Genomic DNA, 57671 nt, shown 5'->3' with positions numbered 1-57671 from the left:
GCGCTCTTCAATAAAGACATCGTGCCGCTCCACGCAAAAAAAGGTATTTTAGTGAAAAATCTCTGCGCAATCAGGGCAAACATCATGTTTTGTGCGAATAACCTCAAGAGGAAAAAATGAGACTCTGGTTAGTACGTCATGGAGAAACTGAAGCCAATGTCGCTGGTTTATACAGCGGCCACGCCCCCACACCGCTAACGGAACGGGGTATCGCTCAGGCGCAAACACTGGGTACGCTGTTACGCAATGTGCCTGTCGACAACGTTCTGTGCAGCGAGTTGGAACGTGCCCGCCATACAACGCAGTTGATCTTAGGCGATCGCGAGGTTCCTGTGCGCAACATGCCTGAGCTCAATGAGATGTTTTTTGGTGACTGGGAAATGCGCCATCATCGCGATCTGGCGCGAGAAGACGCCGAAAACTACGCCGTGTGGTGTAACGACTGGCAGAATGCGACGCCAACCAATGGTGAAGGTTTTCAGGCGTTTTCCCTGCGCGTGGAACGCTTTATTGCTCAGCTCGCTGATTACAAAACGTGCCAAAACCTACTGGTGGTGAGCCATCAGGGTGTTCTGAGCGTGTTGATCGCCCGTCTGCTGTCCATGCCGGCTACAGCAATGTGGCATTTTCGCGTCGAACAAGGTTGCTGGAGCGCAATTGATTTTTGCGACGATTTTGCGGTTCTTAAAGTGCTCAACAGCCGGGCTGTATGGCACGACGGGGAGTGAAAGCCCTGTTTTTTCTGCCGAAGGGCTTCTCTCCCATTGACACCCCATGACAGGCTGTTATTCTCCGCAACCTGACTTTTCCCGCCCTTCAGAGCTTTGCAGAAATTGTTTTACAAAAATGGCGATGCATTCTGCGGCGTGGGGTGGGATGATAGCGCACTTCAAAAGCGCTTTCGGAGACATTTGTCCCGATATCGCCTCTGGTTCAGGTATACTAACAGACGTTTTTAACTCTTTTCACCCAGGGGGAACACTTGCAGGGTAAAGCACTTCAGGATTTTGTAATCGACAAAATTGATGACCTGAAAGGTCAAGACATCATCGCCTTAGACGTTCAGGGCAAATCCAGCATCACTGATTGCATGATTATCTGCACCGGCACGTCCAGCCGTCATGTAATGTCTATCGCAGACCACGTTGTTCAGGAGTCCCGCACAGCTGGCCTGCTGCCGCTCGGCGTAGAAGGCGAGAACGTTGCAGACTGGATCGTCGTTGACCTCGGTGATGTGATTGTCCACGTGATGCAGGAAGAAAGCCGTCGCCTGTATGAACTGGAAAAACTCTGGAGTTAATGCGTGAAGCTGCAACTTGTCGCTGTGGGTACGAAGATGCCTGACTGGGTGCAAACCGGGTTTACGGAGTATCTCCGTCGGTTTCCGAAAGATATGCCCTTTGAGCTGATCGAAATCCCGGCAGGGAAACGCGGCAAGAACGCGGATATTAAACGCATTCTCGACAAAGAGGGTGAGCAGATGCTGGCTGCCGCAGGCAAAAACCGCATCGTCACCCTTGATATCCCTGGTAAACCCTGGGACACGCCGCAGCTGGCGACTGAACTGGAACGCTGGAAACTGGACGGTCGTGACGTCAGTCTATTGATTGGCGGGCCGGAAGGTCTCTCCCCTGCCTGTAAAGCGGCAGCGGAACAAAGCTGGTCACTCTCTGCGTTAACCCTTCCTCACCCTCTTGTTCGGGTTCTGGTCGCGGAGAGTCTGTACAGGGCGTGGAGCATCACCACCAACCATCCTTATCACCGTGAGTGATCATTGATTCTTGAGTAGATTAAGCAGCGGATGAAACTACAGAATTCTTTTCGCGACTATTCGGCTGAGTCCGCGCTGTTTGTGCGCCGGGCGCTGGTCGCTTTTTTGGGGATTTTGCTGCTCACCGGCGTGCTGATCGCCAACCTTTATAATCTGCAAATCGTTCGCTTTACTGATTATCAGACCCGCTCGAACGAAAACCGCATCAAACTGGTGCCTATCGCCCCCAGTCGCGGCATCATTTATGACCGTAACGGAATTCCGCTCGCCCTTAACCGCACCATTTATCAGATAGAAATGATGCCGGAAAAGGTCGACAACGTTCAGGATACCCTCGACGCGCTGCGTAACGTCGTAGACCTGACGGACGACGACATTGCCGCCTTTAAAAAAGAGCGCGCCCGTTCACACCGCTTCACCTCCATTCCGGTAAAAACTAACCTCAGTGAAGTGCAGGTGGCACGGTTCGCCGTTAATCAATATCGCTTTCCCGGCGTCGAAGTTAAAGGCTATAAACGCCGCTATTACCCCTACGGCTCTGCGCTGACCCACGTCATTGGCTACGTATCGAAGATCAACGATAAAGACGTGGACCGCCTGGACAAAGACGGCAAGCTGGCCAACTACGCGGCGACGCACGACATCGGTAAATTGGGTATTGAACGCTACTATGAAGACGTACTTCACGGCCAGACGGGTTATGAAGAAGTTGAAGTGAACAACCGTGGCCGCGTCATTCGCCAACTGAAAGAAGTGGCGCCGCAGGCCGGGCACGATATCTATCTCACCCTTGACCTGAAACTCCAGCAGTACATCGAAACGCTGCTGGCGGGCAGTCGTGCCGCGGTGGTAGTCACCGACCCGCGTACCGGTGGCGTTCTCGCACTGGTGTCCATGCCGAGCTACGACCCGAACCTGTTTGTCGATGGTATCTCGAGTAAAGATTACTCCGGGTTGCTCAATGACCCGAATACCCCATTGGTTAACCGCGCAACTCAGGGTGTCTACCCTCCTGCTTCGACGGTTAAACCTTACGTCGCGGTTTCTGCATTAAGTGCAGGCGTCATCACCCGCAATACTGGTCTGTTCGATCCGGGTTGGTGGCAATTACCGGGCTCTGAAAAACGTTACCGCGACTGGAAAAAATGGGGGCACGGCCATCTGAACATCACCCGTTCTCTGGAAGAGTCGGCGGATACGTTTTTCTATCAAATCGCCTATGATATGGGGATAGACCGCCTTTCAGAGTGGATGAGCAAGTTTGGCTACGGTCAATATACGGGTATCGATCTTGCCGAAGAGCGCGCCGGAAACATGCCAACCCGCGAGTGGAAGCAAAAACGGTTCAAAAAGCCATGGTACCAGGGTGATACCATTCCGGTCGGCATCGGTCAGGGTTACTGGACAGCAACCCCTATCCAGATGAGTAAAGCGCTGATGATCCTTATCAACGACGGTTTGGTAAAAGTTCCGCATCTGCTGATGAGTACGGCAGAAAACGGCAAGCAAGTGCCGTGGATTCAGCCGCACGAACCACCCGTTGGTGACATTCATTCCGGTTATTGGGAAATCGCAAAAGACGGCATGTACGGTGTAGCCAACCGTCCTAACGGTACTGCACACAAATATTTCGCTGGCGCACCTTACAAAATTGCGGCGAAATCCGGTACTGCACAGGTCTTTGGCCTGAAAGCCAATGAAACCTATAACGCACATAAGATCGCCGAGCGCTTACGTGACCACAAGCTGATGACGGCCTTCGCACCCTATGATAAGCCCCAGGTTGCTGTCGCCATAATTCTTGAGAACGGTGGCGCGGGCCCGGCTGTGGGTACCATTATGCGCCAGATCCTTGACCACATTATGTTGGGCGACAATAACACCAATCTGCCTGCAGAAAACCCCGCGGTTGCAGCAGCGGAGGACCAATAATCGTGACGGATAATCCGAACAAAAAAACATTCTGGGACAAAATCCACATCGATCCCACGATGTTGCTTATTTTGCTGGCGCTGCTGGTTTACAGCTCGCTGGTCATCTGGAGCGCCAGCGGCCAGGATATTGGCATGATGGAGCGCAAGGTCGGTCAGATCGCGATGGGCCTGGTCATCATGGTGGTGATGGCGCAAATCCCGCCCCGAGTTTATGAAGGCTGGGCTCCCTATCTCTACATCTTTTGCATCATTTTGTTGGTGGCAGTAGATGCCTTCGGCGCTATCTCCAAAGGCGCGCAGCGCTGGCTGGATTTGGGGATTGTGCGTTTTCAGCCTTCCGAAATCGCCAAGATTGCCGTGCCGCTGATGGTCGCGCGCTTCATCAACCGTGATGTTTGCCCGCCATCGCTAAAAAATACCGCCATTGCGTTGGTGCTGATATTTATGCCCACCCTGCTGGTGGCCGCCCAGCCAGACCTCGGAACTTCAATACTGGTCGCTCTTTCCGGTCTGTTTGTTCTGTTCCTTTCTGGTTTGAGCTGGCGTTTAATCGGTGTTGCGGTAGTCCTGGTTGCGGCGTTTATCCCGATACTGTGGTTCTTCCTGATGCATGATTATCAACGTCAGCGCGTCATGATGTTACTCGATCCGGAAACCGATCCGCTGGGTGCGGGTTATCACATCATTCAGTCTAAAATTGCTATTGGCTCCGGCGGTCTACGTGGTAAAGGCTGGCTACACGGTACGCAGTCGCAGCTTGAGTTTTTACCCGAACGTCATACAGATTTTATCTTCGCGGTATTAGCGGAAGAACTGGGTCTGGTAGGGATCTTAATTCTGCTGGCGCTGTACATTTTGCTGATTATGCGCGGGTTATGGATCGCTGCCCACGCGCAAACCACCTTTGGTCGCGTCATGGCGGGTGGTTTAATGTTGATATTATTCGTTTATGTCTTCGTAAATATTGGTATGGTGAGCGGTATTCTGCCCGTGGTTGGCGTTCCTCTCCCACTGGTTAGTTACGGAGGCTCGGCACTTATCGTGCTGATGGCTGGGTTCGGGATTGTTATGTCGATCCATACCCATAGAAAAATGTTGTCGAAAAGCGTGTAAGGGGTACGCAATGCGTAAGCAGTGGCTTGGTATCTGCATCGCAGCAGGAATGCTCGCGGCGTGTTCGAGTGATGATGGTCAGCAACAGGGTGCTGTCGCACCGCAGCCTGCGGTGTGTAATGGTCCGATTGTTGAAATCAGCGGGGCCGATCCGCGCTTTGAACCCCTGAACCCAACGGCGAATCAGGACTATCAGCGTGATGGTAAGAGCTACAAAATCGTCCAGGACCCTTCCCGCTTTAGCCAGGCAGGGCTTGCCGCTATCTATGATGCGGAACCCGGAAGCAACTTAACCGCGTCTGGTGAAGCGTTCGACCCGATGCAGTTAACCGCAGCGCATCCGACGCTGCCAGTCCCAAGCTATGCCAGAATAACTAACATGGCAAATGGCAGGATGATTGTCGTGCGCATTAACGATCGCGGCCCTTATGGCAACGATCGCGTGATTTCACTTTCACGTGCAGCAGCCGACCGTCTGAATACCTCCAACAATACCAAAGTGCGTATCGACCCGATCATCGTCGCCCAGGATGGTTCATTGTCCGGGCCGGGAATGGCTTGTACCACGGTAGCGAAACAAACCTATGCCCTGCCCGCGCGTCCTGATTTAAGCGGCGGTGGCAATATGGGCAGCATGCCTGCGCCATCGGATGCGGGTCAGCCGCAAGGCGATATTCGTCCGATCAGCAATTCCACGTTGAAAAGCGATGATACAACCGGTGCGCCAGTGAACAGCAGTGGATTCCTCGGTGCGCCGACCACACTCGCTGCAGGCGTGCTGGAAGGTAGCGAGCCGACTCCGGCTCCGCAACCGACCACCACCGCACCGGTAACGCCAACCGCGCCAGCAGCAACACCAGCCGCCGTCGCTGCACCTGCGCCAGCGCCAGCGGCAGCGCCAGCGGCAGTAGCCAACGGACGCTACGTGGTTCAGGTTGGCGCAGTCAGCGAGCAGTCGCGTGCGCAGCAGTATCAAAAACGTTTAAGCCAGCAATTTGGCGTCCCAGGTCGGGTGGTACAAAACGGCGCAGTCTGGCGTATCCAGATGGGGCCGTTCGCCAGCAAAGCTGAAGCCTCCACATTGCAGCAGCGTCTTCAAGCCGAGGCGCAATTACAGTCCTTCATCACCGGCGTGTAATAACGTAAATCAGGTATCTGAACTGTCAGTTTCTGTAAATGACATTAACAAAGTCACGCGGAAAGTCAGATGCCTGCCCGTTTTGCATTTGCTATAGTAGGGCACTTTTTTTAATTTCATCACGGACGTCGTAGTTCAGACCATGAAGACCACTTTTTCCGCTCGTTTCGTGCAGCGTATGGCGCTCACCGCGGCTCTCTGCGCAGCTTCTCTCTCTGCTGCCCATGCCGATGACCTGAATATTAAAACCATGATCCCGGGTGTTCCGCAGATCGATGCGGAGTCATATATCCTGATTGATTACAATTCAGGCAAAGTTCTGGCAGAACAGAACGCTGACACTCGCCGCGACCCCGCCAGTCTGACCAAAATGATGACCAGCTACGTCATCGGCCAGGCGATGAAAGCCGGGAAATTCAAAGAAACCGATCTGGTCACCGTCGGCAATGACGCATGGGCTACAGGTAATCCGGTCTTTAAAGGTTCATCGTTGATGTTCCTGAAGCCAGGAATGCAGGTTCCTGTTTCTCAGCTTATCCGTGGTATCAACCTGCAATCCGGGAATGACGCGTGCGTGGCAATGGCGGACTTCGCAGCCGGTAGCCAGGATGCTTTCGTCGGTCTGATGAACAGCTATGTGAACGCGCTGGGCCTGAAAAACACCCACTTCCAGACCGTTCATGGTCTCGATGCTGACGGTCAATACAGCTCGGCTCGCGACATGGCGATGATTGGTCAGGCGCTGATTCGCGACGTGCCTAACGAATACTCTATCTATAAAGAAAAAGAGTTCACCTTTAACGGCATCCGTCAGTTAAACCGTAACGGCCTGCTGTGGGATAACAGCCTGAATGTCGACGGTATCAAAACCGGTCATACCGACAAGGCTGGCTATAACCTCGTTGCATCCGCAACCGAAGGCCAGATGCGTCTGATCTCCGCCGTCATGGGTGGCCGCACCTATAAAGGTCGCGAAACCGAAAGTAAAAAACTGCTGACCTGGGGCTTCCGTTTCTTTGAAACCGTGAACCCACTGAAAGTCGGTAAAGAGTTTGCTTCTGAGCCCGCCTGGTTTGGTAACACCGATCGTGCATCGTTAGGCGTAGATAAAGATGTCTACCTGACTATTCCGCGCGGCCGCATGAAAGATCTGAAAGCAAGCTATGTGCTGAACACCACGGAACTGCACGCACCGCTGCAGAAAAACCAGGTTGTCGGCACCATCAACTTCCAGCTGGATGGCAAAACCATTGAGCAGCGCCCGCTGGTAGTCCTGCAGGAAATCCCTGAAGGCAACTTCTTTGGGAAAATCATTGATTACATTAAATTAATGTTCCATCACTGGTTTGGCTAAAAATCGAACACTTGAAAGTGTGATTTACGTCCCCATATACTAGGTATCCAGATAACTCCCACGCGCTGTGGGAGTTATTATTTATTGATGTAACGCCGGAGCTGACATGAAAACCAAACTTAACGAACTGCTTGAATTCCCTACTCCATTTACTTACAAAGTAATGGGGCAGGCGTTGCCTGAGCTGGTTGATCAGGTGGTTGAAGTGGTACAGCGCCATGCGCCAGGTGATTACTCTCCGACGGTAAAACCGAGCAGCAAAGGCAACTACCACTCGGTCTCAATCACTATTACTGCTACACACATTGAGCAGGTTGAAACGCTGTACGAAGAATTAGGCAATATCGATATCGTACGCATGGTACTGTAAAAACCTGTTGGTTACCCGCTGCATCCCCGCTCGGGTAACCCCTCCCCCCTGTGATATACTTTTCCCCCTCTTTTATATTCTCTACTCTATGTGAGTATCTACGGAGATGCCGTTTTGTATCAGGATAAAATTCTTGTCCGCCAGCTCGGTCTTCAACCTTACGAGCCAGTTTCTCTGGCCATGCACGAATTCACCGATACCCGCGATGAAAACAGTTATGACGAAATCTGGCTGGTAGAGCATTATCCTGTTTTTACCCAGGGTCAGGCAGGTAAAGCAGAGCACGTACTGATGCCGGGAGATATTCCGGTGATCCAGAGCGATCGTGGCGGTCAGGTGACTTATCACGGGCCGGGCCAGCAGGTCATGTATGTGCTGTTGAACCTGAAGCGTCGTAAACTTGGCGTTCGCGAACTGGTTACGCTGCTGGAGCAAACCGTTGTGAATACCCTTGCGGAAATCGGTATTGACGCCCACCCGCGAGCCGATGCGCCAGGCGTATACGTTGGAGAGAAGAAAATCTGCTCTTTGGGGTTACGTATTCGTAAAGGATGTTCATTTCACGGCTTAGCGCTCAACGTGGATATGGACTTGTCGCCTTTCCTGCGTATCAATCCTTGTGGTTATGCCGGAATGGAAATGGCGAAGGTATCGCAGTGGGATAGCACTGCCACGACCGAGAGCATTCGCCCAAGGCTGCTGGCCAACATTCTGGCGCTGTTGGGTAACCCACCGCACGAGTACATCGCGGACTGAAATTAAGCGCATACTTTGCCACGGCATATGTTGTGGCAAATGGCACAAAACAACAACTATTTTACATTTTGCCAGCCTGTCAGGCTGCTTTCTGGCCCGTTTCAATGATATACTGCGTATCACTAATTCAAAAATAGTTGATAAATGCAACATTCCCTTGAATTGAAACGCTTTCCTTCGTAATTCGCAACTGGAACACGCAAGCTATGAGTAAACCCATTGTGATGGAACGCGGTGTTAAATACCGCGATGCCGATAAGATGGCTCTTATCCCGGTAAAAAATGTGGCAACAGAGCGTGAAGCCCTGCTGCGTAAACCGGAATGGATGAAAATAAAACTGCCAGCGGACTCCACTCGCATCCAGGGCATCAAAGCGGCAATGCGCAAAAATGGCCTGCACTCTGTCTGCGAAGAAGCTTCCTGCCCTAACCTGGCTGAATGTTTCAATCACGGAACTGCAACCTTTATGATCCTCGGCGCAATCTGTACCCGCCGTTGCCCATTCTGTGACGTTGCCCATGGCCGTCCGGTTGCTCCTGATGCTAACGAGCCGTTAAAACTTGCTCAGACGATTGCTGACATGGCGCTGCGCTATGTCGTCATTACCTCCGTTGACCGCGACGATCTGCGTGACGGCGGCGCTCAGCACTTTGCTGACTGCATCACCGCTATTCGTGAGAAAAGCCCGTCGATTAAAATCGAAACGCTGGTGCCTGACTTCCGTGGTCGTATGGATCGTGCGCTGGATATCCTCACGGCCACCCCGCCGGATGTGTTTAACCACAACCTCGAAAACGTACCACGTATTTATCGCAATGTTCGTCCAGGTGCTGACTACAACTGGTCACTGAAGCTTCTGGAACGTTTCAAGGAAGCGCACCCGGAGATTCCGACCAAATCAGGTCTGATGGTCGGTCTGGGCGAAACCAATGCGGAAATCATTGAGGTCATGCGTGACCTGCGCAGCCATGGTGTCACCATGCTGACACTGGGACAGTATTTACAGCCAAGCCGCCATCACCTGCCGGTTCAACGCTATGTGAGCCCGGATGAGTTCGATGAGATGAAAGCCGAAGCTATGGCAATGGGCTTTACCCATGCAGCCTGCGGTCCATTCGTTCGCTCTTCATACCATGCTGACATGCAGGCCAAAGGGCTGGAAGTGAAGTAATCGTGTAATACTCACTTACATATCAGCAATAAAAAAACCGGCTAATTGCCGGTTTTTTTTCATGCAGAGTATGCAGTATGAGCATCATGCTCCTGACATTACTCTTTATGAGAAAGCTTCTCAGCCTGAACGCTACCATCAGCATCTTTCTTAGCATCGGCATTATCGTCGTTCATTGCTTTCTTGAAGCCTTTGATTGCCGTTCCCAGGTCTCCACCCAGTGTACGTAACTTCTTGGTACCAAACAGCAGAACAACCAGTGCGGCAACCACCAGCAGTTTGGTAATACTAATCTCACCCATAGATACCTTCTTGACTTAAACCAGGCTGCATAAAGCGCCATATTAACCTGAGAATATTAACGGCCTTTCGACGCGCGCACACAATAGCAATCTGTAACAAGGTGAATCAAGCCTTGTTTAAAAAAACGTCATAATAATTGCGGTGGCGCAAAGCGTCGGTTACTTAACACCGGGAGTTGTGCCCTAACCTGCCTCACCCGCTCGGCGGAAACCTCGGCCATAATTAGCGTGGGCGTTTCTGCCGCAGCAGCAATGGTCACACCAAAGGGGTCGATGACCCTGCTTTGGCCGATATTCTTGTTACCGCACTCTCCCGCCGCAATCAAGTAACACGTCGCATCTAACGCTCTTGCCGCCAAAAGCGTAGCCCAGTGATGTTCTTTAAGCGATCCCCGAACCCAGGCTGCGGGTAAGACAAGAATTTCCGCTCCCTGCAATGCGTGCGCCAGCGCCAACTCAGGAAAGCGCAGATCATAACAGGTCATTAACCCTACTTTTAACCCGTCTACGTCCAGCAGCGGCGCTATGGCGTCCCCTGCATCCACATTTCGTGACTCCTGAATCGAAAAGGCATCATAGAGATGTAATTTAGCGTAATGGGCCACGACCTGACCTGCCCGTAGCGCCACCAGCATGTTAAACGCCCGGCCTGGCACAGAAGGAACATGAATCGTCAGGATTGTCGTCATCTCATTTTGCGCGCTTTCTCGCAGCAAGCGCGTCAAAAATCCGCCCTCCAGCAGTTGAGCTGATTTCACTGACAGGTCTGGGTCCAGATCGTCACGGGCCAGAAGCGCCTCCGGTAATACCAACAGCGACGCCCCCTCTCCTGCAGCCTGTGACATCAAAAAGACGCAGGTTTCTGCATTTTTTTCCCATGAAGGTCCCACGGCAAATTGCCCTGCTGCAACGAACATATTCCCTCCAGAAAACGTTGTTAGGCTCGCCAACCACGATTATTCAGCGTTACACTCATCCTATATACAATCAAATAGCAGGATTATGCAGTGTTACAACTCCTTTTAGCGGTTTTTATCGGTGGTGGTACAGGTAGTGTAGCAAGATGGATGTTGAGCATGAGGTTTAACCCGCTACATCAGGCCATCCCATTCGGTACACTGGCTGCAAACTTACTTGGCGCATTTATCATTGGTATGGGTCTGGCGTGGTTTAATCGCATGACTAACATTGATCCAATGTGGAAGGTACTGATTACCACTGGCTTTTGCGGGGGACTAACAACGTTTTCCACTTTCTCAGCTGAGGTGGTGTTTTTGCTACAGGAAGGACGCTTTGGTTGGGCTATGGTGAATGTACTGGTTAATCTGTTGGGATCATTTGCGATGACCGCCCTGGCATTCTGGCTGGTTTCGGCCTCTCCCGCGCACTGAAGCGAAAAAAAACCCGCAATTAAGCGGGTTTTGAATGCTTGCTGTCGTATGCTTACAGAGCGATTACGTTTGCAGCAGAAGGGCCTTTGGCACCGTTAGTGATTTCGAACTCTACACGCTGACCTTCAGCCAGAGTTTTAAAACCATTGGTCTGGATTGCAGAGAAGTGTACGAACACGTCTTTGCTGCCATCTTCCGGAGTAATGAAACCGAATCCTTTGGACTCATTAAACCACTTAACGTTACCTTTAATCTTAGACATCAAAATTACCTTTACATGAAAAATAGACACAAATGCTGTGTCGGGTATCAGTACAACAATTGTGGTGGACTTTGTCCAGTCGAACTTTATCAAAAAGTGATAAATGTCGCGTTATTTTTCAGTTAAAGTTAATATCACACTGTTTTTAAAAGACTTTTTAATAATCCACCTGACAATACAGGTAGTCCATCAAAACTGGAAACGCATCCATGCAAAGTAGACGTTACCGTTGTTGTACGTTCCCGGAATGTAGGTCATCTGGAACGTTGCCGGACCATACCCTATCGATGCCAGCGGTAACAGCACGGGAACCGGAATGTAGTTCCAGTTATCGCGTGCGGTAAAACCAGCGGTAAAACCGAGACCTGTATGAAAATTTTCATCTGCCAGCGGTCGCCAGGTTTTTTCCCAGCCATAACCACCAATGGGTTCCCATTTATTGTAGGAATCCTTAAAGGCCATTATATAAAGCCCGTGCCAGTTACCTTTATCATCCCAACGGGATTGACCAAAGCCCGCCCCCCATGGGCGTTCATTGTAGCGATCCGTTTTTTCTTTATCGTAGGCAAAGCGTGCATGCCAGGTAATAGCCGGCACGTACAGATCATAATGTTCTGGCTGCTGCCAGGTTTCACTGACATTGTCTTTAAAAGTAGCGAACCAGCCTTTATCTTCAGCAACTCCATGGGGAATGGATGCTAACTGAATAAAAAGAAATGAAAAAATGAGAAAATATCGTTTAGCGACAATCACAACTTAATTACCATCCTGGGATTTATTATTAATTGTAGCAAACTCAACCTTAATGTTAGCTTAACAAAAATGCGCAGCTAAAAAATCAGAATAATCCTCAGCCTATAATTTTTAAGATAATTATCCATGAGTTTACTGAGCCATCTAATAGGAACTATTTTCTCTTTATTGCCAATAAATTGTTCTTTCCTGCGAAAAAAGTTAAATATCATCACAATAAATTAACAATTAATATTCATCATCGCCACAAAACACACACATCAGCGCTGCGCTTCACAGTTTCTTATTGTGAGATTCTTTTTTAAACCGCGATGCTGAAAAAACGGCTTAACCATCGCTTGAATCCGTATTTTTATTGATTTTAATCAGCAAGAGTTATCGGTTTATTAGGCACATTCTGTCACCACTTTTTACTTTTTTTAGTTTTTTTACTTTCTGGGCAGCAATGCGACAGGGGAAACGATGTTGACATTTATTGAACTCCTTATTGGGGTTGTGGTTATTGTGGGTGTAGCGCGCTACATCATTAAAGGTTATTCCGCGACAGGCGTACTGTTTGTTGGTGGTCTGGTTTTGCTGATTATTAGTGCGCTGATGGGGCATAAAGTTTTGCCGTCCAGCGCGGCATCAACGGGCTATACGGCAACAGACATTGTTGAATATATTAAAATTTTGCTGATGAGCCGTGGTGGCGATCTCGGCATGATGATCATGATGCTGTGTGGTTTTGCCGCTTATATGACCCACATTGGCGCGAACGATATGGTCGTTAAGCTGGCCTCCAAGCCTCTGCAATACATCAACTCACCTTATCTGCTAATGATTGCCGCCTATTTTGTCGCCTGCCTGATGTCACTGGCGGTTTCGTCAGCAACCGGTCTGGGCGTATTGCTGATGGCAACACTTTTCCCGGTCATGGTTAACGTTGGGATCAGCCGTGGCGCCGCAGCGGCCATTTGTGCCTCCCCTGCTGCAATTATTCTTTCACCAACATCCGGTGATGTGGTGCTGGCGGCAAAAGCTGCAGAAATGCCGCTGATCGATTTCGCCTTTAAAACCACGCTGCCAATTTCCATTGCCGCCATCATTGCTATGGCGATTGCCCACTTTTTCTGGCAGCGTTTTCTGGATAAAAAAGAGAACATTTCTCATGAAATGTTAGATGTGGCTGAAATCACCACGACTGCCCCGTCATTTTACGCCATTCTGCCGTTTACCCCGATTGTTGGCGTCCTGATTTTTGATGGTAAATGGGGTCCACAGCTGCATATCATTACGATTCTGGTTCTGTGCATGCTCATCGCGGCTATTCTGGAGTTCGTACGTGGGTTCAACACCCAAAAGATTTTCTCTGGTCTGGAAGTCGCTTACCGTGGCATGGCGGATGCCTTTGCTAACGTGGTGATGTTGTTAGTCGCTGCGGGTGTATTTGCCCAGGGTCTGAGCACAATCGGCTTTATTCAGAGTCTGATTTCTATCGCCACCTCGTTTGGTTCAGCGAGCATTATTCTGATGATGGTGCTGGTGATCCTGACTATGCTGGCGGCAATGACTACGGGTTCTGGTAACGCTCCGTTCTATGCCTTCGTTGAGATGATCCCTAAGCTGGCGCATTCCTCCGGCATTAACCCAGCTTACCTTGTTATCCCGATGCTGCAGGCGTCAAACCTTGGACGCACAATCTCCCCGGTCTCCGGCGTGGTGGTTGCTGTGGCTGGTATGGCGAAGATTTCTCCGTTCGAAGTGGTGAAACGTACCTCGGTTCCGGTTCTGGTTGGGTTGTTGGTTGTGATTATCGCAACTGAAGTGATGGTACCAGGTTCTTCTTCAGCCGTCGTTGGCGGCTGATACTCAGAGAAATGTAGGCCGGATGAGGCATTCACGCCGCATCCGGCATTTCGACTGCAACGTTGCCGGATGTCGATGCTAAAGCATCTTATCCGGCCTACGTCAGAAATCAGCATTTAGCCGCCGTGATAGATACGCTGCGGCCTACCCACCTTACCGTGAATAATCTCCGCAATAATCAAATGTCGGCTGGCACAGTACTCCAGGTAGCGTCTGGAAGTCGTTCGGCTGATAGTGAGCGCCTGGGCGATCGTTTCTGCTGTATGGTGTACCGTCGGATCGGCAAATAATTTCAGCACTGCATTCAGCGTTAAGGCATCAATCCCGGTCGGTAAATCCCCTTTCGGCTCGCCCCGCGCGTAGGCATTAAACATCTCATCTATCTGCTTTTGACTGGCGCTATCATTACCGGCCAACATGCGTCGCCGCTGTTGATAACGCGTCAGGGTCTGCCCCAGCCGCTCGTAGGCAATGGGTTTGACCAGGTAATCAAACGCGCCGCTGCGCACAGCTTCGGAGACTGTTTCCATGTCGCTGGCCGCCGTGGTAAACACCACACCGCCCGGATAACGCGCCTGGGTTAGCTCATGCAATAAGGTAATTCCCTTGCCGTCCGGCAAGTAGTTATCGAGCAGAATCAAACCGGGCTTAAAACGCTCAATCATCATCCTCGCCTGCGCAAGATTACCCGCCAGCCAAATCTGGCTGAAGCCGGGTATATGGCGGATATATTCAGCATGCATTTCCGCCAGTAGCGTTTCATCCTCAACGATCAATAGCGTTAATGGTTCCGTCATTGTTTTTTTTCACTTTCGGAAGAAATAAAGAAAATAAGGTGCCGCAGGGGGAGTTATCTTCGAGCGTAATCACCCCGTCACAGCGCCTCACATAACTTGCAATAAGATACAAACCGATGCCATGTTCACCTGGTTCATCGGTACGGGTGCTCACACCCTGTTCAAATATTTTTTCACGCAATGCTTCCGGCACACCGCATCCCTGATCGGCAACTTCGATGATCACGTCATCCCCTTCATCGCTCAAATAGAGTTCGACGACCTTGTTGCCTTGCTGGGTGCGCAAGCTCGCTTCAAATGCATTATCAAGCAGATTGCCAACAATTGCTGCAAACTCTGTGCTATCCAGCCCCTCGGGGAGTTGATGCAGTTGGCTGCCCTGAACAATAGTCATGGTGAGACCCAGTTCCCGCGCGCGCTGCACCTTGCCAAACAACAGACCGGCTACCTGACGATCGGCAAACGCGCCGCGCAGACTGTCAATCAGTTGCTGTTGCGCCTGGGATTCCCCCTGCACCATGGCCAGAACCTTGTCATACTCTTTCATTTGCAGCAGACCATTGATAGTCGACATCCAGTTCAGATGCTCATGACGCAGCGTCCTCAGGCTCTCTACATACTGTTTGATTTGCGTTAACTGCGCATTAAGAGTAGCAATTTCATCTTTACTACGAAAACTGATGATTGCCCCAAGCAGTTCGTCACCGGAGCGAATCGCCTCACGGTTGGCGATAACGCTCAGTCCATTAAAGTTGACCATCGCGTCCTGTCGTTTTTCCGCAATCTGTTGGGTGAAAAAGTCCGCTGGCTGAACCACCTCACTCACCGGTTTTCCAAGCCACTTTCTCCCAGGTGAAGACAGCCCCAGCATTTTCCTCGCACTGCGATTTATTGCGGTGATATATCCATCAGGATCCACGGCAATCAACCCTTCATACACCGAGCTGAACAACGCTTCCTGCTGACGTACCACACGCGCAATTTGTTTCGGTTCCATACCCAACATCTGCCGACGAATATGGGCAGCGAAAAACCAGGAGAGCAGCATCAGAACCAACAGCAGCAGGATAAATACCCCAGCCATTGGCAGTAAGAAATCCGATCGCCAGCTATCGATTTTGCTGATCAGATAACCAATTGAGACCACGCCAATGATTTTGCCATCGTCATCAAAGATGGGCGTTTTAGCGCGCATTGCCATCCCAATGGAGCCTTTACCGGTAATAAAGTAGCTCTCGCCTTTTTCCAGCGCACCGGGTTTGGTGAACTGCATCGGATAGCCAATCTTTTCCGGGTTCGGATGATATAGACGAATGGAGTTGGTATCCCCGATAACCACGTAGTCGAAGTCAGTTCCGCTCTGCAGTTTGTCGGCAATCGTCGCCAATCGCTTGTAATCACGATGCTTAACCGCCGTGATGATACTGTCGTTAGAGGCGATGATTTTGGCCTGATTCATTGCCATATCGCGGACATGCGTTGCCAGATAATCTTCAAAGCTGGCGGTGAAGTATTGTGCCAGGGCGGCAATGATAAAAACAGAAACGACCAGAATGAGCAGAAAGATACGTAAAGGAAACGCCAGACTGCGGAAAAAAGGAAACCGTGTTTTATTTTTCTGTTCTGCCATCACATTTTTCCTCACCGACGTTAACTAAAACTAATTTCTCATTGTAGTTGTAATTAAAATGTTCTATTTACACGTTATGGTATAAAACAAGATCGTTGCAGATTCCCTACCTTAAATCAATTAAACAAATTAAAACCACACCTTATTTTAGGGTTAAATTAATTAAAAAACTTAAAACCATAAAACACATTAAAACCTTCTAACTTATTGTGAAATAAATCAAAAATTACCTCCAAAATACCCCTTACGATGTATGCAGCAGGGAAAAAAAGAAATACTCCGTAATAAAAAACCATTCCCTTCAATTGCAAACAAAACGTTATCAGGTTGCTAAACAGAGCAACAAAAACAGAAACCCAGTAACAAATATAGCATCGGGGCTCTATTCACTATGTTCGGTAATAATATATTCACGCAAGTTAAACGCTCAGAAAATAAAAAGATGGCGGCTATCGCGCAATTTCTGAAAGAGAATGATTTGAGCGTAGATACGACCGTCGAAGTATTTATCACCGTCACCCGTGACGACCGTCTGATTGCCTGCGGTGGTATCGCTGGGAATATTATTAAGTGTGTCGCAATCTGTGAATCTGTCCGCGGCGAGGGTTTAGCGCTGACGCTGGCGACCGAGTTAATCAACCTTGCCTACGAACGTCATTGTACGCACCTCTTCATCTATACCAAAACCGAGTACGAATCGCTGTTTAAACAGTGCGGTTTTTCTACGCTCACCAGCGTTCCCGGCATTATGGTATTGATGGAAAACAGCACCACACGTCTGAAACGCTACGCCGAATCACTGGCAAAACAGCGTCATGATGGGAAAAAAATTGGCTGTATCGTCATGAACGCCAACCCCTTCACCAACGGACACCGTTTTCTGATCCAACAGGCTGCCGCGCAATGTGACTGGCTACATCTGTTTTTGGTGAAAGAAGATACCTCACGTTTTCCGTATGAAGACCGCCTGGATCTGGTGCTTAAAGGAACAAAAGACATTCCACGTTTAACCGTGCATCGCGGTTCGGAGTACATCATTTCCCGCGCCACGTTCCCGTGTTACTTCATCAAAGAACAGAGCGTTATTAACCACTGCTACACCGAAATAGACCTGAAAATCTTCCGCCAGTATCTGGCTCCGGCTCTCGGCGTCACGCACCGCTTCGTCGGTACTGAGCCGTATTGCACCGTCACCTCCCAGTATAACAACGACATGCGTTACTGGCTGGAGACCCCAACGCTTCCCGCCCCGCCGATTGAACTGGTGGAAATTGAGCGGCTGTGCTTCCAGGAGATGCCGATTTCCGCCTCCTGGGTGCGCAAGCTGCTGGTTAAAAAAGATCTCACGGCTATCGCATCCCTGGTCCCTGACGCCACGCTGCAGTATCTGCAAAGCATGGTTGAGCGAGCCTCATCGGGTGCGGCAGTCCGCCAAAATACCCCCGCATTAGCAACAGGTGAAAAATGAAAATAAACCAGGCAGCCGTCGCAGGCACACTCGAGTCCGGTGATGTGATGATTCGCATCGCCCCACTCGATTCGCAGGATATTGACCTGCAGGTTAACAGTAGCGTCGAAAAGCAGTTCGGTGATGCCATCCGGGCCACCATTCTGGACGTTCTGTCCCGCTACAACGTACGCGGCGTGCAATTGAATGTTGATGATAAAGGCGCACTGGACTGCATTTTACGTGCGCGACTGGAAGCACTACTGGCCCGCGCTGGCGGTATTCCGGCACTGCCATGGGAGGATTGCCAGTGATTTCCGAATCTTTGCAACAACGTAAAACTCGTACTCGCCGCAGCATGTTGTTCGTACCGGGCGCCAATGCCGCCATGGTCAGCAACTCGTTCATCTACCCGGCAGATGCACTGATGTTCGACCTGGAAGACTCCGTCGCGTTGCGTGAAAAAGATACCGCTCGCCGCATGGTGTACCACGCGCTGCAGCATCCGCTGTATCACGACGTTGAAACCATCGTGCGTGTAAACGCCCTCGACTCCGAATGGGGTATCAACGACCTTGAAGCCGTGGTACGTGGCGGTGCTGACATCGTACGTTTACCGAAGACCGATACCGCGCAGGATGTCATCGACATCGAAAGCGAAATTCTGCGTATCGAAAACGCCTGTGGCCGTGAGCCAGGCAGCACCGGTCTGTTAGCCGCCATCGAATCGCCGTTAGGCATTACCCGCGCGGTAGAAATTGCCCATGCTTCCGAACGTCTGATCGGTATTGCCCTGGGTGCGGAAGACTATGTACGTAACCTGCGCACTGAGCGCTCACCGGAAGGTACTGAACTGCTGTTTGCCCGCTGCTCTATTTTGCAGGCTGCACGTTCTGCCGGTATTCAGGCGTTCGACACCGTGTATTCCGATGCCAACAACGAAGCGGGTTTCCTGCACGAAGCCGCACATATCAAGCAACTGGGTTTTGACGGCAAATCGCTCATCAACCCGCGCCAGATCGAACTCCTGCACAACCTGTACGCCCCAACGCGCAAAGAACTGGCTCACGCCCGTCTGGTTGTGGAAGCCGCTGAAGCCGCTGCTCGCGAAGGTCGTGGCGTAGTTTCCCTGAACGGCAAAATGGTCGACAGCCCGGTTATCGAGCGCGCCCTTCTGGTTATCTCCCGTGCAGAACTTTCCGGCATTCGCGAAGAATAAGGCAAAAAAATGACGCAGAAAATCGAACAGTCTCAACGCCAGGATCGCGTGGCGACCTGGAGCCGTCATGCAGAAAGTGAGCTTTCCGCTTATCAGAGCACCGCAAAAGTAGAATTGCAGGCGCAAAAACCGCGCGACAAAAAGCTGTGCGCTAACCTGGAAGACGCTATTCGTCGTTCAGGTTTACAGGATGGTATGACTATCTCTTTCCACCACGCTTTTCGTGGTGGCGATCTGACGATTAACCTGGTGATGGACGCCATCGCCAATATGGGCTTTAAAAATCTGACGCTGGCCTCCAGCTCTCTGAGCGACTGCCATGCTCCGCTGGTTGAGCACATCCGTCAGGGCGTGGTTAGCCGCATTTATACCTCCGGTCTGCGTGGCCCGCTGGCGGAAGAAATCTCACGTGGCCTACTAGCCGAACCGGTACAAATTCACTCCCACGGTGGCCGTGTGCACCTGGTGCAAAGTGGCGAGCTCAGCATTGATGTGGCGTTCCTCGGCGTGCCGTCCTGCGACCAGTTTGGCAACGCCAACGGTTATAACGGTAAAGCGTGCTGCGGCTCACTAGGCTATGCCCGCGTAGACGCCGAAAACGCAAAACAGGTTGTCCTGCTGACTGAACAGCTGCTGACCTATCCGCATAACCCGGCCAGCATTACGCAGGATCAGGTAGATCTGATCGTGCAGATCGATCAGGTCGGCGATGCGGACAAAATTGGTGCCGATGCGACCCGCATGACCACCAACCCGCGTGAACTGTTAATCGCCCGTAGCGCGGCTGAGGTCATTGCTAATTCCGGCTACTTCAACGAAGGCTTCTCACTGCAGACAGGAACCGGCGGCGCCTCTCTGGCCGTTACGCGTTTCCTGGAAGACAAAATGCGCAGCCGCGATATCCGTGCCGACTTCGCGCTGGGCGGCATTACCGCTACCATCGTTGACCTGCACGAAAAAGGCCTGATTCGCAAACTGCTGGACGTTCAGAGTTTTGACCGTAACGCCGCAGAATCGCTGGCCCGCAATCCAAACCACATTGAGATCAGTGCCAACCAGTATGCCAACTGGGGCTCAAAAGGCGCATCCGTCGATCGTCTGGACGTCGTGGTGCTCAGCGCGCTGGAAGTTGATACCAGCTTCAACGTCAACGTACTGACCGGTTCTGACGGCGTACTGCGCGGCGCATCCGGTGGTCACTGCGATACCGCGGTTGCCGCTGCGCTGTCTATCATCGTCGCGCCGCTGGTTCGCGGACGCATCCCGACCCTGGTTGATAACGTGCTGACCTGCGTAACCCCAGGCTCCAGTGTTGACATTCTGGTCACTGACCACGGTATCGCCGTCAACCCTGCACGTCCGGAACTGGCAGAACGTCTGAAAGAAGCCGGTATGAAAGTGGTGTCCATTGAATGGCTGCGCGAACGTGCACAGCAGCTCACCGGTCAGCCACGCGCTATCGAATTCACTGACCGCGTGATTGCCGTTGTGCGTTACCGCGATGGTTCAGTGATTGACGTTGTGCATCAGGTGAAGGAATAAACCATGCACCTGCTCCCTGAATACGCCACCCAACACGCGGTTTCCATTCCCGAGCTGCTAGCCAGCCGCGATGAGAGACAGGCAAGGCAACAGGAGTGGCTGACACGCCACTCTGCGCCGCTGGTCTCGTTTACCGTCGTCGCACCGGGACCGATTAAAGACAGCGAATTAACCCGTCGTATCTTTAATCACGGCGTAACCGCCTTGCTCGCGTTGGCGAAACAATCCACCTGGATTGTCAGGGAGCAAACAGCGCTGGTTTCTGCCAGCGGTCCAGAAGGTCTTTTGTCTATTGAGGCTCCGGCCCACGACCTCAAGCTCGCCACAATTGAACTTGAGCATTCACACCCGCTGGGACGGCTATGGGATATCGATGTCCTGACCCCTGAAGGGGAAATTCTGTCCCGGCGTCATTTCGCACTCCCTGCCCGCCGCTGTCTGCTGTGCGAGCAAAGTGCTGCCGACTGTGCGCGGGGTAAAACCCACGCGCTTTCCGACTTACTCACTCAGATGGAGGCACTGCTGCATGATGCCGATTCCCGCAACATCAACCAATAACGCAGTCCTTCCTCTGGATCTGCCTGATGCTTACGCAACGCTTGCGTGGCGCGCCATGTTGACTGAAGTCAACCTGTCGCCCAAACCCGGTCTGGTAGATCGTATTAACAACGGCGCGCATAAAGATATGGCGTTGGAAGATTTTCATCGCAGCGCTGAAGCGATTCAGTCATGGCTGCCACGTTTTATTGAATATGGGGCGTTTAGCGCACAGCTGTCGCCTGAAGATGTATTGAAAGGACTGCGCCCGCTGGGCATGGCCTGCGAAGCCGATATGTTCCGCGCCACCGCCGGGGTGAACACCCATAAAGGGAGCATCTTTTCACTGGGACTGCTGTGCGCCGCCATTGGCCGCCTGCACCAGCTCCAACTCACTGTTACCGCTGAAACCATTTGCTCTACGGCAGCAACATTTTGCCGTGGCCTGACCGAGCGCGAACTGCGCCAGAACAATCAACAACTCACGGCTGGCCAACGTCTTTATCAGCAATTGGGATTAACCGGCGCACGGGGCGAAGCCGAAGCGGGATATCCGCTTGTCATCCAGCATGCCCTGCCGCACTACCGCGCACTGCTGACTCAGGGCCGCGACCCTGAACTGGCGTTACTCGACACATTATTGCTGCTGATGTCTATCAACGGCGACACCAACGTGGCTTCACGTGGCGGCGCAGAAGGTCTGCGTTGGCTACAGCAGCAGGCCACCGCCCTGATGCAGCAAGGGGGGATTCGTACCCCTGCCGATCTCGAATATCTACACCAGTTCGACCAACAGTGCATTGAACGCAACCTCAGTCCCGGAGGCTGCGCCGATCTGCTGATCGTCACCTGGTTCTTAGCTCAGATTTCACAAGTTCATCATTATCACAATTAAAGATCCTTTCCGGAGAATCACACACATGTCTTTAGCAAAAGATAAAATATGGAAGTTATTGGCCCCCCTGGTCGTCATGGGTGTCATGTTTCTAATCCCCGTCCCTGATGGAATGCCTCCACAGGCCTGGCACTACTTTGCCGTGTTTGTGGCGATGATCGTCGGTATGATCCTGGAGCCAATTCCGGCAACAGCGATCAGCTTTATCGCCGTAACGATCTGCGTTATCGGCAGCAACTATCTGCTGTTTGATGCTTCAGAACTGGCCGACCCGGCGTTTAAAGCGGGTAAGCAAGCGCTGAAATGGGGTCTGGCGGGCTTCTCCAGCACCACCGTGTGGTTGGTGTTTGGTGCGTTTATCTTCGCACTGGGTTATGAAGTCACCGGTCTGGGTCGTCGTATCGCGCTGTTCCTGGTGAAATTCATGGGTAAACGTACCCTGACGCTGGGCTATGCGATTGTTATCATCGACATTCTGCTGGCACCGTTTACTCCATCTAACACTGCGCGTACCGGTGGCACAGTATTCCCAGTTATCAAAAACCTGCCGCCGCTGTTTAAATCATTCCCGAACGATCCTTCCGCGCGCCGTATCGGTGGATATTTGATGTGGATGATGGTCATCAGTACCAGCCTGAGTTCCTCGATGTTCGTGACCGGCGCTGCGCCTAACGTGCTGGGTCTGGAATTCGTCAACAAAATTGCCGGTATTCAAATCAGCTGGTTGCAGTGGTTCCTCAGCTTCCTGCCGGTCGGTATTATTTTGCTGATCGTTGCTCCGTGGCTGTCCTATGTTCTGTACAAACCAGAAGTTACTCACAGTGCTGAAGTTGCCGCTTGGGCCGGTGATGAACTGAAAGGTATGGGTAAACTGACCCGTAAAGAGATAACGCTGATCGGTCTGGTACTGCTCAGTCTGGGTCTGTGGGTCTTCGGTGGTAAACTAATTGATGCAACCGCAGTGGGCCTGCTGGCTGTTTCCCTGATGCTGGCGCTGCACGTTGTACCGTGGAAAGACATTACCCGTTATAACAGCGCATGGAACACTCTGGTTAACCTCGCCACGCTGGTCGTTATGGCGAATGGTTTAACCCGTTCAGGCTTCATCGACTGGTTCGCCAACACCATGAGCACGCATCTGGAAGGCTTCTCGCCTAACGCGACCGTGATCGTTCTGGTGCTGGTGTTCTACTTTGCTCACTACCTGTTTGCCAGCCTTTCCGCTCACACCGCCACCATGCTGCCGGTTATTCTGGCCGTCGGTAAAGGTATCCCGGGCGTGCCGATGGAACACCTGTGTATCCTGCTGGTACTGTCCATCGGTATCATGGGCTGTCTGACTCCATATGCAACAGGCCCAGGCGTTATCATCTACGGCTGTGGTTATGTGAAGTCCAAAGACTACTGGCGTCTGGGTGCTATCTTCGGCGTTATCTACATCGCTATGCTTCTGCTGGTCGGTTGGCCGATTCTGGCAATGTGGAGCTAATCATTCCCGTTCACGCTTGATGAAAATGATGCCAGTCAGCTAAACCTGACTGGCATTTTTTATGATTAAATAGATGATATTCAGAATTTATATAAGTGTCCGAAATCATCATGACATCAACATGGCGTTATTCTTCGTTGCTGGCAGCACTCCTGCTACCAGTTTCTGCAGCTCAGGCCGATGAACTTCAGGCAAAACAGTACGCTGATTTTGACAGCTACGTGCTGGCTCTCTCCTGGCAAACCGGATTTTGTCAGAGCCAACACGAGCGTAATCGTCAGGAGCCTGACGAATGTCGTTTGCAAAAAGAGAGCGCAGACAAAGCTGATTTCCTGACCGTTCACGGTTTATGGCCCAGCCTGCCTAAATCCATTGCTGCCCGTGGAGTAGACAATCGCCGTTGGATGCGTTTTGGCTGCGCGACTCGCCCTATTCCCAACCTGCCTGAAGCCCGCGCCAGCCGTAAATGCGCGGCCCCCGAAACCGGGCTGTCGCTGGAAAGCGCGGCAAAACTCAGCGCCGTAATGCCCGGCGCTGGAGGAAGATCCTGTCTGGAACGTTACGAGTATGCCAAACATGGCGCGTGTTTCGGTTTTGATCCCGACGCGTACTTCGGCACGATGGTGCGGCTGAATAATGAGGTTAAGGACAGCGAGGTGGGCAAATTCCTGGCGGAAAACTACGGCAAAACCGTCAGCCGTAACGCATTTGACGCCGCCGTTGCCAAAAGCTGGGGCAAAGAGAACGTCAAAGCTGTGAAGCTAAGCTGCCACGGCAATCCAGCGTATCTCACTGAGATCCAGTTATCCCTGAAAGCCGACAACATCAACCAGACGTTATCTGCCCAGTCATTCTTACCGCAACCGCATCCGGGTAGCTGCGGTAAACAGTTTATTATCGACAAAGTGGGATACTGAAACTTGCGACCGACGCTGCGAGCTGGCGTCGGTCCGTAAACTTAGCGTTTTGCACGGGCGTCCGGGCGAACTAAATCAAAACGATGTGTTTCACTGATCGAATAATACGCCGTTGGCCCACCTGCACGCAGTACCGGTTTCGCTTTCGCCGTCTGATAGATGCCGTCTTCCAGGAGCGTTTCATCTATGTGAATGCCTACCACTTCTCCCAACACCAGCCAGGTATCAACCGGTGAGCCATCAGCGGTAGTCAATTGCAGGCTTTGCGATAAGCGACACTCAAAATTGACCGGGCTTTGCGCCACGCGCGGCACGTTGACTATCCGGCTATCTGCCTTGCTAAGCCCGGCGGCAAAAAACTCGTCCTCACCGTGCGGCAAGCTGGCTGACGTTTCGTTCATCGCAGTGGCCAGCTCAAGAGTCGTCAGGTTCCAGACAAATTCACCGGTTTCGATAATATTCTGCACGCTGTCTTTCCAGCCGCTGCTGGCGAAACCGATAATCGGCGGATGATAGTTAAAACAGTTAAAGAAACTGTATGGTGCCAGATTGTGCCGACCGTTGCTGTCACGCGACGCAATCCAGCCAATCGGGCGCGGTCCAATGATGGCATTTAGCGGATCATGCGGTAAGCCGTGTCCCTGTGACGGTTGATAGAAATACATAGCGTTCCCTGTTGAAGTTAACGTCAGCGCAGCACAAATTATGCTTCGCTCATCCCCCTGGAAAAAGAAGATCAGCGTAGAACAATCTGCCAACGATTACGACTGAATAAAGTTGAGCAGGTCACCGTTGATCTGTTGCTTATGGGTGGTGCAAATGCCATGCGAGCCGCCGACATATACCTTTAACTGCGAGTCCGGCAGCATTTCCGCCGCGACCTTTCCGCAGGTTTCAAACGGGACAATCTGATCGTCATCACCGTGGATCACCAGCGTCGGGATGGTCATCTTTTTGAGGTCTTCACGCAGATCTGTTTCCGAAAACGCATGAATGCAGTCGTACAACGCTTTGATGGACCCTTGTAAGCCCTGTTCAACAAAACTTTCCCGTACAGCTTTCGACTCTTTCGCGCCAGGACGATTGTAGCCATAGAATGCAGCGGTCAGCTCATAGAAAAAGGCGGCGCGATCGTTCACAACCCCCTCACGGATGCCATCGAATACCTCTTTCGGCACGCCATTTGGGTTAAAGTCAGTCTTGATCATGATGGGCGTCACCGCACCAATTAACACCGCTTTTGCCACCCGCTGCGTCCCATGCCGGCCAATATAACGAGCCACTTCCCCACCGCCGGTAGAGTGCCCAACATGTACGGCATCTTTAAGATTGAGATGCGCGGTAAGTTCAGCCAGGTCGTCAGCATACTGATCCATATGATGTCCATCCCAGGGTTGGGCCGAACGCCCATGTCCGCGCCTGTCATGGGCGATCACACGAAATCCTTTCGATCCAAGGAACAGCATCTGATCTTCAAACGCGTCTGCCGTCAGCGGCCAACCGTGACTAAACACAATAGGTTGTCCACTTCCCCAGTCTTTAAAATGCAAATAGCTGCCGTCTTTCAAGGTAAGTTTGTCGTACTGGCTCATGAGATCTCCTGTCGCGGAACACTGAGTTGTTTGACGCGCCCGCAGCGAGCGCTTAAAAAGCATAATGCAAATTGGAGAACGATCACGTTTTTCGGCTAAAATCACACCATACGCGACAAAATTGATGATTTACCTGAATGTGAACTAAATCACTTCAAACATGGGGTAAGTCTCAGTATCATCATAAAAGCTAAACCCTTGCCGCCTGACGGTGAGGGTTTTCTTTTGGGATTATTTACCTGCGCACCCGCAGTATCGACGACATGGAGTAATAAATGTCCAGACCAACTATCATCATTAACGACCTCGATGCGGAACGCATTGACCGCCTGTTGGAGCAACCTGCGTTTGCTGGTTTACCGATTGCCGACGCCCTTAACGCCGAGCTGGATCGTGCCCAAATGTGTTCTCCAGAAACCATGCCGCACGACGTCGTGACCATGAACAGCCGCGTGAAATTCCGCAATCTGAGTGATGGCGAAGTCCGTGTGCGTACCCTGGTGTATCCGGCTACTATGACTGACAGCAACACACAGCTTTCGGTAATGGCACCTGTCGGCGCTGCACTTCTGGGGCTGCGCGTTGGTGATACCATTCACTGGGAACTGCCAGGCGGGACCTCAACGCACCTCGAAGTTATCGAGCTTGAGTACCAGCCTGAAGCTGCAGGCGACTACCTGCGCTAACTCTGTCTTATCAAAGCCACTCGCTTTATCTTACAGGGGATGCATCCGCATCCTCTTTCCGGTTAGATCTCCCTGCTCCTCGCTTTATTTCCTGTTCGCAAAACATAAATCTGTGTCGTGACTGACAGAATCATTTTTAATACTATGCTGTTATGTGTTCATGTAATGACAAGGAGAATGTTTATGTACAACACAATCATAATGCCAGTTGATGTATTCGAAATGGAACTGAGCGACAAGGCTATTCGCCATGCAGAATTTCTGGCCCAGGATAAAGGGGTTATCCATCTACTGCATGTGCTGCCAGGCTCAGCGAGCTTAAGCCTGCACCGCTTTGCAGCCGATGTCCGTCGTTTTGAAGAGCATCTGCAACACGAAGCGGAAACCCGTCTGCAAACGATGGTTGGTCACTTCAGCATCGATCCTTCCCGTATTAAACAACACGTCCGCTTTGGCAGCGTACGTGACGTGGTCAACGAATTGGGTGAAGAGTTGAATGCGGATGTCGTTGTCATTGGGTCGCGTAACCCATCAATCAGCACCCATCTGCTTGGCTCAAACGCTTCCAGCGTTGTTCGACACGCGACTTTGCCAGTGCTGGTTGTTCGTTAACAGCCACTGATTTGCTAAAGAAAACCCCTGCCAGGTTAACGCCTGACAGGGGTTTTTATTACCTCACGATTAATACAAATGGCCGATATTCACGATGGAGCTGATCGTATCGCCAAAAAACGTCAGACGGCTCAGGAATACGCCAACAAACAGCAGGGCGAAAAGCGCTTTTGCGCGACGCTCGCCCTGACGGCTAAGCACAAAGGCCACCGCCAGACACACCAGACTCGCCAGATAAAGTGGCGACGTCAGCCAGGCATGCGCCGTCATCTGCATGATGGTGCCACCGCTTAGCCAGATAATGGGTGCGGCGATCATGACTGCCATACACACGGCAATCCCCTGGCGCAATGCAGCAACGGCAGGTGCGAGGTTAAGCAGTGGAATCGCAGCACACCCCATCACCCACACCGTGATGAAGAACAACAGCATTGTCAGACCGTTGGCGATCGCCACCATTGCCGGGGCGGCATAGGTCATCCCCTGTACCGCCACCAGCGCGATACCGAGAACAGAGGCCAGAACAGCTGGTGCTTTGTGCCCTTTTGCCAAAAACGTCACCCCGACAGCTGCACCGTATAAAGTGGCGCCCAGAATCTCTCGGCTCAGCCAGGCGTGCTGCAGGTTGATCAAGGCATCGTAGGCGCGATCCGGATGCGCAAGGTGTAATATCGCCGCCACGGACGCCGCCGCCAGAACCAGTCCACTTACCAGCCAGTACAGGCGCTTGCTCTCCAGTTTTCCTTGCAGCATACGCAGCGTCAGAATGAGCGTGATCCCAACCGACATTTGGCTTAATACGGTAAAAATGACCAGAGGAAGTTCATACTTTTCCATTACTTGGCCTCCGGCTGCTTTGGTTGACGCGCAAGGATAAAACGCGTGCCAGGATTAAGCTGCGGCATACGCGGGAATCCCGGCGGATACTGCACCGCATTATCAGGTATAGGATCGGCATCCAGATCGATAAGCGTCAGCGCACCTACCGGACAGGCATTCACGCACGCCGGCTGCATGCCAACATCAAGACGCTCATAGCACATGCTGCATTTTTCCGCTTTTTTCGTCTCTTCATTAAAGCGCGGCGCACCGTATGGACAGTTGCGAATACAGTTTTTGCATCCGATACAACGTTCCGGGTTATGCACTACAACGCCATCCTCACGTTTGGTGTACGCCTCTACCGGACAAGCTGCCAGGCAGGCCGGATTTTCGCAGTGGTTACAGGCCAGCGAGTAGAACGCTCGCTCTTCATGCGGATAAATTTCTTTATCCAGCGGGTAGACGTAGCGCCAGAAACGTTCTGGCTCCAGCTGGTTAAAACTCTTACACGCCATCGCACAGCCACGGCAGCCGATACACTTATCGCTATTAACTAAAAACGCGCGCCTCATGCCGCTGCTCCTTTATCGATCAAAATGATGTCCGCAAACTGACTATGGATGGCCGCACCTGGCGCACCAGTTTTCATCAAGCCCATATCGGCCGGAGTATCCGCCACAACGTTTTGAACGTTGTATTTCCGTTTCGGGAACCACGCCTCGTACATCACCAGGAAATCCTCCGGAACGTTAGCGGTTACCTTCGCACGTAACTCCACCTCACCTGCGGTGTTAAACACTTTCACCAGGTCATTTTCAGCGATGCCTCTTTTCCCGGCGGAAACCGGGTGCATATAAACAAACGGTTCAGGATAGAAGACCTGCATCCAGTCAAGGTTGATGAATTGGGAATGGATACCGAACTGCACATGCGGCGTAAACAGGTGGAATGGCAACGTGCTTTTTGCCTCCGGTTTGTATTCCGGCAGCGCCGTATGGCCATTTTTCTCACACAGCTCAGATTTGAACTCAAACTTTCCAGAGGGCGTTTTAAACTTACGGTCATACCAGGCCGCAGAACTTGGCAGAATGGCTTTTTTCGGCCCTTCCAGTAAATCATCCCAGGAGGAGATACCAAACATTTTGGCCATTCCGTCATTGAATTCCTGGTCCAGCCAGCGCTTATGATCGAACTCCTGCGGGAATGTGCAAGAACCCGGCTCCAGCTTGTTGATTGTGCGGGAAAGTAAAACGGCGATTTCCAGATCGCATTTTGCCTCATACATTGGCTTAATTGCAGGCTGGTTGATTGAGAGCCAGTAGTGCCAATATGAGGCGTCTACGTTCCACTCTTCAAAGGCTGTGGTGACAGGCAAAACGATATCGGCATGCTGGACGGTCTCGTTAAAGAATTGGTCGGCGCACACCACCATTTCCAGTTTTTCAAATGCTTTTTCCATCTTGCTGCGATCAAAATCCTGAGCAAACGGGTTCTTACAGGCAACCCAAAGCATTCGGACAGGCGGCTCATTGGCTTCCAGAATTCCCTTTGCGGTCTGGTTGATATTCAACGAGCGATCGGAATACTGTGCGACTTCCCCCGCAGAACCAAACTCGCTGGTTGTGCCCGCCGCCCCCGGCATCCCGATAGAGCCTACCGGTGGCTTCTGCAACATGGCATTGTAGTTAAAGCCCCAGGTATGCAAATGACCGTAGCGAGCGCCACCGCCCTCAATGCCAATATTGCCGGTCATTGCCACAAAGGCATCGATCGCCCGTACGTTAGCGCCGCCATTGACATGGCGCTGCATGCCGTAGCCAATCCACACGGTAGCAGGGTTAACCGCGGTAAATTCTTCCGCCAACTGGCGAATAACATCCGCCGACAGCCCGCAAATCTCAGATGCCCACTCTACGGTAACGTTATTACGCAAATACTCTTCAAATTCAGCATAACCATGGGAATAGTTGTTAACGAAATCCTGATCAACCAATCCTTTGTCCACCAGGTGGCGTGCCATGCCCAGCGCCAGAGCGCCATCTGATCCTGGGCGAACGCGTAAATAGAGATCGGCTTTCGCAGCGGTTTGGGTTAACAGTGGATCGATAACGACCACTTTTGCGCCTTTTTCCCGCGCCTGATAGATGTACTTCATGGTGTGCATAGAGCACCAGGCCGGGTTAGCGCCCCAGATAATAATGTATTTGGCTTTCACCATATCTTCCGGGTCGTTACACCACATGTCGCCCATGTCGTAGTTTTGCGCGTCGATACCGGCTGGCCAGCAAGGTGTTCCGGCAAAACGGGTGGTGTAACCCAGTGAAGACATCATCCCTTCAACGGCATAGTTCAATACACCAAATTTGCCTGAGTACTTGGTCAGCGCCAGACCCAACATTGAACCATCTTTCTTTTTAATCTCCAGCATCTTGGTCGCAATGCGCTGCATTGCTTCATCCCAGGAGATACGACGCCAGTTACCGCTGCCGCGAACATCCTGAACCATCGGATATTTAATGCGGTCCGGGCTGTATACCCTACGTGGATAGCTCAATCCCTTCACACACGGAGTTCCATGCGTAAACGTTGATTCAGGCGCGCCTTCCACAAAGGTGATGACGTCATCCTTCACCCAGGTTTTCAGGCTACAAGTGTCATAGCAGTTACGTGGACAGGCGTTACGATAGATTTTGTAGGTTTTGGGATTAAACGGAATTGGCGGTTGCGCCAATGCACAGCGTGAAGTCAGCAATCCCCCTGGCAGGGCAGCCACCGTTCCAAGGGCAATCAACCCTTTCAAAAATGAACGTCTGTTCAGAACTCCCGGTTCATTACTCATATTGATACTCTCGTGTTTAATTCATCAAGCCAAAAAGACAACCTTTCCGCGACGTTTTTCAACGTAACGGTTTGTGCATTTATATGTATTTTTTCTATATACGCGGGCATCCACATCGATATATACTCAATTATATATCGAGTCATGACGCTCTTGTATTCTGCTGATATCCTGGCATTAGCCGATAATAAAACTGCTAATTCCAATACGCAGGAAATATGATCATCCGGGATATTATTTACATGGTTTATAGATAGACCTATATTTGCCATGAATTCCCGAATGCTTAAGGTTGATTTACCCATTACGAGGGCATCTTCTTCAAGGTATACCGAAGCGAACGGCGGGGCTTTTAGCGTCTGCGGCCCAACAAATAGTGCATTGAAGTCGTACTCCGCCTCCAGCCACTCCTGCTCTGTTAGCGTTGAGGCATTTGTATCTAAAGCTGAATAAGCCGCTTTCAGCGTGTAACTATCGTGAGAGATAAAAAAATCACGTAACAATAACCCTGTCGATTCAAAGATCGTCAGGGTTTCATATATTTCACCCATGAATTAACCAACCATTTATTCACACAACAAATGAAAAAAATAATGCAGGTTAATATAATAAAGATAACGCCCTCTCTTTCTTTGATGAAAATAATGATCAGGCTAATTAAGTGAATGTTTTAAACGGTTTATTGTTTCAAGAATTGACAATTTAAGTGTATGGAAATAAAAAACCGCCAGCGGATGACTGGCGGTTTTGGCATTGCAGGTGAGTCTTACTTTTTTTATGCTACTGTCGTGCGAATCAGATAATCAAACGAACTTAACGAGGCCTTCGCGCCTTCACCGGTCGCGATGATAATCTGCTTATACGGTACGGTGGTGCAGTCACCGGCAGCGAAAACGCCTTTCACGCTGGTTTCGCACTTGGCATCGATGATGATCTCACCCATACGGTTACGTTCAACGGCGCCTTCCAGCCAGTTGGTGTTCGGCAGCAGACCAATCTGAACAAAGATACCTGCCAGTTCCACATTGTGAACATCGCCGCTCACACGGTCACGATACTCCAGGCCAGTAACTTTGCTGCCATCGCCTTTCACTTCTGTCGTTTGCGCATTCAGAATGATGTCGACGTTTTTCAGACTGCGAAGCTTATTTTGCAGCACCTGGTCAGCCTTCATTTCAGGAGCAAACTCCAGCAACGTCACATGTTCAACAATACCTGCCAGGTCGATAGCCGCTTCAACGCCGGAGTTACCGCCGCCAATCACCGCAACACGCTTGCCTTTAAACAGCGGGCCATCACAGTGCGGACAGTAGGTTACGCCTTTGGTGCGATACTGATCTTCGCCCGGAACGTTCATGTTGCGCCATTTCGCGCCGGTGGCGATGATAATGCTACGTGCTTTCAGCACCGCACCGGAGGCCGTTTCAATCTGATGCAAACCGCCTTCCTGCGCTGCTGGAATGAGTTTGCTCGCGCTCTGGCTGTCAATCACATCGACATCATAATCATCAACGTGTGCTTTCAGCGCGCCTGCCAGTTTCTGGCCTTCAGTTTTCGGTACTGAGATATAGTTTTCAATATCAACAGTATCAAGAACCTGGCCGCCAAAACGTTCGCCCATCAGACCGGTGCGAATGCCTTTACGTGCAGAGTACACCGCTGCCGCCGCACCTGCAGGACCAGAACCGACAATCAATACGTCATAAGCATCGCGCTTATTCAGCTCTTCAGCCGCACGTTTTTCTGCGCCAGTATCCACTTTCGCCACGATCTCAGTCAGCGTCATACGCCCCTGACCGAACTCTTTGCCGTTCATAAATACCGCCGGAACGCCCATCACGTTACGATCGGTGATTTCGTTCTGGAATGTACCGCCGTCAATCGCCGTATGCTTGATACGTGGGTTCAACACCGCCATCAGGTTCAGCGCCTGCACCACGTCCGGGCAGTTATGGCAGGAAAGTGAATAATAGGTTTCAAATTCAAAATCACCGTCGAGATCGCGGATCTGCTCCAGCAACGTCTGCGCCTCTTTTGACGGATGACCACCGGTCCACAACAGCGCCAGCACCAGAGAGGTAAACTCATGACCCAGCGGAGAACCGGCAAAACGCGGTCCCTGGTGAGAACCGGGATTGGTAATCAGGAACGATGGCTTACGCACCGCCAGAGTATTGTCTTCTTTGAAGGTGACTTTTTCTGACAGTTCAGCAATTTCAGTCAGCAGTTCCTTGATTTCTGCCGATTTAGCGCTGTCATCCAGCGTCGCAATCAGCTCAACAGGTTTGGTCAGTTTCTCAAGGTAAGCCCTGAGCTGGGTTTTCATATTTGTGTCGAGCATTCTTCTTCCCTCTCTGAAAACATCATCATGCAAGCCGATTTTGCGGGACTGCATTAATGCAACTTGCGTCATGGTGCTGGAATGAAACAGGCGCAAATTTGCGCCTGTGGAATGCCGGATGCACTACGTTTATCCGGCCTACAAACTATGCGACTTAGATTTTACCAACCAGGTCCAGAGATGGCGCTAAGGTTGCTTCACCTTCTTTCCATTTTGCCGGGCAAACTTCACCTGGGTGGGAAGCCACGTACTGTGCTGCTTTGATTTTACGCAGCAGGTCAGACGCATCACGGCCGATACCTTCAGCAGTAACTTCGATTGCCTGGATGATACCCTGCGGGTCAACAACGAAGGTTGCGCGGTCAGCCAGACCTTCATCTTCACGCATGTTGTCGAAGTTACGGGTCAGGGCGCCAGTCGGGTCGCCGATCATCGCGTATTTGATTTTCGCGATAGTTTCAGAGCTGCTGTGCCATGCTTTGTGGGTGAAGTGGGTGTCGGTAGAAACGGAATACACATCTACGCCCAGTTTCTGCAGTTCTTCGTAATGGTCTGCAACGTCACCCAGCTCGGTCGGGCATACGAAAGTAAAGTCAGCCGGGTAGAAGAAGAAGACGCTCCAGCGACCTTCGGTATCTTTCTCGGTTACTTCGATGAACTCACCGTTTTTGAACGCCTGGTTTTTGAAAGGTTTAATTTTGGTATTAATCAAAGACATCTGTACTTCCTCCGTGTTTTCGTTGAGAGATAAGTTAACGAAAATCTCTTCGCAGGGCTAATGCGTTTCCTTTATCAAATCAATAAGCGTTAACTAACAACCCACTCAAACTCATGTTGTGAACCTAAAGATAAAAGTAAAAAAGGCCCCCTTTGCAGGGAGCCTCATTACCCGAGCTACCCGCAGGTAACGTCAGTGCCAGCAGGGCTGGCTATGTGTTGCGCTCTACATTACCTTAACAAAGGTCGTAACAGCGATGGGGATTACATCACCCAACTAAAGAAAGGGCAATCGACAGACCGTCGATCTTACCTATGGCTGTGATAGGTTTTGCAATTAAGCCCACTTTCCTGCTGATTTTATAAGGAAAATCAATGTTTAAACGCACCTTACTCTTAACTCTTCTCCCCGCTATCGTGCACGCAGAGGAGCTCCCTGCCCCTGTTAAAGCCATTGAGAAACAGGGAATTACGATCCTGAAGCCCTTCGACGCACCGGGTGGAATGAAAGGCTATCTGGGAAAATACCAGGACATGGGGGTCACTATCTATGTCACGCCTGACGGTAAACATGCCATCTCCGGCTACATGTATAATGAAAAAGGAGAAAACCTCAGTAATGCGCTCATAGAAAAAGAGATCTATGCCCCTGCCGGACGTGAGATGTGGCAGCGAATGGAAAAAGCGTCGTGGATTCTGGACGGGAAAAAAGAAGCCCCGGTCATCGTTTACGTGTTTGCCGATCCCTTCTGTCCTTATTGCAAACAGTTCTGGCAGCAGGCGCGCCCATGGGTAGATTCCGGTAAAGTTCAGCTGCGTACGCTGCTGGTTGGCGTGATCAAACCCGAAAGCCCGGCAACCGCTGCTGCAATCCTGGCATCCAAAGATCCGGCCAAAACCTGGCATGACTATGAAGCATCGGGCGGGAAAATGAAGCTGGAAATCCCCACGTCTGTCCATCCAGAACAGATGAAAGTACTGAATATCAACCAAAAACTCATGGATGATTTAGGTGCTAATGTGACGCCCGCGATCTACTACATGAGCAAAGACGATACGTTACAACAGGAAGTGGGATTACCCGATAAAGATAAATTAAATATTATTATGGGAAATAAATAAAGGTAACAGAATGAGTGATTGTTATGGTTCTCATTTCAATCACTCTTTAAAATGTATTTTTATCGTAACCATCAAGCAATCTGTGTTATTTTAGTTTAAGTTAATTATTCATTAAGCCATAAACATAAACTCTAAGAATGATTAGAATTTAAATTATTCAACAATTGAATTATCCTATACATTACCATCACAGGAAGGTATGCATGGCTAACCTCTATGACCTCAAAAAATTCGATCTTAACCTGTTGGTAATTTTTGAATGTATTTATCAACATTTGAGCATCAGTAAAGCTGCGGCAACACTGTATATCACCCCTTCAGCCGTCAGCCAGTCATTACAGCGACTGCGTACACAGTTTAACGACCCCTTGTTTATTCGCTCAGGCAAAGGCATTACGCCTACGGTCACAGGGGTAAACCTTCATCTTCACCTTGAAAAAAATCTCAATAATCTGGAACAAACCATCAATATCATGCACGGTTCCAGCCTGAAAAATAAATTCGTCATCTACAGCCCACAAATTACAACCAACCTGAATGTGACATCTTTAATTAATAGCCTCAGAGAAAATTCAGATATTGAAATTGAGCATCATGATATATTAATGTCAGCAGAAACGGCCGAAAACATCCTTGCCTATCGTAAAGCCGATCTGGTGATTACAACAACGCCAGTTCACAATCGTTCTATTGTATGTACTCATTTCAAGACTATTGACTGTGTTTTAGTGTGCAGTGGCAACCATCCCAGAATAAATGAAACGAGCACACTCGAACAAATCCAACAAGAGCAATTTACATATTTTCCCTCTGAAGATCAGGGTATTAAAGATTATCGTTCCCGTGCAAGCGAATCGATGGCATTCCATAAAGTAGGTTTTAGTAGCGATTCCTTACTCTCGATTGCTAACGTTATCGCCAGTACGGATATTATTGGTTTTCTCCCCAAACAAATTTATGAACTTTATCAACCAGCATTGAAATTTAAAGAAATTAAAACCGATTTTGAATTACCAAAAATAAAATTGTTCATAATGTATAACCGCGCATCATTGAATCATAAAGCCTTCGCAGAATACATAAACAAACTATCCTTAGATAGTTAATGGTAACATGATTAAAAGCACATCATAATTCACATAAAACATACAATGACAATGTGGCATGCAAATAATGAATATATTTAAATATTGCATGCCGCAAGAAAAAGCTTATCCTATTACGGACATTTATTATGGCTGCAAATAATAAAATTCGATATGGATTTGATATGTCTGTTTATAAAATACCGTTGGATAAAAATGTTCTGCAAGCAGCACAGGAACGCATTACCTGGACGCTTGAAACTCTACCGCGTGTCTGCGTTTCTTTCTCTGGAGGTAAAGATTCGGGGTTGATGTTACATCTGACCGCCGCCATTGCCCGCCAGTTACAGAAAAAAATAAACGTCTTATTTATCGACTGGGAGGCTCAGTTTTCCTGCACTATCGACTATGTCCAGGCGCTACGCGAGAATTATTCCGATGTCATCGAAGAATTTTATTGGGTTGCATTGCCGCTGACGACACAAAATTCACTGTCACAATTTCAGCCTGAATGGCAATGCTGGGAGCCGGGTACTCAATGGGTTCGCCAACCGCCTGCAGATGCCATTACCGATCCCGAGTTTTTCTCTTTCTACCAACCCGGTATGACTTTCGAGCAATTTGTTCGTGAGTTCGCTGAATGGTTTTCGCAGAAACGACCAGCCGCCATGATGGTCGGGATCCGCGCCGATGAGTCATATAATCGTTTCGTCGCCATTGCGAACTCGAAAAAACAGCGTTTTGCCGATGACAAACCCTGGACCACCAGCGCCCCCGGCGGGCATACCTGGTATATTTATCCGATTTATGACTGGAAAACTGCTGACATCTGGACGTGGTTTGCGAAGTCAACGCTCCCGTGTAATCCCCTGTACAACCTGATGTATCAGGCGGGAGTTCCCACGCGATACATGCGTATCTGCGAACCCTTTGGGCCTGAACAACGCCAGGGACTGTGGCTTTACCATGTTATTGAGCCTGAACGCTGGGCAATGATGTGCTCCCGCGTCAGCGGGGTAAAAAGTGGCGGGATATATGCTGGTCAGGACAACCATTTTTACGGTCACCGCAAAATATTAAAACCCGAACATTTAAGCTGGCAGGAATACGCCATGCTGTTATTGAAGAGTATGCCGGAAACGACCGCCGAACATTACCGCAATAAAATCGCCGTCTATTTACAGTGGTATAAGAAAAAAGGCATGGAGATTATCCCACAAACCCAGGAAAGAGATATTGGTTCAGTGGATATTCCGTCGTGGCGGCGTATCTGTAAGGTCCTGCTGAATAACGACTATTGGTGCCGGGCTCTCTCATTTAGTCCAACGAAACCCAAAAACTATCAACGCTACAATGAGCGCATGAAAACAAAACGCCAGGAATGGGGACTCTTATGCAACAGCGATTAACTCAGGAACTCCTCGGCTTTCTTTCTGGTTTATCAGAACCAGAGAAAATTGAAGCCATAAATGAATTCAGAAAGGCAATACACAGCGTCAGTCCCTTTCGCGAGGAGCCCGTAGATTGCGTTCTTTGGGTTAAAAATGATCATATTTCACCCAATGACTACAACCCCAATAACGTTGCGCCACCGGAGAAAAAGCTGCTGCTGAAGTCCCTCGAAGCTGACGGGTTTACGCAGCCCATTGTAGTGGTTCACTCAACGGCTGAAGAATACGAAATTGTCGACGGTTTCCACCGCCACGAGTTAGGTAAAGCCAAAGCCTCACTGAGGCCCAGGCTGAAAGGATATCTGCCGGTTGCCTGTTTAGAACGCGAACGCCATGAGCGTATGGCGGCAACCATTCGCCACAACCGCGCCCGCGGGCGTCATCAAATCCACGCCATGTCCGAGATTGTCCGCGAGCTATCGCAACTGGGATGGAGTGAAGAAAGAATTGGCAAGGATCTTGGTATGGACAGCGACGAGGTGTTACGCCTGAAGCAAATCAACGGCCTGCAAGCGTTGTTTGCTGACCGTCGATTCTCCAAAGCCTGGACTGTGAAATAGCTACAACGAAACCAGACGCTCGGCTGCCGCTAACAGCGTCGATTCTTGCTTGGCAAAACAGAGGCGAATCAGTTTATGCGGGAAAGGATCGGCGCAGAACACCGACAGCGGAATTGCCGCAACGCCCACTTCAGTGGTCAGCCACTGGCAAAACTCCACGTCGTTAAGCGAGGAAACGGCGCTGTAATCGACCAGTAAAAAGTATGTGCCTTCACACGGCAGAATTTCCAGTCGGCTGTCACGCAGCGCGTTCACTAACACGTCGCGTTTTTTCTGATAAAACGCGGGCAGTTCGCGATAGTGTGCCGGATCTTCTCGTAGCATATCCGCCAGTGCGAGCTGAGCCGGCGTGTTGACGGAAAACGTCAGATACTGGTGAACTTTTCGTAGCTCAGCGCTAATGGCGGCTGGCGCAACGCAGTATCCGACCTTCCAGCCAGTCATATGGTAGGTCTTACCAAACGATGAAACAGCAACAGCGCATTCCCGCAGCTCTGAATGTGCCAGCACGCTGGCATGCCCCTGTTTGGCGAAACAGATATGCTCATAAACTTCGTCGCTGATGACAAAGATCTCGCGTTCTTTAATCGCCTGCCACAGCGCGTCAAAATCGGCGTGATGCCACACAGTGGCTGAAGGGTTATGTGGCGTGTTCAGGATAACCAAGCGGGTACGGTCGCTGAGTAAGGCACCAAACGCCTGCCAGTCGACGCGAAAAGCCGGTGGTTGCAGGGCGATACGTTTAACCACACCGCCGGATAATTCAACCGCAGGCGCATAGCTGTCGTAGCTCGGGTCAAAACAAATCACCTCATCACCAGGGCGCACCAGCGCAGTGATCGCGGCATATAATGCTTCTGTGGCCCCCGCCGTGATGGTCACTTCACTATTCGCGTCAGGTTTATAGCCGTACAGGTCTGCCGTTTTATCCGCGATGGCTTCGCGCAGCGGCTGCACGCCGGTCATCGGCGCATACTGGTTTGCGCCATGCGCGACGTGATACCCCAGACGCTCTTGCAAAAAGAGTGGACCGTCAAAATCAGGAAACCCCTGCGAGAGGTTAATGGCCTGATGCTGCTGAGCCAGCGCACTCATTTGCGTGAAGATAGTGGTGCCCAGATTAGGCAGTTTGCTTTGCGGAATCAGCGGGTTATTACTCATTATTGTTATCCCAGCGTGTGATGTTGTAGTTGAAGCCACTATAGCACGATGCTAGTATTTGGCAATCAAGACGTTCAGACGTCTATATAAAAATAACCTGCCTGGACAGGACAGCCAAAAGGACAACACAACATGAGTAATACCGAAATTCGCGTCGTCACCGGCCCAGCCAACTATTTTTCCCATCCTGGCAGCCTGTCGAGACTGAACGATTTTTTCTCTGCCGACCAACTTTCAAGCGCCGTGTGGGTTTATGGTGAACGCGCCATCGATGCGGCCCGCCCTTACCTGCCAGAGGCTTTTCATCTTGCCGAGGCTAAACGCCTGCTGTTTACGGGACATTGCAGCGAAACCGATGTTGCCCAACTGGCAAAAGAGTCGGGAGAGGATCGCAGTGTGGTGATTGGCGTGGGTGGCGGTACATTGCTCGACACCGCTAAAGCGTTGGCCCGTCGTCTGGATCTGCCGTTTGTCGGTATTCCTACTATCGCGGCGACCTGCGCTGCCTGGACGCCGCTCTCTGTCTGGTATAACGATGCGGGCCAGGCACTACATTTCGAAATTTTCGCTGACGCGAACTTCCTCGTGCTGGTCGAACCCGAGATCGTTCTCAATGCGCCAGAAGAATACCTACTGGCGGGGATCGGCGACACGCTGGCAAAGTGGTATGAAGCCGTCGTGCTCGCACCTCAGCCGGAAACACTGCCATTGACAGTACGTCTGGGTATTCAAGCCGCGCAGACCATCCGCGACGTCCTGCTGGAAAGCAGCGAGCAGGCGCTGGCAGACAAACAACAAGGCACGCTAAGCCGCACGTTTTGCGATGTGGTGGATGCGATTATTGCCGGAGGCGGCATGGTTGGTGGTCTGGGTGAGCGCTACACACGCGTGGCGGCGGCGCATTCTGTTCACAATGGCCTGACCGTCCTCCCACAAACCGAGAAGTTTTTACACGGCACCAAAGTGGCGTACGGCATCCTGGTGCAGAGCGCGCTGCTGGGACAAGATGACGTGCTGGCGCAGTTAATTACCGCTTATCAGCGATTCAACCTGCCAACCCGATTAGCTCAACTGGAAGTGGACATCAATAACCGCGCCGAAATCGACAAAGTGATTGCGCACACTCTGCGCCCGGTGGAGTCCATTCACGCCCTGCCGGTAACGTTAAAGCCGGAGACACTGCGTGCAGCATTCGAAAAGGTAGAGTCGTTTACGGTGTGATTATGGTGCGGGTTGCCTGATGGCGGCTTCGCCTTATCAGGCCTACGACGACAAATTACGCCAATACGATGTTGTAGGCCGGATAAGCGTCAGCACCATCCGGCAAAAAAAATCAACAGCACTTCGCGCCACCTTTCCCGCCATATCGCGCATCCTGGCGCTCGCGGAAAAATTCTTCGTAGGTCATTGGTGTTTGGTCCGGATGAGTGACGCGCATATGTTCAACATAGTTGTCATAATCCGGCATACCTATCATTAATCGGGCGGTTTGACCTAAATACTTCCCGGCTTTGGCGAGTGTTTCAAACATAGCGTTTCCCTGTCGTACAAACGCCCTCCCCGTTCAGGAGAGGGCTGGTTGGTTAAGAGAATATTAGTGCGCGCCTTTCGCCTGCGCCACGATCTCTTCGACATTCTCAGGCATCGGCTCGTACGGTGTCTCTTTCGAAGTTGGTTTGTCCTCTTTCAATGCTGCCAGCGCAGTTTTGATGGAGAACAGACCCAGCACCACAACGACGACCATGAAGAAGATGGTAAGACCCGCATCCAGGCGGTTGTTAAACACCAGTTGCGTCAGCTGCGACTGGGTGTACTGCGCCGGAATGTTACCGCTGTCGATCATCGCCTGGAACTTGTTGGCGATAGCCAGGAAGCCGATTTTCGCATCCGGGCTAAACGCTTTCTGCCAGCCAGCGGTCAGGGTACAAATCAGCAGCCAGGCCGTTGGGACCAGTGCCACCCACGCGTAGCGCTGGCGTTTCATCTTGAACAGCACCACAGCACAGAGCATCAACGCCATACCGGCCAGCATCTGGTTAGCGATACCAAACAGCGGCCACAGGGTATTGATACCACCCAGAGGATCCACCACGCCCTGGTGTAAGAAGTAACCCCAGGCCAGCACGCACAGCGCTGTAGCCAGCAGGTTTGCAGGCAGCGAATCGGTACGTTTCAGGCTCGGTGATACCACGCCCAGCAAGTCCTGCAGCATAAAGCGCGCGGCGCGTGTACCGGCATCTACCGCCGTCAGAATAAACAATGCTTCAAACAGAATGGCGAAGTGATACCAGAACGCCACATCCATCATGCCACCCAGCGCGCCGTGCAGAATGTACGCCATCCCGACGGCCAGCGTCGGCGCACCACCTGCGCGGGAGATGATGGATTGCTCACCCACTTCATTGGCGATTTGATGCAGGGTGTCTGGCGTAATGGCAAAGCCCCAACTGCTGACTACCTGTGCCGCAGAAGCCACTACGTCAACCGTGCCCGCAGGAGCCAGCACCGCCATCGGGCTGTTCATTGCAAAGTACACGCCCGGATCGATGATGCACGCGGAAACCAGCGCCATAATGGCGACAAAGGATTCCATCAGCATTCCACCGTAGCCGATAAAGCAGGCCTGCCCTTCATTCGCCAGCATCTTCGGCGTGGTTCCGGAGGAGATCAGCGCATGGAAGCCAGAAACCGCACCACAGGCAATGGTAATAAACAGGAACGGGAACAAGTTACCGGTCCAGACCGGGCCAGTACCGTCAACAAACTTGGTCAGCGCTGGCATGGTCAGCGTCGGACGCATGATCAGAATCCCTACTGCCAGACCAACAATGGTGCCGATTTTCAGGAAGGTAGAGAGGTAATCACGCGGGGCCAGCAGCAGCCACACAGGCAGGACGGCGGCAACAAAACCGTAGCCCACCAGCATCCACGTCAGCTGTACGCCGGTAAAGTCAAAGTACGGTGCCCAGGTCGGGCTTTCAGCCACCCAGCCGCCGGAAATAATGGCAAACACCAGGAACACCAGACCGATGACCGACACTTCGCCAATGCGGCCCGGGCGCAGATAGCGCAGATAAATCCCCATGAAGATCGCCAGCGGGATGGTGAACGCCACGGTGTAGGTTCCCCACGGACTGTGGGTCAGCGCTTTCACGACGATCATCGCCAGTACCGCGAGAATAATCACCATGATCATAAAACAGGCCACCAGCGCAATAACGCCCGCCGTTGGGCCCATCTCTTCTTTCACCAATTCGCCAAGGGAACGACCATCGCGACGGGTAGAAACAAACAGCACCATGAAGTCCTGCACCGCCCCTGCCAGTACTACCCCGGCGAGCAGCCAGATCATCCCCGGCAGATAGCCCATTTGCGCCGCCAGCACTGGTCCAACTAACGGACCCGCTCCGGCTATCGCCGCAAAATGGTGACCAAACAGTACTTTTTTATCGGTGGGAACATAATCCAGACCGTCGTTATGGCGCACGGCTGGCGTCATACGCGTCGGGTCAAGCGCCAGTACATTTTTCGCGATGTACAGGCCGTAGAAACGGTAAGCGATAAGGTAGACACAGACCGACGCCACGACTATCCACAACGCGTTGATCTGTTCACCACGATTTAATGCGATATAGCCGAGGGCAAATGCTCCCATAACGGAGAGCACTGTCCAGACGAGGTACTTCCCTGATTTGTTCATAGTTGTTATCCGTTGTCCGATCCAGAGAGATGTTACATTTTGTTTCTATAACATCTTTTCTGAATTTAACAACCTGACAACTATGCAAAGCAGATATATCACTGATTTTTTACATTGTATTGTTAACTTGATCACTATCAACGCAGAGACAACTGAAAAAATTGCGCAGTATGTGCCAACACCTCTATGTTTTGTCCAATTCTCCTCTCAGCATGATGCTGAGCGTGCCACTTAATATTTTTATTATTAATAAGGATATTAATTAACAATATTAACCTGACTTTCTCAGCTTAACGGTTATTGCTCTTAGAGATTCAGACCATCCTGATTTTGTATGCAGTAAGTGCTTTATTTCACCTTAATCACCAATTTCAAAACAAAGAATATACCTGCAGCACTAGTTTTAATGACAAAATACCCCACATAAAAATAAAATTAATTCAGCAGAATTTTTCAGCGCCAGGTTGTTCAGGATGGCCGTATAAGGATATAAATTATGAATAAATGCTATCGCATCGTCTGGAATATCGCGAGAAATATGTTTGTGGTGACGTCAGAACTCTCGCAGGGCGATCAACGGGTTCGCGCAACCGTCGCAGGCCTGGTGTTATCGGCAGTTGGATTAACGGCAAATTGCGTTCATGCCAGCGACTACGGCCCGCTTAGCGGTGAAACCATCAACTTAAATGATGGCGATACCGTGACATCTGTCGATGGAACCACGGGTATCGAAAGTCTGTCCTCAGGGGGGCAAGGCGTACAGATTAATGGTAAAACCACCATTAACGTTACCGGTGATAGTGGTTCTATTGGGGTAAAACTTGATAACAGCGCCAATAATAATTTAGGTACCGGTACACAGATTAACGTTACAGACACAGGAATGGCGAAAGCAGCATCAACCACAGGTCTTTATATTAACAACACCAGTCCAGGCACAAATATAGACGCCGAGAATATATCAATTAACACCATCAGTAAAAAAGATGCTTACGGAATTAACGTTCATACAGAAAACACCACGCTGAACTTCGGCAACAAGAGTAAAATTATCACCGAATCCCAAAATGGTAATGCGACGGGTGTCTATTTCTATGACGACAATAATACGTTAACCATGAACGCTGGATTAATCCAGGTTAACACCGATGCAACCGGTAAGGCTGTAGGTATCGACACATACTGGGCAAATGGTACCACGCTCAATTTTGGGGATGACAGCCGCATAGAATTAACCAGCGGCACAGCCGGCGGCAGCGCGCTCTATCTTGGAAAAAACACCCAGGTTAACGCGAACGGGCTGAACATTGATTTCACCGTATCAGAGACAGGAACAGGCACCACGATTTATGGTATCCAGGAGGGGCAATACAGCCAAATTAATCTGGGCAAGAACAGCGCAATTACGCTCTCAACGTCTGGAGGTACGGCATATGGACTTGTTTCTGGTTCACAAAGTTATTTTACGGCAGATAACCTTGATATCACCCTTTCCACAACCTCTAACGAGCGCGCAAACGGTACAGGCGCGGACATCAGCGGCAACGTGGATTTTGGCAATGATTCCACCATCACCGTGCACGGTTTCTCCGAAGGATACGGGATGATTGTTGAGGATTATTCGGCAACCAGTAAAGATGATGCCATCGGAACAGTAAAGGCCAACAATCTCACCATTGACGTCACCGGCCAGAAGACGGAAGGGCTTCGAATAGAAGGCGGCGTGGTTGATTTAGGGTCAGACAGTTCCATTAGCGCAAACGGGACTGCATCGACAATTTACCTGACCGGACGAGGATACAGTGAATTCAATGCCAATAATCTGACCGTCACGACCGCGCAGTCCACCGCCCTTACACTAATGAGCAGCATGCATGCCGCCGTCGCCAACATTGGTGAAGGCAGCAGCATTGATGGAAGAAATTCCACAGGCCACACGACCAACGGTATTGTGGCCAACACCCCTTACAGCGCACCGACAACCATAAATTTCAACGGTTCCGCAGAGCAGCGAAACACTATCTACGCGGTTAACGGCTATGGCGCATCAGCCCAATACAGTGGCGCGACGATCAATATATCCAATACGGATATCATCATGAGCGGTAAAAATCCTTACGGTCTTTGGGCCATCGGCGATGGGGATTTTACCCATGCAGGCATCATCAATGGTGAGAATCTGACCATTGATATGACCGGCGCTAACGGCAGTGGTTACGGCGTGGTGGTGCAAGAAGGCGGTATCGTGAATCTGACGGGCGATACCACCATTATCGCCGACGGCGGCGTTGCCATCTGGAATCCGAAAGTTTCCTCGGGCGGGTATGTTCTACCTGGCGGGACGGTAAGTGGCTCAGGAAAAATGACCATAACCGGCGACATCGTTAACAGCGGCTGGGGATATATCAACCTCAATATGGACGCGGATTCTTATTTCGCTGGGGCAACCTCGGTTAATGAAAGCTTCAACGACCAGGGTATTGATTCAATCCTCAATCTTAACCTTGCCGAGCAGAGCCAGTGGCGGGTTACCGATGATTCCACGCTCACGACGCTGACCAACGCAGGAACCCTTGAGCTGGCGGCAGACCACACAGCCGGAACTTACAGCACTGTGCATGCTGATGAGGTCACGCTGAAAGAAAGCAGTATTCTCAGCGTCGATTTAAGCGCCGCGGCGCTGGCCAGTCAGTCCGCTAACCCGCTAATTACCGGCGGACAGGTTAATCCTGGCGGCGATCTACACATCAGCAATTCGGGTAATGCGCTGGATCTCAACGCGCTGACCTCAGACAATCAACTGGCAGACATCGACACGGTTACGCTAATTGATGCCAACTCCGCAATCGTGAGCGATTTCGCTTCGATCTCAACCGATCCGGATACCCTGCCCGACTATATCGCGATTTCTGGTCAAGTTAATGCCCTTGATAATACCCAATATGAATTGGGCGTGGGGCTCAGTTGGTACGCCGGAGACTCCGCCGCGGTCTCTACGCCTGCACACGGTACGTTCACCCTGAACGCGGGCCAGACATTTACCGTCAATGGGTTGCTTGCAGATACCTCACCCAACGCCACCACGGGATGGGACGGTAAAAGTCTGACCAAAAAAGGAGACGGCACGCTCACCCTTACCGCAAAGAATACCTGGAGCGGAATCACAGACATTCAGCAGGGAACGCTGTGGTTGACTAGTTCTGGCGCTATTGGCTCTGAAGGGAGCAAGCAGAGCATCGATGTTGAAGCTGGAGCCACTCTCGGCGGTAACGGGGTAATCAACGGTGCTGTGAACAACGTCGGCCTGCTAAGCTTTGGTGATCGTACAACGCCAGATAGCCAGTTTATCGTTAATGGTAACGTAACCAATCAAGGTGTAATCCGCAGCAGTAGCACGACTCCCGGGAATGCGTTAATCATCAACGGCGACTACACGGGCAACGGCGGTCAGCTCTCACTTAACGCCAGTTTAGGCGATGATAATTCACCAACCGACCAGCTCATTGTCTCGGGTAATGTTAACGGCAGTACCACCCTCTACATCAATAATGTGGATGGCGTGGGTGCATATACCGATCAAGGTATCGAGATTGTCGACGTCGGAGGGATATCATCGGATGACGCATTTTCTCTTGGCAATCAGATTCAAATCGGCCTGTATGAGTATCGTCTGTATGAAGATAACGAAAGCTGGTATTTGCGTTCCAAAGCAGAAACACCCGACGACCCGGATGATGACGTCACTCCGATCGATCCTGACGACAGCGACGTGACACCAGTTGATCCTGATGACGGCGGCAGCGACGTGACGCCTGTCGACCCTGACGATGGCGGCAGCGACGTGACGCCAGTTGATCCTGATGACGGCGATAGCGACGTCACACCGGTTGATCCTGATGACGGCGGCAGCGACGTCACACCGGTTGATCCTGATGACGGCGGCAGCAACGTTACTCCGTCAAATCCACAATATCGCGCCGACATCGGCGCCTATTTGGGCAACCAATGGCTGGCGCGTAGCCTGCAGATGCAAACGCTGTTCGATCGTGAAGGTAGCCAGTACCGCTCGGCCGAAGGAAGCTTCTGGATGCGAATTAAAGGCGGAAAAACGGACACATCAGCTGTCAACGGCAATATCGACATGGACAGCGATTACACCCAGTTTCAGCTTGGCAGCGATATTGCTATCTGGCGCGATGAACAACAAAGCATCACGTTTGGCCTGATGGCCAGTTACCTTGACGGCAGTACCGACAGCACCGGAAATCGTGGCGCGGATGGCAGTCAGTTTACAGCCACAGGCGATATCGACGGTTACAATCTTGGCGCGTATGCCACCTGGTTCTCTGATGCCCGGCAACATCGCGGCTGGTATGTTGATACGTGGTATCAGTATGGCTTCTACAATAACAGCGTCGAGAATGGCAATGCCGGTTCAACGCATTACGACTCCCTGGCTCACGCGATTTCGCTGGAAAACGGTTATCGCTACGACATGAATATGAGCAGCGCTAACACAGTAAGCCTGACGCCACAGGCGCAGGTTATCTGGCAACGCTACGAGGCAGATAGCGTTGAGACAAATGGTACACGCATAGACGGGCAAAATGGCGATAGCTGGACCACACGTCTTGGTCTGCGAATTGATAGCCAGCTTTCATTCGTCGATGCAACCGTCCGGCCATTCGCAGAGATTAACTGGCTACACTCCACCGACGATCTGGCCGTATCATTTGATAACGCAACGGTAAAACAGGATCTTCCAGCCGATCGCAGCGAGCTAAAAGTGGGAATTCAGGCGAATCTCAATAGCCAGTGGAACGTCAGCGTCCAGGCGGCGGGTCAGAAAGGTAATAACGACTACCGCGATCTCAACGGGAGTTTTAATCTGCGCTATAGCTGGTAACTGGTGTCACGAAGCGCGTCTAAACGACGCGCTTATCTTCACCCCATCACTGCAGTGCCTAAACGACAGGTGCAACAGCGTCGTCCCTGTTCATCAAAGATAACGATTTCCCAGCTTTGGCTCTGACGCCCGAGGTGCAGCGGCTGGCAGACACCGCGCACTTTCCCTTGCGATACCGCCCGATGATGCGTGGCGTTGAGTTCCGTCCCCACCACGCACTGCCCGTCGCGGGTCATCAGATAACCCGCCATTGAACCCAGCGTTTCCGCCAGGGCCGCGGATGCGCCGCCGTGCAGAAGGCCAAATGGCTGATGCGTGCGGCTATCCACCGGCATTTCGGCTTCCAGCACATCATCACCCAGCCGGGTGTAGACCATGCCTAAATGCGCCACCATCGTGTTCTGACTGGTGGCATTGAGTTCATCCAGCGTTAAATGACGCTTCCAGATCATCGTCATGCCCCCAGCGTGGAACCGCCGTCCACCACGATATCCTGTAACGTAATGTGGCTGGCCAGATCGGAAGCGAGGAATAAAATAGTGTTGGTGATCTCTTGCGGCCGGGCGATTTTCCCCAGCGGAATCCCGAGTTTAAACTGCTCGCCAAATCCACGAATGCGCTGTTGCTCCGCGTCATCGCTAACCCACAGCGTGCGCTGCATATCGGTGTCGGTCGAGCCTGGCGACACCACATTACAGCGCACACCGCTGCCCGCCAGTTCAAGTCCGACGGTCAGCGCCAGGCTTTTCAACGCGGCTTTTGACGCGCCGTAAGCACTCATGCCGATACGCGGCGTGTGCGCCGCATCCGACGCGACGGTCACGATCGCCCCGCCCTGCTGGCGACGAAACTGCGCCATCGTCTGCTGAAACAGATTGAACGCCCCACCAACGTTAACCGCAAACGTCTGCTGCCACTCCTCAGCGCTCAACGCATCTGTGGCCCCCATACGCAAAATACCTGCGGCATTGACCAACACATCTAAACGCTCGCGCGCTTTGAGGACACGCTGGCACACTTCAGCTACCTGTCCGGCATTCGCCACATCCAGCACTTCGGTCGCAAACGGGTAGTTATCCTGAGGAAATTCGCGATCGAATCCTGTCACCTCAGCACCAGCCTCCGCAAATGCCAACGCCGTGGTGTAGCCAATCCCTTTACCCGCGCCGGTTACCCAGACGGTTTTCCCGGCAAAATCAAATCCAGCCATTACTTCACCTCGCGGGAGAGCAGCGCCCACCAAGCGTCAATGGTCGGTTTTTTCGCCAGCATCACGAAATCAATGTCACCATGAACCTTACGCCAGCGCGCCGCCAGCGCCATCATGCGCACGGAATCCAGCCCGTAGTCGATCAGGTTTTCGTCATCCATCGGCTCTTCAGACTCATCCAGCAACGGCAGAATAACGCTGCGCAACGCATCTTTACTGGTCGGGACCGGTGTCGGCAATAATTCCTGGGTCATTACCACACGCCCGGAACGTCCCGCCACGTATTTCAGCGACATCAGGTGTTCGTCACGGCTAAAGTCCGCCAGCGCATCGGCAACCATAAACGGCTTGATGTCACGCATGAAGGCGTCCGTTGCGGTGGTCATACAGCCGATATGCGCATACACCCCGGTAATGATCAGTTGATTACGCCCGGTTTCCTTGAGCATCTGTTCCAGCGGGGAACGATGAAATGCGCTATAACGCCATTTCACCAGAATGGTATCCGCTTCATCCGGCGCCAGCGCCTCAACGATCTTTTGTTGTTCCGGGGAACGCGTCAGGCCCGGTCCCCACATATCATTGAGCAGAGCGCGGTCTTCATCACTCTGTTCTTTCGGCTGAGCGGTGTAATACACCGGAATGTTATGCTCTTTGCAGTACTGGCGCAGCGCGGCGATGTTCGCGACGACCTGCTCCATCATCGGGCAGTTATCGCCCCAAAAGCCGATAAAATAATCCTGCATGTCGTGGATCAGCAGCGCGGCGCGTTCAGGGTCAAATGCCCAGTCGACTTTGTTCACCGGAACATCGAGCGCCGTTGGTAGCGCATAAGCCTGCAGTTTAGGAATTGCCATTTCTGTTTCTCCTTCAGGCCAGTGAACGTGATGCCAGCCACTGACGTAATTGTTTTTTATCTACCTTCCCCACTGGAGTCAGCGGTAATGACTCAACGCACTCAACACGATCGGGTAATTTGAATTCCGCTATGCCCTGTTCGCGTAGAAAACGGCGCACCTGCACCGCGCGCAGCGGCTCTTTCACCACCAGCCAGGCACAGCTTTTCTCACCCATCAGTTCGTCATCCATACTGACCAGCGCGGCATGGATCACCATTGGATGGCGCAGTAGCAGGTTTTCAATCTCTTCAGCGGCGATCTTCTCCCCACCGCGATTGATCTGATCCTTTTCACGCCCCTGAACGGTGATGTAACCATCCGGATCGATAGCGATCAGATCGCCGGAACAGTAAAAGCCGTTGGCGTCAAAGGCGCTGGCATTATGCTCAGGACTTTTGAAATAACCGCGGAAGGTGTACGGACCACGCGTCATCAGGCGTCCGGTCTCTCCCTGGGCTAAAGGGTTGCCGTCAGCGTCTGCTACCCAGACTTCATCATCGGGACACATCGGGCGCCCCTGGGTATTGATGATGCGCTCAGGACTGTCGTCCAGACGGGTATAGTTAACCAGCCCTTCCGCCATGCCGAAGACCTGCTGCAACTGGCAGCCAATCTCAGCCGGAATACGTGCCGCAAGCGTGGCGGAAAGCCTTGCGCCACCGACCTGTAGCAGTTTCAGCGAAGCCAGTTGCGCATTACTGCCCCACTCCGCAATCGCCTGCAACCACAGGCTCACCGCAGGCGGCACCAGCGCCGTGACGTTAACCTGATGCTGTTCAATCAACGGGAAACACAGAGTGGCACTCGGGTCAGCCGCCAGTACCACGGTGCCACCGGCCAGGAATACGCCCAGCGCGCCTGGCGAACTCATGGCGTAGTTATGCGCCGCCGGGATTGCGCATAAATAACGCGTTTCCCCGGTGAAGCGGCAAATCTCATTGCTGCGACGCACGCTGTAGTAGTAATCGTTATGAGTGCGAGGAATCAGTTTTGGCGTCCCGGTCGTCCCGCCAGAAAGCTGGAAGTACGCCACCTCATCAGCAGGCGATGGCGTGGCGGAAAAATCTGTCGCAGGCTGGTTTATCGCCGTTTGCAGATTGTGTTCACCTTCATCATTACGCAGTAACACCACGCGCACTGAATTGTGTTCGGCCACAAAAGCGTTAAGAAAATCGTCGCCGCTAAACAGCGTATGCTGGCGATCGGCAATCAGCAGTGCCGGCTCAATCTGTTTGGCGTAGGCGTTAAGTTCGTTACGCTGATGGCTGAACAGCGCCAGCACTGGAGCTACGCCCAGCTTGAGCAGCGCAAAGAAGGTGATATACAGCTCAGCCACATTGCCCAGTTGCACCAGCGCGGTTTCGCCGGGTTTGATCCCCTGGCAACGCAAACTGCAGGCGAGATTGTCAGCGGCCTGATTTAGCTGGCGATAGCTCAGATGGCGTTCACCATCAATTACCGCCGTATGATCGCTTTCTGCGTGACGGGTCAGAATGTCGGTCAGCGGCAAATCCTGCCAGTAACCTTTTTCACGATAGCGGCGGGCAAACTCCTCCGGCCAGCGGGTGAAAGGAATACTCATTATCGCTCCTCAGAAGCCTGGTCAATAAGGCTCTTAATGCAGTCCAAAAACATTCAACATCGTGGAGAGCTTGGCCCCCGTTTCACGCCATTCCGCAACCGGGGAAGAGGCTGGAACAATTCCTGCTCCGGCAAAAAAACGCACCTGATTGCGCAGCAGCTTCGCACAGCGGATCGTCACCACCCACTCACCGTTACCTTCGGCATCACACCAGCCGACAATACCGCCGAACAATTCACGATCGAACGGCTCCAGCTCGGCGATAAGCTTGCGCGCAACCTGATGTGGGAAGCCGCTTAGCGCAGGCGTCGGATGCAGCAGGCACGCCAGCGTCAGGGCGTTTTCCTGCGGGTTGGCTTTACCTTCAAACGGCGTGCCGAGGTGCCAGAGCGTCGGCGTGGTAACCAGCTGCGGAGAAGAAGGCAGTTGCAATTCACGGCTGCGATCGCGCAATACCGTTTTCATCGCCTGCGTCACCAGTTCGTGCTCATGGCGGTCCTTCTCAGACGCCAGCAGGCGGATCCCTGCTTCGCGATCCAGCACATCATCTGGCTGACGACGTGCCGAGCCTGCCAGCGGCAGTGAGCTAAAACGATCGCCTTCTTTGCGCAGTAGCAGTTCCGGGCTGGCACCAATCAATACGCCGCCGTCTTCAATCGGTACATGGAAGTTGTAGCTCGCTGGATTTTGCGCCACCAGACGCTCCAGCAGCGCACCGCTGTCAATGTTGGCATCGGCGGTGATATCGATCAGGCGTGACAACACCACTTTGTCGACTTCCGGGGTTGCCGTCAGCGCTGCCGCCCGGGCGACCATATCTTCAAAAAAGTCCTGTTCCGGGATCGATTTACGTTCAACGACGTTCAGCGACTGATGCGCGGTAAAGTAACGTGATGATTGCTGCTTCGCCGTACGAGAGAAGCTCTGCCATGATTGGGGAATAAACAGCGATGATGGCTGGCGGGTATCAAAGGGAATCGCCCCGACCATGACAGGGTTCACGATGCCCTGCGATTTGGCATCAGCAAACAGTGCGTTCATTTTCTGTTGGAAAGGGCTGTCTGGCGAATCGCCATCAATTGCCGGTTCCGCATAGCGGGCGAAGCATCCTGACGTCGTAAAACTACGGTACGGCGACATAAAGAAAAAACTGTCGGGAGCGAGCGTCGGCATAGTCTGCGTTTTTTCCTCGGCCAGTGACGTATCCATATCATCCTCCAAAAATGATAAAGGCTCTAATAATGATTATCATTTATATTTTTGGTCGCTAACCTAAAAGTAAAGCGGCGGTATGTCAACTCTTGTGGTAGCACAATGTGCGACTTTGGCTTGCATCCTTGCTCGCTAACAATGAAAATGAGAAGCATTACTTATACTGATAACAGGAAGCCGATTCGTGAGTCTCCCCTCTTTTTGCCGCACCGTGCTCTTACTGGCAGGTTTATCTCTTTCAGGAATTTCTTCAGGTCACGCCGCCGACTGGCCGCGTCAGGTTACTGACAGCCGCGGCACGCATACGCTTGAGCATAAGCCGCAGCGAATTGTCTCCACCAGCGTGACCCTCACCGGCTCGCTGCTGGCGATTGATGCCCCGGTCATTGCCAGCGGTGCCACTACGCCGAACAATCGCATCGGCGATGCGCAGGGCTTTTTACGTCAGTGGAGCGAAGTAGCAAAAGAACGCAAACTGAGCCGCCTGTATATCGGCGAACCGAGCGCCGAAGCCGTCGCAGCTCAAATGCCGGATCTGATTCTGGTAAGCGCTACTGGGGGAGATTCTGCCCTCGCGCTATACGATCAGCTGTCCACCATTGCGCCAACGCTCATCATTAATTACGACGATAAAAGCTGGCAGTCGCTGCTGACCCAGTTAGGTGAAATTACCGGTCAGGAGCAACAGGCAGCTGCGCGAATTGCCGAGTTTGATAAGCAACTTCAGGCGGTTAAGCAACATATTACCCTGCCACCACAGCCGGTCAGCGCGCTGGTATATACCGCCGCGGCGCACAGCGCCAACCTGTGGACGCCTGAGTCAGCGCAAGGCAAGCTGATGGAGCAGTTAGGGTTCACGCTGGCAACGCTGCCTGCCAACTTGCACACCAGCCAGAGTCAGGGCAAACGCCACGATATCATCCAGCTTGGCGGTGAGAACCTGGCGGCAGGCCTGAACGGCGAAGCGCTGTTCCTGTTTGCTGGCGACAGCAAAGATGCCGACGCTATTTACGCCAATCCGCTTCTGGCGCATCTGCCAGCCGTGCAGAATAAACGCGTTTACGCCCTGGGTACGGAAACCTTCCGTCTCGACTACTACAGCGCCACGCTGCTGCTGCAACGTCTGTCGGCTCTGTTTTAATGTTCAGCGCCGGATGCGGCTCACGCCTTATCCGGCCTACAAACCATAGAGCACAACGCGATCAGGCATTCACAGGGACCTGCCGGAATCGGCGCACTTCTCCCAACAACAGCAGCAGTAACAGACCGACAATCACCAGCCCAAATCCACTCACGCTTGCCGAAGCAACTGGCGTCATCATCGCGCCCAGACCACCTAACAACGCCGCGCCAATCGCATCGCCGGTGACGTTTTGCGCCGTCCACAAACCGTTAATTCGCCCGAGCATCGCTTCCGGCGTCTGCGTCTGTAACAGGGTGTACTGCAACAAAGAGCTGACCGCGCTCAACCAGCCAAACAGCGCCAGACAAACCACACCAAGCTGCCAGACGGGCATCAAGCCAAACAGGCCGATAGCCAGAAATGAAGCCACGGTCGATGCCAGCATAATCAGTCCCGGGCGAACGCTGTGCGCCAGTTGTCCGCTGGTCAATGCGCCCACGGCTGCCCCCAGCGGAATAGCCGCATACAACAGGCCAATTTGCGCACTCGACATGTGCCAGTTAATCGCCAATGCCGGATACAGCACACGCACGGCGCTCGCCATGGTTAACAGACCACCGAGCAGCGCAATGCCGCCAATCAGCGGGCTGGCAAGCAGAAAGCGAAATGCTGCCAGCAGCGATTTCAGCGGATGCTCGCGCGGCTGCGGCGGAGGCGGCAACGCAGGAAGGCTCAGCAACGGTAGTAAGGTAATGAAGGTTCCCGCCGCCGCCAGTCCGTAGTTCCAGGCCACGCCGCCAGTCGCGAGCAGCACCCCGCCAAGCATCGGTGAAATTACCGATCCCAGACGCACCGTCAGCATGGTAATCGCCCCGGCCTGCATCAAATTCTCGCGCCCAACCAGCGCTGGCGTCGCAGCCAGCAATGCGGTCACGCCCAGAGAGGCAAAGAAACCATCCCATAAGCCAAGCAGATAAATCGCCAGCAACGACGGTTCGGGCAGCAGCGCATTCAGACACAGGCCAATAAAGCCAATACCACAGGTTCCACGCGCCAGCAGGATCACTTTTTTACGCTCATAGCGGTCGGCCAGCACTCCGCCCACCATCAGGCCAATAAACATTGCGCTACCGGTCAACGTCACCGACAAACCCACCTGCCATGTCGACTGGGTCATCATCTGGATCTGTACCGGAACCGCCACGCCGAGTAGCCCCAGAGAGACAATGGAAATAAAACGGGCGAGGAAGACAGCGCGAAATGCTGGGTGGGTCTTTAACAGGCTGAGATTGAGCAGCCAGGATTGTCGATTCATTACAGAGCCTTACCAGGTACTTTTTCAATATCCATTCGATGGCTGCACATGCTAACATATCCAAATAAGATCGATAACGATAATTACTATCATTATCAGGGAAGTTGATATGTCATGCTCTGTTTCCGCGACACGCGCCTTCGCCGTGCCCGGACTATTGTTATTACTTGTTCTCACCACGGTATTAAGTCTGGTTATTGGCGCCAAGTCGCTACCTGCCTCCGTGGTGCTGGATGCGCTCACCGGCAGTTGTCAAAGTGCTGATTGCACCATCGTGCTGGACGCGCGCTTGCCGCGCACTCTGGCGGGGCTGCTCGCCGGTGGTGCGCTGGGCCTGGCTGGCGCACTAATGCAAACGCTCACGCGTAACCCTCTCGCCGATCCCGGCATTCTGGGTGTCAACTCCGGCGCCAGCTTCGCTATTGTGCTGGGGGCCGCGCTGTTCGGCTTTTCCTCTGCGCAAGAACAGCTGCTGATGGCCTTTTGCGGTGCGCTGGCTGCATCGCTGATCGTAGCTTTTACCGGTAGTCAGGGCGGCGGGCAGTTAAGCCCGGTACGTCTGACCCTGGCGGGCGTCGCGCTGGGCGCGGTGCTGGAAGGATTATCCACCGGCATCGCCCTGCTCAACCCGGACGTTTACGATCAGCTGCGTTTCTGGCAAGCCGGCTCACTGGATATCCGCAGCCTGCAAACGCTGAAAGTTGTGCTGGTACCAGTACTGATTGCCGCGGCTGTCGCACTGTTCCTCAGTCGCGCTCTGAATAGCCTGAGCCTCGGCAGCGACACCGCTACCGCGCTTGGTAGTAAAGTCGCTCGCACGCAGTTTATTGGCCTGCTGGTTATTACCGTACTGTGCGGCAGCGCGACCGCGATTGTCGGTCCTATCGCCTTTATCGGCCTGATGATGCCGCACATGGCGCGCTGGCTAGTGGGGGCGGATCACCGCTGGTCACTGCCCGTAACCCTACTGGCAACGCCTACTCTGTTACTGATTGCCGATATAATCGGTCGCCTGATTGTCCCCGGCGAGCTGCGCGTGTCGGTAGTCAGTGCGTTTATCGGTGCACCGGTGCTTATCTTTCTGGTACGCCGTAAATCGCGCGGGGGTGGCGCATGATGCACCTCTCCCGCCGCCTGATAATCAGCAGCCTGCTGCTGGTTGCAGGTTGTCTCGTCATTGGTTTGTGGAGCCTGCGTAGCGGCGTTGTTACGCTGGAAACCCAGCAAATTATTGCCGCCCTGCTCGGCGATGCGCCGCGCAGTATTACGCTGGTGGTGACCGAATGGCGCTTGCCACGCGTGCTCATGGCGCTATTGATTGGCGCGGCTCTCGGCGTGAGCGGCGCAATATTTCAGTCGCTGATGCGCAACCCGCTGGGCAGCCCGGATGTGATGGGTTTCAATACCGGAGCCTGGAGCGGTGTGCTGGTGGCAATGGTGCTGTTCGGACAGCATCTCACCGCTATCGCGCTGGCGGCCATGCTGGGTGGGATTCTGACCTCTCTGGTGGTCTGGGCGCTCGCCTGGCGCAATGGGATCGACACCTTCCGGCTGATTATTATTGGTATCGGCATTCGCGCCATGCTGGTGGCGTTCAACACCTGGCTACTGCTGAAAGCATCATTAGAAACCGCGCTGACGGCCGGGCTGTGGAACGCCGGATCGCTCAATGGCCTGACCTGGGCCAAAACCTGGCCTTCTGCTCCGCTGATTATCATCATGCTGGTGTGCGCCGCGCTGCTGGTACGCCGGATGCGCTTACTGGAAATGGGTGATGACAGCGCCTGTGCGCTTGGCGTCAGCGTTGAGCGCTCACGTCTGATGATGATGCTGGTTGCGGTGGTACTGACCGCTGCCGCCACCGCGCTGGCCGGTCCTATCTCGTTTATTGCTCTAGTCGCGCCGCATATCGCGCGACGTATAAGCGGTACATCGCGCTGGGGATTAACCCTGTCGGCGCTGTGCGGCGCGTTGCTGTTGCTGATGGCGGATTTATGCGCCCAACAGCTGTTTATGCCTTATCAGCTTCCGGTGGGCGTTGTCACCGTAAGCCTCGGCGGTATTTATCTTATCGTCTTGTTAATTCAGGAGTCCCGCAA

At 52.1% G+C, this 57671-nt stretch carries 55 protein-coding genes (2 of these 55 cut by a window edge); 31 read left to right on the top strand and 24 right to left on the bottom strand.

Going from position 1 to position 57671, the window contains the following annotated elements:
- Nucleotides 1-20: the 5' end (the start) of a threonine-phosphate decarboxylase CobD gene (gene cobD / locus OGX97_RS17040; protein ID WP_008784087.1), read on the bottom strand. It extends 1075 nt beyond the left edge of the window; 20 of the gene's 1095 nt are visible here — the first part of the coding sequence; it begins with the start codon at nt 18-20; the stop codon falls past the left edge of the window.
- A gap of 96 nt (nt 21-116) precedes the next feature.
- Between cobD and OGX97_RS17035 the strand changes: the two genes are divergently transcribed.
- From OGX97_RS17035 to lipA, 10 genes are all read left to right on the top strand, one after another.
- The gene (locus OGX97_RS17035) at nt 117-728 is read left to right on the top strand and encodes an adenosylcobalamin/alpha-ribazole phosphatase (protein WP_048235891.1); all 612 of its coding nucleotides are present in this window, start codon (nt 117-119) and stop codon (nt 726-728) included.
- A gap of 254 nt (nt 729-982) precedes the next feature.
- Complete coding sequence (gene rsfS, locus OGX97_RS17030) at nt 983-1300, top strand: ribosome silencing factor (protein ID WP_003022728.1); 318 nt, start codon at nt 983-985, stop codon at nt 1298-1300.
- 3 nt (nt 1301-1303) lie between these two features.
- On the top strand, nt 1304-1771 hold the full coding sequence (rlmH, locus tag OGX97_RS17025) for a 23S rRNA (pseudouridine(1915)-N(3))-methyltransferase RlmH (protein WP_003022725.1): 468 nt from the start codon (nt 1304-1306) through the stop codon (nt 1769-1771).
- Nucleotides 1772-1801: 30 nt separating this feature from the next.
- On the top strand, nt 1802-3703 hold the full coding sequence (gene mrdA / locus OGX97_RS17020; RefSeq protein WP_003831292.1) for a peptidoglycan DD-transpeptidase MrdA: 1902 nt from the start codon (nt 1802-1804) through the stop codon (nt 3701-3703).
- Between the two features lie 2 nt (nt 3704-3705).
- Nucleotides 3706-4818 carry a peptidoglycan glycosyltransferase MrdB gene (gene mrdB, locus OGX97_RS17015; protein WP_003022718.1) on the top strand — a complete coding sequence of 371 codons (1113 nt, stop codon included), beginning with the start codon at nt 3706-3708 and terminating at the stop codon, nt 4816-4818.
- A gap of 10 nt (nt 4819-4828) precedes the next feature.
- Nucleotides 4829-5956 (top strand): endolytic peptidoglycan transglycosylase RlpA, encoded by a 1128-nt coding sequence (gene rlpA, locus OGX97_RS17010; protein WP_279850439.1) that lies wholly within the window; start codon nt 4829-4831, stop codon nt 5954-5956.
- A gap of 142 nt (nt 5957-6098) precedes the next feature.
- Nucleotides 6099-7310 carry a D-alanyl-D-alanine carboxypeptidase DacA gene (gene dacA / locus OGX97_RS17005; RefSeq protein ID WP_003022711.1) on the top strand — a complete coding sequence of 404 codons (1212 nt, stop codon included), beginning with the start codon at nt 6099-6101 and terminating at the stop codon, nt 7308-7310.
- A 106-nt stretch (nt 7311-7416) separates the two neighbouring features.
- On the top strand, nt 7417-7680 hold the full coding sequence (gene ybeD, locus OGX97_RS17000; RefSeq protein WP_003022706.1) for a DUF493 family protein YbeD: 264 nt from the start codon (nt 7417-7419) through the stop codon (nt 7678-7680).
- A 114-nt stretch (nt 7681-7794) separates the two neighbouring features.
- Nucleotides 7795-8436: a lipoyl(octanoyl) transferase LipB gene (gene lipB, locus OGX97_RS16995; protein WP_003831286.1), complete on the top strand. Its 642-nt coding sequence runs from the start codon at nt 7795-7797 to the stop codon at nt 8434-8436.
- Nucleotides 8437-8642: 206 nt separating this feature from the next.
- The gene (lipA, locus tag OGX97_RS16990) at nt 8643-9608 is read left to right on the top strand and encodes a lipoyl synthase (protein ID WP_003022702.1); all 966 of its coding nucleotides are present in this window, start codon (nt 8643-8645) and stop codon (nt 9606-9608) included.
- A gap of 98 nt (nt 9609-9706) precedes the next feature.
- On the opposite strand, the gene tatE is transcribed toward lipA, so the two are convergent.
- Nucleotides 9707-9910: a twin-arginine translocase subunit TatE gene (gene tatE / locus OGX97_RS16985; RefSeq protein ID WP_003022699.1), complete on the bottom strand. Its 204-nt coding sequence runs from the start codon at nt 9908-9910 to the stop codon at nt 9707-9709.
- 128 nt (nt 9911-10038) lie between these two features.
- Entirely contained in the window at nt 10039-10827 is a 789-nt protein-coding gene (locus tag OGX97_RS16980; RefSeq protein WP_032942681.1) for a deaminated glutathione amidase, read from the bottom strand.
- 90 nt (nt 10828-10917) lie between these two features.
- On the opposite strand from OGX97_RS16980, the gene crcB reads away from it, so the two are divergent.
- Entirely contained in the window at nt 10918-11301 is a 384-nt protein-coding gene (gene crcB / locus OGX97_RS16975; protein ID WP_003831281.1) for a fluoride efflux transporter CrcB, read from the top strand.
- A 52-nt stretch (nt 11302-11353) separates the two neighbouring features.
- On the opposite strand, the gene cspE is transcribed toward crcB, so the two are convergent.
- Nucleotides 11354-11563: a transcription antiterminator/RNA stability regulator CspE gene (cspE, locus tag OGX97_RS16970; RefSeq protein ID WP_000034825.1), complete on the bottom strand. Its 210-nt coding sequence runs from the start codon at nt 11561-11563 to the stop codon at nt 11354-11356.
- 189 nt (nt 11564-11752) lie between these two features.
- Nucleotides 11753-12316, bottom strand: a complete 564-nt coding sequence (pagP, locus tag OGX97_RS16965) for a lipid IV(A) palmitoyltransferase PagP (RefSeq protein WP_103284871.1) — start codon at nt 12314-12316, stop codon at nt 11753-11755.
- A gap of 462 nt (nt 12317-12778) precedes the next feature.
- Here pagP and dcuC point away from each other — a divergent pair, with 462 nt between their 5' ends.
- Entirely contained in the window at nt 12779-14164 is a 1386-nt protein-coding gene (dcuC, locus tag OGX97_RS16960) for an anaerobic C4-dicarboxylate transporter DcuC (protein WP_279850438.1), read from the top strand.
- A 116-nt stretch (nt 14165-14280) separates the two neighbouring features.
- On the opposite strand, the gene dpiA is transcribed toward dcuC, so the two are convergent.
- Nucleotides 14281-14961, bottom strand: coding sequence for a two-component response regulator DpiA (gene dpiA / locus OGX97_RS16955; RefSeq protein ID WP_003831279.1), 681 nt, complete (start codon nt 14959-14961; stop codon nt 14281-14283).
- Entirely contained in the window at nt 14930-16591 is a 1662-nt protein-coding gene (gene dpiB / locus OGX97_RS16950) for a sensor histidine kinase DpiB (protein ID WP_060682584.1), read from the bottom strand. The genes dpiA and dpiB overlap by 32 nt, the downstream gene beginning before the upstream one ends.
- 391 nt (nt 16592-16982) lie before the next feature.
- Here dpiB and citC point away from each other — a divergent pair, with 391 nt between their 5' ends.
- From citC to rna, 8 genes are all read left to right on the top strand, one after another.
- Nucleotides 16983-18059, top strand: coding sequence for a [citrate (pro-3S)-lyase] ligase (gene citC / locus OGX97_RS16945; RefSeq protein WP_003831277.1), 1077 nt, complete (start codon nt 16983-16985; stop codon nt 18057-18059).
- On the top strand, nt 18056-18352 hold the full coding sequence (citD, locus tag OGX97_RS16940) for a citrate lyase acyl carrier protein (RefSeq protein ID WP_003831276.1): 297 nt from the start codon (nt 18056-18058) through the stop codon (nt 18350-18352). Before citC ends, citD begins: the two co-directional genes overlap by 4 nt.
- Nucleotides 18349-19257 (top strand): aldolase/citrate lyase family protein, encoded by a 909-nt coding sequence (locus tag OGX97_RS16935; protein WP_003831275.1) that lies wholly within the window; start codon nt 18349-18351, stop codon nt 19255-19257. The genes citD and OGX97_RS16935 overlap by 4 nt, the downstream gene beginning before the upstream one ends.
- A 9-nt stretch (nt 19258-19266) precedes the next feature.
- Nucleotides 19267-20799, top strand: a complete 1533-nt coding sequence (gene citF / locus OGX97_RS16930) for a citrate lyase subunit alpha (protein ID WP_235124708.1) — start codon at nt 19267-19269, stop codon at nt 20797-20799.
- Nucleotides 20800-20802: 3 nt separating this feature from the next.
- The gene (citX, locus tag OGX97_RS16925) at nt 20803-21357 is read left to right on the top strand and encodes a citrate lyase holo-[acyl-carrier protein] synthase (protein WP_003831273.1); all 555 of its coding nucleotides are present in this window, start codon (nt 20803-20805) and stop codon (nt 21355-21357) included.
- The gene (gene citG, locus OGX97_RS16920) at nt 21326-22231 is read left to right on the top strand and encodes a triphosphoribosyl-dephospho-CoA synthase CitG (protein ID WP_003831272.1); all 906 of its coding nucleotides are present in this window, start codon (nt 21326-21328) and stop codon (nt 22229-22231) included. Before citX ends, citG begins: the two co-directional genes overlap by 32 nt.
- A gap of 25 nt (nt 22232-22256) precedes the next feature.
- Nucleotides 22257-23720, top strand: a complete 1464-nt coding sequence (gene citT, locus OGX97_RS16915) for a citrate/succinate antiporter CitT (RefSeq protein WP_003831271.1) — start codon at nt 22257-22259, stop codon at nt 23718-23720.
- A 110-nt stretch (nt 23721-23830) separates the two neighbouring features.
- Nucleotides 23831-24637: a ribonuclease I gene (rna, locus tag OGX97_RS16910; protein WP_048236469.1), complete on the top strand. Its 807-nt coding sequence runs from the start codon at nt 23831-23833 to the stop codon at nt 24635-24637.
- Between the two features lie 41 nt (nt 24638-24678).
- Here the strand turns inward: rna and OGX97_RS16905 are convergent, their stop codons facing one another.
- Together OGX97_RS16905 and OGX97_RS16900 are read right to left on the bottom strand one after the other, a co-directional pair.
- Nucleotides 24679-25302 carry a flavin reductase family protein gene (locus OGX97_RS16905; protein WP_032942675.1) on the bottom strand — a complete coding sequence of 208 codons (624 nt, stop codon included), beginning with the start codon at nt 25300-25302 and terminating at the stop codon, nt 24679-24681.
- Between the two features lie 96 nt (nt 25303-25398).
- Nucleotides 25399-26229: an alpha/beta fold hydrolase gene (locus OGX97_RS16900; protein ID WP_048235896.1), complete on the bottom strand. Its 831-nt coding sequence runs from the start codon at nt 26227-26229 to the stop codon at nt 25399-25401.
- 275 nt (nt 26230-26504) lie between these two features.
- Here OGX97_RS16900 and rnk point away from each other — a divergent pair, with 275 nt between their 5' ends.
- Together rnk and uspG are read left to right on the top strand one after the other, a co-directional pair.
- Entirely contained in the window at nt 26505-26915 is a 411-nt protein-coding gene (gene rnk, locus OGX97_RS16895) for a nucleoside diphosphate kinase regulator (RefSeq protein ID WP_003831264.1), read from the top strand.
- A 183-nt stretch (nt 26916-27098) separates the two neighbouring features.
- Nucleotides 27099-27527, top strand: a complete 429-nt coding sequence (uspG, locus tag OGX97_RS16890) for a universal stress protein UspG (RefSeq protein ID WP_003022101.1) — start codon at nt 27099-27101, stop codon at nt 27525-27527.
- Nucleotides 27528-27596: 69 nt separating this feature from the next.
- Here the strand turns inward: uspG and OGX97_RS16885 are convergent, their stop codons facing one another.
- The 6 genes from OGX97_RS16885 to ahpC all read right to left on the bottom strand — a co-directional run bounded on the left by OGX97_RS16885 (nt 27597) and on the right by ahpC (nt 34247).
- A complete protein-coding gene (locus OGX97_RS16885) occupies nt 27597-28364 on the bottom strand; it encodes a dimethyl sulfoxide reductase anchor subunit family protein (RefSeq protein ID WP_235124721.1) in 768 nt (255 codons plus the stop codon).
- Nucleotides 28364-28921 carry a 4Fe-4S dicluster domain-containing protein gene (locus OGX97_RS16880; protein WP_008784074.1) on the bottom strand — a complete coding sequence of 186 codons (558 nt, stop codon included), beginning with the start codon at nt 28919-28921 and terminating at the stop codon, nt 28364-28366. Before OGX97_RS16880 ends, OGX97_RS16885 begins: the two co-directional genes overlap by 1 nt.
- Nucleotides 28918-31188 carry a molybdopterin-dependent oxidoreductase gene (locus OGX97_RS16875; protein WP_048235898.1) on the bottom strand — a complete coding sequence of 757 codons (2271 nt, stop codon included), beginning with the start codon at nt 31186-31188 and terminating at the stop codon, nt 28918-28920. The genes OGX97_RS16880 and OGX97_RS16875 overlap by 4 nt, the downstream gene beginning before the upstream one ends.
- A complete protein-coding gene (locus OGX97_RS16870) occupies nt 31185-31739 on the bottom strand; it encodes a TorD/DmsD family molecular chaperone (RefSeq protein ID WP_279850436.1) in 555 nt (184 codons plus the stop codon). The genes OGX97_RS16875 and OGX97_RS16870 overlap by 4 nt, the downstream gene beginning before the upstream one ends.
- 224 nt (nt 31740-31963) lie before the next feature.
- Entirely contained in the window at nt 31964-33529 is a 1566-nt protein-coding gene (gene ahpF, locus OGX97_RS16865) for an alkyl hydroperoxide reductase subunit F (RefSeq protein WP_020996553.1), read from the bottom strand.
- Nucleotides 33530-33683: 154 nt separating this feature from the next.
- Complete coding sequence (gene ahpC / locus OGX97_RS16860; RefSeq protein WP_002894394.1) at nt 33684-34247, bottom strand: alkyl hydroperoxide reductase subunit C; 564 nt, start codon at nt 34245-34247, stop codon at nt 33684-33686.
- A gap of 374 nt (nt 34248-34621) precedes the next feature.
- Here ahpC and dsbG point away from each other — a divergent pair, with 374 nt between their 5' ends.
- From dsbG to OGX97_RS16840, 4 genes are all read left to right on the top strand, one after another.
- Nucleotides 34622-35368, top strand: a complete 747-nt coding sequence (gene dsbG, locus OGX97_RS16855; RefSeq protein WP_032942669.1) for a thiol:disulfide interchange protein DsbG — start codon at nt 34622-34624, stop codon at nt 35366-35368.
- A 203-nt stretch (nt 35369-35571) separates the two neighbouring features.
- Nucleotides 35572-36474: a DNA-binding transcriptional repressor CitR gene (gene citR / locus OGX97_RS16850; protein WP_279850435.1), complete on the top strand. Its 903-nt coding sequence runs from the start codon at nt 35572-35574 to the stop codon at nt 36472-36474.
- A gap of 164 nt (nt 36475-36638) precedes the next feature.
- Nucleotides 36639-37862, top strand: a complete 1224-nt coding sequence (locus OGX97_RS16845) for a phosphoadenosine phosphosulfate reductase (RefSeq protein WP_048235901.1) — start codon at nt 36639-36641, stop codon at nt 37860-37862.
- Entirely contained in the window at nt 37847-38464 is a 618-nt protein-coding gene (locus OGX97_RS16840) for an IbrB-like domain-containing protein (protein ID WP_048235902.1), read from the top strand. The genes OGX97_RS16845 and OGX97_RS16840 overlap by 16 nt, the downstream gene beginning before the upstream one ends.
- Here the strand turns inward: OGX97_RS16840 and OGX97_RS16835 are convergent, their stop codons facing one another.
- On the bottom strand, nt 38465-39625 hold the full coding sequence (locus OGX97_RS16835) for a pyridoxal phosphate-dependent aminotransferase (protein ID WP_279850433.1): 1161 nt from the start codon (nt 39623-39625) through the stop codon (nt 38465-38467).
- A gap of 132 nt (nt 39626-39757) precedes the next feature.
- Here OGX97_RS16835 and OGX97_RS16830 point away from each other — a divergent pair, with 132 nt between their 5' ends.
- A complete protein-coding gene (locus tag OGX97_RS16830) occupies nt 39758-40846 on the top strand; it encodes an oxidoreductase (protein WP_279850432.1) in 1089 nt (362 codons plus the stop codon).
- A gap of 112 nt (nt 40847-40958) precedes the next feature.
- Here the strand turns inward: OGX97_RS16830 and OGX97_RS16825 are convergent, their stop codons facing one another.
- Together OGX97_RS16825 and cstA are read right to left on the bottom strand one after the other, a co-directional pair.
- Nucleotides 40959-41156 (bottom strand): YbdD/YjiX family protein, encoded by a 198-nt coding sequence (locus OGX97_RS16825; RefSeq protein WP_008784064.1) that lies wholly within the window; start codon nt 41154-41156, stop codon nt 40959-40961.
- A 63-nt stretch (nt 41157-41219) separates the two neighbouring features.
- Entirely contained in the window at nt 41220-43325 is a 2106-nt protein-coding gene (gene cstA / locus OGX97_RS16820; RefSeq protein WP_008784063.1) for a pyruvate/proton symporter CstA, read from the bottom strand.
- A gap of 496 nt (nt 43326-43821) precedes the next feature.
- On the opposite strand from cstA, the gene OGX97_RS16815 reads away from it, so the two are divergent.
- Nucleotides 43822-48231: an autotransporter outer membrane beta-barrel domain-containing protein gene (locus OGX97_RS16815; RefSeq protein WP_279850431.1), complete on the top strand. Its 4410-nt coding sequence runs from the start codon at nt 43822-43824 to the stop codon at nt 48229-48231.
- Between the two features lie 38 nt (nt 48232-48269).
- On the opposite strand, the gene entH is transcribed toward OGX97_RS16815, so the two are convergent.
- From entH to entC, 5 genes are read right to left on the bottom strand one after another with little or no spacing between them, the layout of a single operon-like run.
- Nucleotides 48270-48683 carry a proofreading thioesterase EntH gene (gene entH, locus OGX97_RS16810; protein WP_032944336.1) on the bottom strand — a complete coding sequence of 138 codons (414 nt, stop codon included), beginning with the start codon at nt 48681-48683 and terminating at the stop codon, nt 48270-48272.
- A 2-nt stretch (nt 48684-48685) separates the two neighbouring features.
- The gene (gene entA, locus OGX97_RS16805; RefSeq protein WP_032942661.1) at nt 48686-49441 is read right to left on the bottom strand and encodes a 2,3-dihydro-2,3-dihydroxybenzoate dehydrogenase EntA; all 756 of its coding nucleotides are present in this window, start codon (nt 49439-49441) and stop codon (nt 48686-48688) included.
- A complete protein-coding gene (locus tag OGX97_RS16800; protein WP_003831197.1) occupies nt 49441-50298 on the bottom strand; it encodes an isochorismatase in 858 nt (285 codons plus the stop codon). The genes entA and OGX97_RS16800 overlap by 1 nt, the downstream gene beginning before the upstream one ends.
- A 13-nt stretch (nt 50299-50311) precedes the next feature.
- Complete coding sequence (gene entE / locus OGX97_RS16795) at nt 50312-51922, bottom strand: (2,3-dihydroxybenzoyl)adenylate synthase EntE (protein WP_032942660.1); 1611 nt, start codon at nt 51920-51922, stop codon at nt 50312-50314.
- A 33-nt stretch (nt 51923-51955) separates the two neighbouring features.
- Nucleotides 51956-53131 carry an isochorismate synthase EntC gene (gene entC, locus OGX97_RS16790; RefSeq protein ID WP_057066466.1) on the bottom strand — a complete coding sequence of 392 codons (1176 nt, stop codon included), beginning with the start codon at nt 53129-53131 and terminating at the stop codon, nt 51956-51958.
- 187 nt (nt 53132-53318) lie between these two features.
- On the opposite strand from entC, the gene fepB reads away from it, so the two are divergent.
- Nucleotides 53319-54275: a Fe2+-enterobactin ABC transporter substrate-binding protein gene (gene fepB, locus OGX97_RS16785; RefSeq protein WP_079934792.1), complete on the top strand. Its 957-nt coding sequence runs from the start codon at nt 53319-53321 to the stop codon at nt 54273-54275.
- 61 nt (nt 54276-54336) lie between these two features.
- On the opposite strand, the gene entS is transcribed toward fepB, so the two are convergent.
- Nucleotides 54337-55572 (bottom strand): enterobactin transporter EntS, encoded by a 1236-nt coding sequence (gene entS / locus OGX97_RS16780; RefSeq protein WP_111465939.1) that lies wholly within the window; start codon nt 55570-55572, stop codon nt 54337-54339.
- 109 nt (nt 55573-55681) lie between these two features.
- Between entS and fepD the strand changes: the two genes are divergently transcribed.
- Together fepD and fepG are read left to right on the top strand one after the other, a co-directional pair.
- Nucleotides 55682-56689 carry a Fe(3+)-siderophore ABC transporter permease gene (gene fepD / locus OGX97_RS16775; protein ID WP_032942654.1) on the top strand — a complete coding sequence of 336 codons (1008 nt, stop codon included), beginning with the start codon at nt 55682-55684 and terminating at the stop codon, nt 56687-56689.
- Nucleotides 56686-57671: the 5' portion of an iron-enterobactin ABC transporter permease gene (fepG, locus tag OGX97_RS16770; protein ID WP_008784056.1), read on the top strand. It continues 7 nt past the right edge of the window; 986 of the gene's 993 nt are visible here — the first part of the coding sequence; its start codon is at nt 56686-56688; its stop codon lies beyond the right edge, outside the window. The genes fepD and fepG overlap by 4 nt, the downstream gene beginning before the upstream one ends.

Origin of the sequence: Citrobacter sp. Cpo061 (genome assembly GCF_030332845.1) — a bacterium.
GTDB classification, from domain to species: domain Bacteria; phylum Pseudomonadota; class Gammaproteobacteria; order Enterobacterales; family Enterobacteriaceae; genus Citrobacter; species Citrobacter portucalensis.
Note: the sequence above shows the minus strand (reverse complement) of the source record. Positions and strands in the feature narration are given on the sequence as shown.

Coding starts and splice junctions, on each gene's coding strand:
- entS (WP_111465939.1), bottom strand. CDS start 55,572: ATGAATCGACAATCCTGGCTGCTCAATCTCAGCCTGTTAAAGACCCAC.
- tatE (WP_003022699.1), bottom strand. CDS start 9,910: ATGGGTGAGATTAGTATTACCAAACTGCTGGTGGTTGCCGCACTGGTT.
- ahpC (WP_002894394.1), bottom strand. CDS start 34,247: ATGTCTTTGATTAATACCAAAATTAAACCTTTCAAAAACCAGGCGTTC.
- dsbG (WP_032942669.1), top strand. CDS start 34,622: ATGTTTAAACGCACCTTACTCTTAACTCTTCTCCCCGCTATCGTGCAC.
- citC (WP_003831277.1), top strand. CDS start 16,983: ATGTTCGGTAATAATATATTCACGCAAGTTAAACGCTCAGAAAATAAA.
- OGX97_RS16835 (WP_279850433.1), bottom strand. CDS start 39,625: ATGAGTAATAACCCGCTGATTCCGCAAAGCAAACTGCCTAATCTGGGC.
- citF (WP_235124708.1), top strand. CDS start 19,267: ATGACGCAGAAAATCGAACAGTCTCAACGCCAGGATCGCGTGGCGACC.
- rnk (WP_003831264.1), top strand. CDS start 26,505: ATGTCCAGACCAACTATCATCATTAACGACCTCGATGCGGAACGCATT.
- cspE (WP_000034825.1), bottom strand. CDS start 11,563: ATGTCTAAGATTAAAGGTAACGTTAAGTGGTTTAATGAGTCCAAAGGA.
- OGX97_RS17035 (WP_048235891.1), top strand. CDS start 117: ATGAGACTCTGGTTAGTACGTCATGGAGAAACTGAAGCCAATGTCGCT.
- cstA (WP_008784063.1), bottom strand. CDS start 43,325: ATGAACAAATCAGGGAAGTACCTCGTCTGGACAGTGCTCTCCGTTATG.
- dcuC (WP_279850438.1), top strand. CDS start 12,779: ATGTTGACATTTATTGAACTCCTTATTGGGGTTGTGGTTATTGTGGGT.
- entC (WP_057066466.1), bottom strand. CDS start 53,131: ATGGATACGTCACTGGCCGAGGAAAAAACGCAGACTATGCCGACGCTC.
- OGX97_RS16845 (WP_048235901.1), top strand. CDS start 36,639: ATGTCTGTTTATAAAATACCGTTGGATAAAAATGTTCTGCAAGCAGCA.
- dpiB (WP_060682584.1), bottom strand. CDS start 16,591: ATGGCAGAACAGAAAAATAAAACACGGTTTCCTTTTTTCCGCAGTCTG.
- OGX97_RS16905 (WP_032942675.1), bottom strand. CDS start 25,302: ATGTATTTCTATCAACCGTCACAGGGACACGGCTTACCGCATGATCCG.
- OGX97_RS16900 (WP_048235896.1), bottom strand. CDS start 26,229: ATGAGCCAGTACGACAAACTTACCTTGAAAGACGGCAGCTATTTGCAT.
- OGX97_RS16830 (WP_279850432.1), top strand. CDS start 39,758: ATGAGTAATACCGAAATTCGCGTCGTCACCGGCCCAGCCAACTATTTT.
- OGX97_RS16800 (WP_003831197.1), bottom strand. CDS start 50,298: ATGGCAATTCCTAAACTGCAGGCTTATGCGCTACCAACGGCGCTCGAT.
- citR (WP_279850435.1), top strand. CDS start 35,572: ATGGCTAACCTCTATGACCTCAAAAAATTCGATCTTAACCTGTTGGTA.
- rna (WP_048236469.1), top strand. CDS start 23,831: ATGACATCAACATGGCGTTATTCTTCGTTGCTGGCAGCACTCCTGCTA.
- OGX97_RS16825 (WP_008784064.1), bottom strand. CDS start 41,156: ATGTTTGAAACACTCGCCAAAGCCGGGAAGTATTTAGGTCAAACCGCC.
- citX (WP_003831273.1), top strand. CDS start 20,803: ATGCACCTGCTCCCTGAATACGCCACCCAACACGCGGTTTCCATTCCC.
- dacA (WP_003022711.1), top strand. CDS start 6,099: ATGAAGACCACTTTTTCCGCTCGTTTCGTGCAGCGTATGGCGCTCACC.
- uspG (WP_003022101.1), top strand. CDS start 27,099: ATGTACAACACAATCATAATGCCAGTTGATGTATTCGAAATGGAACTG.
- mrdA (WP_003831292.1), top strand. CDS start 1,802: ATGAAACTACAGAATTCTTTTCGCGACTATTCGGCTGAGTCCGCGCTG.
- rlpA (WP_279850439.1), top strand. CDS start 4,829: ATGCGTAAGCAGTGGCTTGGTATCTGCATCGCAGCAGGAATGCTCGCG.
- lipA (WP_003022702.1), top strand. CDS start 8,643: ATGAGTAAACCCATTGTGATGGAACGCGGTGTTAAATACCGCGATGCC.
- ahpF (WP_020996553.1), bottom strand. CDS start 33,529: ATGCTCGACACAAATATGAAAACCCAGCTCAGGGCTTACCTTGAGAAA.
- OGX97_RS16815 (WP_279850431.1), top strand. CDS start 43,822: ATGAATAAATGCTATCGCATCGTCTGGAATATCGCGAGAAATATGTTT.
- OGX97_RS16840 (WP_048235902.1), top strand. CDS start 37,847: ATGCAACAGCGATTAACTCAGGAACTCCTCGGCTTTCTTTCTGGTTTA.
- dpiA (WP_003831279.1), bottom strand. CDS start 14,961: ATGACGGAACCATTAACGCTATTGATCGTTGAGGATGAAACGCTACTG.
- citD (WP_003831276.1), top strand. CDS start 18,056: ATGAAAATAAACCAGGCAGCCGTCGCAGGCACACTCGAGTCCGGTGAT.
- citT (WP_003831271.1), top strand. CDS start 22,257: ATGTCTTTAGCAAAAGATAAAATATGGAAGTTATTGGCCCCCCTGGTC.
- ybeD (WP_003022706.1), top strand. CDS start 7,417: ATGAAAACCAAACTTAACGAACTGCTTGAATTCCCTACTCCATTTACT.
- OGX97_RS16880 (WP_008784074.1), bottom strand. CDS start 28,921: ATGAGGCGCGCGTTTTTAGTTAATAGCGATAAGTGTATCGGCTGCCGT.
- OGX97_RS16980 (WP_032942681.1), bottom strand. CDS start 10,827: ATGTTCGTTGCAGCAGGGCAATTTGCCGTGGGACCTTCATGGGAAAAA.
- entE (WP_032942660.1), bottom strand. CDS start 51,922: ATGAGTATTCCTTTCACCCGCTGGCCGGAGGAGTTTGCCCGCCGCTAT.
- entA (WP_032942661.1), bottom strand. CDS start 49,441: ATGGCTGGATTTGATTTTGCCGGGAAAACCGTCTGGGTAACCGGCGCG.
- fepD (WP_032942654.1), top strand. CDS start 55,682: ATGTCATGCTCTGTTTCCGCGACACGCGCCTTCGCCGTGCCCGGACTA.
- OGX97_RS16870 (WP_279850436.1), bottom strand. CDS start 31,739: ATGGGTGAAATATATGAAACCCTGACGATCTTTGAATCGACAGGGTTA.
- OGX97_RS16885 (WP_235124721.1), bottom strand. CDS start 28,364: ATGGAAAAGTATGAACTTCCTCTGGTCATTTTTACCGTATTAAGCCAA.
- OGX97_RS16875 (WP_048235898.1), bottom strand. CDS start 31,188: ATGAGTAATGAACCGGGAGTTCTGAACAGACGTTCATTTTTGAAAGGG.
- citG (WP_003831272.1), top strand. CDS start 21,326: ATGATGCCGATTCCCGCAACATCAACCAATAACGCAGTCCTTCCTCTG.
- entH (WP_032944336.1), bottom strand. CDS start 48,683: ATGATCTGGAAGCGTCATTTAACGCTGGATGAACTCAATGCCACCAGT.